Origin of the sequence: Achromobacter kerstersii, from assembly GCF_902859595.1 — a bacterium.
Lineage (GTDB): Bacteria > Pseudomonadota > Gammaproteobacteria > Burkholderiales > Burkholderiaceae_B > Achromobacter > Achromobacter kerstersii.
The window spans coordinates 1,316,431-1,372,834 of the sequence record NZ_CADIJQ010000001.1 but is presented as its reverse complement, the minus strand read 5'-3'; the positions used below and the strand labels follow the sequence as shown (position 1 = coordinate 1,372,834).

Genomic DNA, 56,404 nt, shown 5'->3' with positions numbered 1-56,404 from the left:
TACACGTCTTCGGGCTTTGTCTGGGTGCTGCCGGCAACCGTGTTGCTGGCGGCCGGCGCCGTCTTCATCTGGCGCGGCTGGCGGCGCTAAGCCCGCCGCCTTGCCGCCGCTTATTCACTGCGGATATTCGCAGCCTTCACGATTTTGCCGTTGTCGGCGTATTCGCGTTGCACCTGCGCCGCGAATTGCTCGACGCTGCCCGGCGACATGATGTTCAACGCCTCGGTCAGCGGCTTGCTGATGTCGGGCATCGCCGCCACTTTGTTGATCATTGCGTTCATGCGCTGGCGGAAGTCGGCGCTGGTGGTGGCGGGCGCGAAAAATCCGAATGTGGATGTCATGTTCGCCATTGGATACCCCAGCTCGGCAAACGTCGGCGTGTTGGGGCGGGCAGGCAGGCGGGCAGGGGAGCCCACCGCCAGCAGCTTGAGTTTGCCTTCGTCGATCAGCGTGTTGACCGGCGCGGACGCGTTCACCAGCATCAACGTGAACTGGCCGCCCAGCGCATCGGGCACCATCTGCGCCATGCCCTTGTACGGCACATGCGTGATGCGCACCTTGGCCTGGCCATTGATCTGTTCCAGCATCAGATGGCCCAGCGACCCCACGCCCGCCGTCGCCAGCGACAAGCCGTCGGGGTCTGCGCGGGCCTGATCCAGCATGGCTTTGAAATCCTTGCCGGTGAACTTCGGGCCACCCACCAGGTACACCGGCGAATACATCACGGCCGCCACCGGCGCCAGATCCTTCAGGGGGTCGTACAAGGTTTTCATCACGTGCGGCGACAAGGTCACCGGGCTGACAGCGGTAAAGCCCAGCGTGTTTTCGTCGTGCGCGCGGGCCACCGTGTTCATGCCGATCATGCCGCCCGCACCGCCCCGGTTTTCAACGATGACGGGCCGCCCCAGTTCCGTGGCCAGCTTCTGGGCAAACGCCCGCGCGGTGTTGTCGACGATACCGCCCGCGCCATACGGCACGACGATGGTCATGGCCTGCGGCTTGGTATCAGCTTGGGTTTGGGCTTGAACGGTGAACGAGACGGCACACAACGCGCTGACGGCGCAAAGGCCGGCTAGCCGCTTGAACTTCAACATGGCTTCCCCTTGTTGCGCGGCGGTATGGCCGCGCGTGATGACGGCGGTCCAAAGCAACGCGCCGGCATGCAGTGTGTGCAGGCCGGCGCGTGGGGGCAATCGGGAAAGCCCGGGGTTGCGAGCTTAGTTGGCGCGGTAGCCCCGGCTGGTCATGCAGGAATCCAGCGAATGGTTGTACGAGTCCACCATCACCTGCGTTGTCCATTGCGAAATGGTGGCCGGGTCGTAACCGCTTTGGTTCATGGCCCAGCGCTGGCATTCGTTGGTGGCGTTGGCCTGGGCCGAATTGACCTTGGGCGCCGACTCATATTGCACGGGCGCGTATTGCGGCTGCGGTTGCGCGTAGGCAACGGGCGGCGCTTCGTAGACGGGCGCGGCATACACCGGTGCGGCATAAGCGGGTGCGGCATACACGGGCGGGCTGGTGTAAGCCACGCCCGGCGAGGCATAGACGCCTGTCTGCACATAACTGGGGCCAGAGTCGGCCGCCAGCAAGAGGCCAACCGCGGCCAAGGCAAATGCGCCGCCTACCCACCACCCGGCCGAGCTGCTGCCACCACCGCCATGGTGGTGATAGTTATTACCGCCGTGATAGCCACCATGGTAGCCACCGCCACCATAGCCGCCACCGCCCCAGCCACCCCCGCGTCCGCCAGCCATCACAGGTGCGCTTGCAACGGCAAGCGCCAACGCCACGACAACCATCCGGCCTGTAAACCGTTTCATGATCTTGCTCCTGATTCGCCGCGCACAGCCCTTCGTAAAAGACGTGCGGCGATAGCACTACTTTACTGCTGCGCGTGCCAGTGCGTCCGCATCAAAAGTGGTTGCAAACGCTACTGCTATTTCAAGTGACTTCAAACGGGGCCGGTTGGGACGCGGCGTTGCTGCGACACCCTTTGTCGCGAAATCGCGACGGCAGTTGTTTCAGGGTTTTGTCAGCTTGGAAGGCCGTTCATTCGCGCGCGGTGTCAGAGCGGTCACAGTGCGTTTCGCAACGCCTGCGAAGTAGTAGCGGAAAGCGGTGAACGGTAGTACTTTCTCGCGATGATTACGGCACTACCCCCATCTTTATCGCAAGACAAGCGTCTCACCAAAGGTGAACGCACCCGCTTACAGCTGTTGGAGGTTGCCGCAGCGGAGTTCGCCGAACGCGGATTTCAGCATACCCGGATCAGCGACATCGTCGCCCGGGCCGGCGTGACACAGCCTGTCTTTTATCAATACTTCTCAAGCAAGCAAGCGGCCTACGACGAATTGGTCGGCATGTTCGCGCAACGCTTGCGACTCGCCATCAGCCAGGCGCGTTTACCGGCCAGCCTTGACGGCACCGAACTGGCGGACCGCATCCGCCGTGGCGTCCTGGGCCTGCTTGCCATCCTGCAAGAAGACCCCAACCTGACCCGCATCGGCTTCTTTCAAGTGGCGGCGGCCGAAGCGTTGAAGGACGAACTGGTGGCGATGATTGCTGACAACATTCGCGCCGAGCAGCAGGCGGGCCTGTTCCGCCCGGAGATTTCAGCGGACTGGTTTGCGCAGTCGCTGATGGGCATCATCGAACGCTTCACGCGCCAGATGCCGGATGCGGTCCAACAACAGGCGCTAGCGGAATTCATCACAGACTTACTACTGGATGGCATACGCCACCCTCAACGACAAGCCTCCTAGCCGGAGGCTTTTTTTTGGGCGGTCGCGGATGCAACCGGCTGCAATTGGCCAACATAGTCCGAAAATTGCAGCCGGCGCCCGTGGGCTTACTCCACCCGTGCGCCCGACGCCGCGACCAGCTTGCCCGCCGCTTCCCAGTCCGCTTTCAGCAGGTCCTGAAATTGCGCCGGGGTTTTTACTTCGGCTTCCACTCCCAGCGATGCCAGGCGGGTTTGCACCTTGGGGTCCGCCAGCACCTTGTTCACGGCCGCGTTGATCTTGTCGCGTTCGGCGGCGGGCAGGCCAGCGGGGGCCAGCAGGCCCAGCCAGGAATCGAAGGCGTAGCCGGGCAGGCCGCTTTCGGCGACGGTGGGCAGGTCGGGTGCGAAGCGCGAGCGGGTCTTGCCGGTGTAGGCCAGGAACGTCACGCGCGGGTCGTTGCGATAGGCGGTGACGCCGATGGTGGCGGCGGTCACGGCTTGCACGCGGCCGGCCAGCAGTTCGGTGACGGCGTCGCCCGTGGACTTCATGGGGATGTGCTGCATCTGCGCGCCGGCCGTGGCCAGGAAGGACGCCATGCCCAGGTGCGATGCGCTGCCGTTGCCGGCCGACGCATAGTCGTACGCGCCGGGCTTGGCTTTGACGGCCTGGATGAAGTCGGCGGGGGTCTTTGCGTTCAAGCTGGAGGACGCCAGGATGATGTAGCCGGTGTTGCCCAGGTACGCCACGCCGGTGAAGTCCTTGTAGGGGTCGTAGCTCAGGTTCTTGTACAGGTAGCCCGCAATGTTGTGGCTGGCGGCGGCCAGCACCAGGGTGTTGCCGTCCGGGTTGGCGCGCGCCACTTGTGACGTGCCTACCGTGCCGCCCGCGCCTGCGCGGTTCTCCACCACGATCGAGGCGTTCAGCGCCTGGCCGAGTTCGTCGCCAATGGCGCGCGCGATGGTGTCCTGCACCGCGCCGGTGCCATAAGGCACCACGATGCGGATGACGCGTTGCTGGGCGTGGGCGGCGCCTGGGCCGGTGAGCGCCGCGCCGGCAAAGGCCAGCAAGCCGAGCAGGGTGCTGCGGCGTAACGCTTGAAATTGCAGGGGGGTGCGGCGTACAGCTTGAAATTGGGTAGGCATGACAGCGGCTCGTAGCGTTGGCGCGCCCGCCGAATGTGGGGGCGCGAAGGCGTTGGACTCTAAAGAGTCATGGCGCGCCCGCCAACGATTTATTTGCCGCTTGTTTATAGCTATCGGGGATATAGCGCCCGGATCAGGCCCAGGTTTCGTGCAGATGCGCCCATTGCGGCTGGCCATCTTCGCCCGGCGTGAACAGCGCAGTGGCGCGCCGCTGCGTGACGCCGCCGTTCCAGGTGTGGCGTTCGCGATAGGTCAGCACGGCCGAGCCCGCATCCGCATATTGCACCGCCCATTCATCGATCTGAATCTTCAAGCCCGGACGCGACCCGCGCAAACCGGCGAACAACGCAGCCAATGCCCCGTGCGGCAGGCGTTGTCCGTCGGTCGTGATCATGCTGAACGCAGGCGCAAAGCTGCCAAGCAGGGCAGTCAGCACGGATGCCGGCGCGTCGGTCTGTCCGATCCATTGTTCGATGTGTGCATGAACGTCCAGCGCAAACTGCACGTGGGCGTCCTGCGGCGAAGGCGGGTGGGAAGAGGAAAAATCCGTCATGGAAAGCGCAGTGGAATCAACAAGGAGCGCCATTCTAGGCAGCCTGCCATGTTCTAAAAAACAGCCCACAGCTAGATATACTGTTCGGATTATTTTGACAATCAATCCTTGCCATGATCAACCTGAATCGTCTGTCGATGTTTGTCGCCGTGGTGGACGCCGGCTCGTTCACGGCGGCGGCCGACGCGCTGGGCACGACCAAGGCCGTTGTCAGTTTCAACGTGAAGCAGCTGGAACAGGAGCTGGGCGTGGCGCTGCTGACACGCAGCACGCGCCGCTTGGCGCTGACCGAGGCGGGCGAGGGCTTCTACGGCGATTGCGCCCGCCTGCTGCGTGACGCCGACGCCGCGGTGGACCAGGCGCGATCCGGGCAGCTGACGTTGTCAGGCAGTTTGCGGGTGACGGCGTCGGTGGACTATGGCAACCGCATCGTCGCGCCAGCACTCGCCGCGTTCGCCAGGCAGCATCCGGCGCTGCGGGTCAGCTATCAGGCGGGGTCGGCGCATGCGGACTTGATAGGCGAACGGCTGGACGTGGCGATCCGCGTGGGCGCGTTGGCGGATTCCACGTACCGCGCCACGCCCATCGGTGAATTCAAGCTGCTGTTGGTGGCCAGCCCGGCGTTGCTGGCGGAGCAAGGCACGCCACGGTCGCTTGCGGCATTGGCCGCGATGCCGTGGCTGGCGAATCGGCCGGGCCGTAGCGACCAGTGGCGCTTGATGGACAGCAAAGGGCGCGAGCACACGCTGCGCGTGTCGCCCGTGGCGCATGCGGATACGGCGTCGGCGTTGCTGGCGTTTGCGGAAGGCGGTTGCGGCGTGGCGGCGCTGCCCGACTGGCTGGTGGAAGAGCCCTTGGCGCGCGGCGCGTTGCAGCGCGTGATGCCGTCTTACGCGTTGCCGCCGCAGCCTGTATATGCGGTGTACGCCGATACGCGCCATGTCAGCGCCAAGGTGCGGCGCTTCATTGATTTTCTGCGGACGGGGACGTAGCTACCGCGCCGCGCCGTCCGCAGAAAAATTCAGCGCGTGATGGCCGGCGTGCCGCCCGCGCCCAAGTCCCAGTACAAGCCCGTCATCAAGCCCAGCGCCTGACGCAGCAGTTCCGGCGGCAGATGTTCATTGGGCGCATGCTGCGAACAACCCGGGTACGAATGCGGCACCCAGATGGTGCGCAGGCCCAGCACGTCCGTGAAGATGTCATTGGGCAGCGACCCTCCCAGGTTCGGCAGCAGCGCGGTCTTCTGGCCCGAGGTGCGCTCCAGCGAATCCACCGCCCATTGCACCCAGGCGTCGTCGGGGTCAATGCGCGTCGCGCAGAACATGGATTCGCGCGTCAGCGCAATCTTCACCATCGGAAAGCCATGGCTGTCCAGATGACGGCGCAGTGCGGGGATCAGGTCGTCCGGGTTCACGCCCACCACAAAGCGCAATTGGCAACGCGCCCAGGCGCGTGGCGGAATCGCGTTGACGGGCGTGTCGGGGTTGCCGGTCTTGTAGGCCAGCACTTCAAACGAGCACCAGCCAAACACGCGTTCGGCGGGCGACAAGCCGGGCTCGCCCCAGTCGGGTTCGATCTCGGGGCCGTCCGCGCCGCCATCCACCTGGCAGTCAGCCAGCGCGCGGCGCACGGCGGCGGGCAATTCGGCGGGCACCCATTCGGGGATGCGGATCTGGCCGGTGGGCGACACGATGGTGGAAATGGCGTGCGCCAGCTGGATGCCCGGGTTGGAAATCAGCCCGCCCCAATTACCCGAATGGTGGCCGCCCGCACGCGCTTCAATGCTCAGGTCAAAGTTCAGGCTGCCGCGTGCGCCCAGGAAAATGGTCGGGCGCTGGGCGGCCAGGCGTGGGCCGTCAGAGGCAATCAGCAGATCGGCGGCGAGCAGGTCGCGATGTTCAGCGCACAGTTCACGCAAGCCCATCGAGCCCGTCTCTTCGCCCATTTCAATCAGGTACTTGGCGTTGAACCCCAGCTTGCCGCGCGCTTCCAGCACCAGGCGCAGCGCTTCCATATTGATGGTGTGCTGGCCCTTGTTGTCGGCAATGCCGCGCCCGTACCAGCGGCCTTCGGCTTCGGTCAGCGCCCAGGGCGACAGGCCATCCTTCCATTCTTTTTCCAGCCCGCGGATGACGTCGCCATGGCCGTAGCCCAGCACAGTGGGCAGGGCCGGGTCTTCGATACGTTCGGCATACAGGAAGGGCGCCAGGGCCTTCGGGTGCGTCAGGGTGCGGCAGGTGAAACCCAGCGCTTCAAACGCCGGGCGGATTTCAGACTCCAGGTAATCCGCCAGCACGGCGGCGCGTTCGGGATTCTGGCTTTCCGTGGGCAGCGCCAACCGGCGCGCCAGCAGCGCGCGGAAGGCGCCCGAATCAAAACAGTGTTCCGCTTGGGCGATGGCTTGCTCACGGGTCATGATGGTCGGGCTCCGGTGGAAGTGGGTATCGAAGATAGCGGTGAAGACGCATTCGATGCGGCAAGGGAAGACGATGCCGGGGGATACAGATGGCAGGCCACTACCGACGCATCACGCAGCGTCAGCGCCGGCCGTTCGGTCTTGCATTGGGCCATGGCGTACTGGCAGCGCGGGTGAAACGGGCAGCCCGATGGCGGATGCAGCGGGTCGGGAAAGGACAGCCCCAGCCCCATGTCGGGAATGCCCAGGCCGGGCTCGGGCGTCAGCACGGAAGCCAGCAGCGCCTGCGTGTACGGATGGCGCGGGTCGTGAAACAGCTTGGCCGTGGGGGCGGATTCCACCACGCGGCCCAGATACATCACGGCCACGTCGGTGGCAATATGCTCCACCACCGCCAGGTTGTGGCTGATGAAGACATAGGTCAGGTTGAATTCGCGGCGCAGGTCCATCAGCAGGTTCATGATCTGCGCCTGCACGGACACGTCCAGCGCGGATGTTGGTTCGTCGCAGATGACGATTTCCGGGTTCATGACCAGCGCGCGCGCAATCGCCACGCGCTGCCGTTGCCCGCCCGACAGCTGCCCCGGCGTGTTGTGCGCCAGACGCGGCGGCAGGCCCACGCGTTCGAGCATCTCGATGGCCTTGTGCAGCTTCGGGTTGGGGATGCCGTGCACTTCCAGCGGCAGCGACACGATGGACGCAATGGAACGGCGCGGGTTCAACGACGAATACGGGTCCTGGAAAATCGGCTGCACGCGGCGGGCGAGCGCGCGGCGGTCCATCTGCCGGATGTCCTGGCCGTCGAGCTTGATGGCGCCTTCGCTGGGCGGCGTCAGGCCCAGCAGCATGCGGGCCAGCGTGGATTTTCCGCAGCCCGATTCGCCGACGATGCCCAGCACCGCGCCGCGTTCCACGGATAGGTCCACGCCGTTGACCGCGTGCAAGGTGCTGCGCGGACGGAACATGCCCGTGCGGATCGAAAATTGCCGGCTGACGGCTTCAGCTTGCAAGAGCGCGCTCATGCCGTAACTCCTTCCTCTTGGCGGATGCAGCGCCATTGCTGTTCGGGCGGATGGCCGTAGACGGGGATGGTGTCGCGGCACTGCGGTTGCACATAGCGGCAACGGTCGGCAAAGGCGCAGCCGCGCAAGTCGCCCACCAGCGAGGGCACCACGCCGGGTATCGTGCCCAGCGATTCGCCGGGCGGCGTGCGGCCAGGCACGGGAATACAGCCCAGCAGCCCCTGCGTATACGGATGGCGCGGCGTGGCGAAGATATCTTCAACCGGGCCTTCTTCGACGATCTGCCCGGCATACATCACCGCGACTTGCTGCGCGATGCGCGCCACCACGCCCAGATCGTGCGTGATCAGCACCATCGCAATACCCAGCTCGGCTTGCAGGTCGGCCAGCAGGCGCAGAATCTGCGCCTGAATGGTGACGTCCAGCGCGGTGCTGGGCTCGTCGGCAATCAGCAGTTCCGGGCCGCACATCAGCGCCATCGCAATCATCACGCGCTGACGCAAGCCGCCGGACAGCTGGTGCGGGTACTGCGTCAGCCGTTGCCCGGCCGAGGCAATGCCCACCTTTTCCAACAGTTCAACGGCGCGGTCGCGCGCTTGCTGCGCGCTGGCGTGGCGATGGTGGATGTAGTGTTCGGTGAGTTGTTCGCCGATGGCATAGGCGGGGTTCAGCGCCGTCATCGGTTCCTGGAAGATCATCGCCATCTTGCTGCCGCGCAGCGCGTTGATGCGCCGTCCGCGCGCGGCCGACAGGTCTTCGCCCAGCACCGCCAGCCGGCGGGTGGTGCGCTTGGCGGCCTTGGGCAGCAAGCCCATGATGGCCAGCGACGTCATTGATTTCCCGCAGCCCGATTCGCCCACCAGGCACAGCGTTTCGCCGCGCTTGACCTGGAATGACACGTCGCGCACCGCATGCAGCGCGCCGCGCGGCGTGGCGATATCGACCGTCAGCCCCTGCACGTCCAAAACGATTTCTTTGTCGGCCATGGTCAGGCCCTCTCTTCAGGCGTCAGCAGTTGATGCAGCCCGTCGCCGGCCAGGTTGATCGCGAAGATCAACAGCGCCAGCGCCGAACCCGGAATGGCGATGAGCCAGAACGAGAAGAACATATAGGCCTTGGCTTCCGAGATCATCAGCCCCCATGAGGGCAGCGGCGGCTGCACGCCCAGCCCGAGGAACGACAGCGAAGCTTCCAGCAAAATGGCGCTGGCGGCTTCCAGGGTGGCAATCACGATCAGCTGCGGCACCACGTTGGGCAGCACTTCGCCCCAGACGATGCGCCACGTGGACGCGCCCGCAGCTTGCGCCGCCGCCACGTATTCCAATGACCGCACCTGCTGCGTGGCGCTGCGCATGACAACGGCGTAGCGGTCCCACTTCAGGAACCCCAGCACCAGAATCACCACCCACAACGAGCCGCCGACAATCGCCACCGTCGCCAGCGCCACCAGGATCACGGGCATCGACAAGCGGGTCGTGATCAGGAACGACACCGCCATATCGACCTTGCCGCCGAAGTAGCCGGCGGCCATGCCCATGGCCGTGCCGATCAGCCCCGATATCAGCGCGACGCTGATGCCGATCAACAGCGAAATACGCGCGCCGTAGAAAAGACGCGACAGATAATCCCGGCCCAGCTGGTCGGTGCCTAGCGGATGCAGCCAGGTGCCTTTGGCGTACCAGACGGGGGGTGCAGTGCGGTAAGCCAAGTCTTGGAAGTAGGGGTCGTGCGGCGAAATCCACGGGGCAAGCAGCGCGATCATCACGATGATGAACAGGATGCCGCCGCCTGCCAGCAGGGCCTTGTTGCGGCGCAGCCGGCGCCAGCGCAGGGTGGACGCGGTCAGTTCGATGGGCGCGGGGGCGCCGGGAACAAGTGGAGTCAAGGTAGGCGTAGTCATGTCAGGACACCCGGATGCGCGGGTCCAACCACGCGTTGGCAATATCAGCGGCAAGCGTCAGCAGCACGTACAACACCGACAGCAGCAGCACGATCAGCTGCATCACCGGATAGTCCTTGTACGTGATGCTCTGGTAGGCCAGATACCCCAGCCCGTCCAGCGCGAAGATGGTTTCAATGACGACCGAACCGCCCAGCAGATAACCCAGCTGCACCGCCGCCAGCGCCACCACGGGCACGATGGCGTTGCGCAGCGCATGCTTGAAGATGATCTTGCGGGCCGGCAGGCCCTTGGCGCGCGCGGTACGGATGTAGTCCGCGCCCAGCACTTCGATCATGCCGGCGCGGATCAGCCGCATGAAGGCGGGCGCCACGTAGTAGCCCAGCGCAATGGCGGGCATCACGAAATGCTGCCAGGTGCCGCTGCCCGACACGGGCAGGATGCGCAGCGAGATCGAGAACAGCATGATCAGGATCAGCGCAAAGAAGAAGTTCGGCAGCGCCTGGCCCAGCACCGCGATGGCCAGACAGAGGCGGTCGATGGCGCTGCCCTTGTAGATGGCGGCCAATACGCCCAGCGGAATCGAGATCAGCAGCGCAAAGGCCAGGGCGCCCATGCCTAGCAGCAAGGTGGTCTTGAGCTTGGACAGAATCAGCGGGCCGGCCTCGGTCTTGAAGTACACCGACGTGCCGAAATCGCCTTGCATGATGTGCCAGAGCCAATCGGCGTACTGCACCACCATCGGCCGGTCCAGCCCATAGGTCTTGCGGATCATGTCGATGTCGGCCTGCCGCGCCCCTTCGCCGGCCAGCGCCAGCGCCGGGTCGCCCGACAGATGCAGCAGCAGGAACGCCAGGATCGATACGGTCAGCGCCACCAGCGCCGCCAGGCCCAGGCGCCTGATCGTGAAATAAAGCATTGGACTTCCTCTAACGGTTCAGCCCGCCGGGCGCGCGCCATGCCCGCCCGGCGATTCCCTGGCGCTTACTTCCAGCTCATGTCCCAGAAGCGGACAAGCTCATCCGAATAGGGCTTGAAGTTCACGTCCTTGGTGGCTACGTAGTAGGCGGGCAGCGTCCACAACGGCACGGCATACGCCTTCTGCGCAATCAGGTCCAACGCTTCTTTGTAGGCGGCGTTGCGCGGCGCGCTTTCAATGGTGTGGTCGCCCTTGTTGAGCAGGTCGCGCACTTGCGCATCGCGCGTGACGTCGTCGTTGCCGAAGGCGAAGTACACGGGGGTCGACGCCGACACGTCGTTGACCAGGTTGGAACCCCAGGTCTGGTGCGTGAGCGCCGCCTTGTTCGCGCGGATCATGTCGCGCATGGCGGCGTATTGCAGGAAGTTCAGCTTGGCGCGGATGCCCACGGCCTGCAGGTAATTGATGATGGCTTCGGTCTGGTTGCGTTCGCGGTAGGCCACGATGTCGATGTCGAAACCATTGGCGTAGCCAGCGTCGGCCAGTAGCTTCTTGGCCAGCGCCGGGTCGTACTTGTAGGTGGGCGCGCCGTCTTGCGTGCAACCCACTTGCGACGGCGTGCAGATGGTGTTGATGAGCCCGCCGCCTTCGCCCACGATGTTCTTCAACATGGCGTCGCGGTCAATCGCGTGGATGATGGCTTTGCGCACGCGTTCATCTTTCAGCTGCGGCGCCGGGGTGCCGTCCTGAATGTTCATCTGCATGAACACGATGCGCATGGTGTTGCCGGTCACCATTTGCAGGTTCGGCATCTGGCCCAGCTGTTCAGCCTGGTCTTTCGGCACGCTCATGATCAGGTCTTCGCCGCCCGAGATGACTTCCGCCATTTGCGTCTGGCGGTCGGGAATGAAGCGGATGACGACCTTGCCGATCTTCGGTTGCGCCTTGGGCGAATCCTTGAAGTAGTCGGCGTTGCGTTCCAGCGTGATGGACTTGCCGGGCTGGTAGTCCACCACCTTGTACGGGCCTGAACCCACGGGCTTGGCGTTCATGCCCTTGGGGCCGACTTCCTGGTAGTACTTGGCGGGGTGGATGGCGACGGTGGTGGACAGGTATTCCTTGGCGCCGGGGAAGGGCTCCTTGGTCGTCAGGCGCACCTTGTACTTGTCGATTTTCTCAACCTTGTCGATCCACGACACGTTCTGCTGGGTCACCGCCTTGTTCTTCGGGTCGGCCACGTAGTTCAGCGTGTACACGACGGAGTCCGCGTCGAACTCCTCGCCGTTATGGAATTTGACGCCTTCGCGCAACTCGAATTCCATCGTCTTGTCGTCGATCTGCTTCCAGCTCTTGGCCAGTTGCCCCTTGTACTCATTGGTGACGGGGTCGCGGTAGAGCAGCGTGTCCCAGACGTTGGCGGCGATGATGACGCCGATCCGCACGTTGTTGAAATACGGGTCGACGCTTTCGGGCGCCTGGTCATACGCCATGCGCAAGGTGTCGTCCTTTTTGCCGGCCAGCACGGGCTGGGAAGCCAGCGTGGCGCAAGCGAGCAGGGCGGCGGCAAGGGCGCGCAGCGGGGTGATGCCGCGCAAGGGCGATGCAGATACAGCGGACGTGAAGCGATGCGATGTGAAGCGTTGCGGTGTGACGCGAAAATCAGCCATGGTGAAGGCTCCTCTGGAAGGCACTACATGTACTGCGTATCCATCATCTCGCTCCGGGCCGCGCCACCCTTGGTTTTATCGTTATCGTCCGTGCGCTGGGAGTGGGCTCAACCAGTTTCGGACGATTGCGCGGACTTGGGCGCCGCATCGGGGTTCAAGCTTTTCAGCGCGGCTTCGCACTTGCGCTGCAAGTGCTGCCGCATGATGCCCGCCAGCCGGTCCGCGTCGCGCGCGTCCAGGGCCTCGGCCATCTCGATGTGTTCCCGCATCGCCAGATCCCATTTCTGACGGTTCTCGTTCGACACGAAGCGCAGGTTCTGGATGCGCGCGTTCTGCGCGTCGTACAGCTGCTTGAGCAGGCTGTTGTGAGACGCCAGGCTGATGCGTTCGTGGATGTCGCGGTTGGTGCGGAAATACGTGGGCAGATCGTGGCGGGCGTGGCTGGCCATCATTTCGTAGGTCAGCGCACGGATCTCGGCGATTTCGGTGTCGGTGGCGCGTTCGCACGCCAGCCGGCACGACATGGCTTCCAGCCCGCCAATCACTTCAAAGGCTTCGCGGATGTTCGCTTCCGACAGCGCCACCACCTGCGCGCCACGGTTGGGTTCAATCTGCACCAGCCCTTCAGCCGCCAGCACCCGGAACGCTTCGCGCATCGGCGTGCGGGACACGCCCAGCATGTCGCACAGGGCGCGTTCGTTCAGGCGGGAGCCGGGGGGGAATTCACCTTGGATGATGCGTTCGCGCAGCGCGCCGGCCACGGCGCCCGGCAGCGTCCGGCTGTTGCCGGCCACGCGCGCCGCCGTCGGCGCGGCGGCCTCGGGCGGGGCGTCGGGCATGGCGGAATCGGCGCGTGCCGACCCGGCCAAATTCGGCATCAGGCTAGGATTGCTGCTCATTGGTATACCAATTTTTCCCCGTGTTTTTTTGCACTATAAACCTGTCGCAAGCACTTCAATCATGGGTGTATACCCTAGGTTATCGGTGCAAAAACAATGGGATAGAGTGGCGCATGCTGCAAGTCCGCCTGCTCGGCCGGGACGGCGCCAAAAGCCGTTTGAATCGCCGCGCAACTTTCGCTGGTATACAAAAATTTCCACTTTGGGGCGTCGCATGCTTTCCCTGAATTCCCATCCGTCCGGCCGGCACTTCCTGCAAATCCCGGGGCCGACCAACGTGCCCGACCGCGTTTTGCGCGCCATTGACCAGCCCACCATCGACCATCGCGGGCCGGAATTCGGCGCGCTGGGCCGCGCCGTGCTGGAAGGCGCCAAGCACGTCTTCCAGACGCAAGCGCCCGTGGTGATTTTTCCGTCTTCGGGTACCGGTGCGTGGGAAGCGGCGCTGGTCAACACCTTGTCGCCCGGCGATCGCGTGCTGATGGTGGAAACCGGGCACTTCGCCAGCCTGTGGAAGAAGCTGGCCGGCCGCCTGGGCCTGGACGTGGATTACATCGAAGGCGACTGGCGCCATCCCGTGGACGCCGCCGTGATCGGCGCGCGGCTGGCCGAAGACACGCAGCACCGCATCAAGGCCGTGTGCGTGGTGCATAACGAAACGTCTACCGGCGTCACCAGCAACATCGCCGCCGTGCGCGCCGCGATCGACCGCGCGGCGCATCCCGCGCTGTTGATGGTGGACACAATTTCTTCGCTGGGTTCCATCGACTACCGCCACGACGAATGGGGCGTTGACGTCACCGTTGCCGGTTCGCAAAAAGGCTTGATGCTGCCGCCGGGCCTGGCGTTCAACGCCGTCAGCGCGCGTGCGCTGGCCGCGGCCGACACGGCCAAGCTGCCGCGTTCCTACTGGGACTGGCGCGAAATGCTGACGGCAAACGCCAAAGGCTATTTCCCGTACACGCCGTCCACGAACCTGCTGTATGGCCTGCACGAAGCGCTGGCCATGCTGCAAGCCGAAGGCCTGCCGCGCGTGTTCGCGCGCCATGAACGCCACGCGCGCGCGACGCGTCTGGCGGTCGCCGGCTGGGGGCTGGAGTTGCTGAGCCTGGACGCATCCGCGCACAGCCCCGCGCTGACGGCGGTGCTGCTGCCCGAAGGCCATAGCGCCGACGCGCTGCGCAAGGTCATTCTTGACCGCTTCGATATGTCGCTGGGGCAGGGCCTGGGCAAGCTTACCGACCGCATTTTCCGCATTGGCCACCTGGGCCACTTCAATGACCTGACGCTGTGCGGCACGCTGGCCGGCGTCGAAATGGGGCTGGCGGCAGCGGGCGTGCCGCACCGCACGGGCGGCTTGCAGGCCGCCATGGAATTCTTGGCGCGCACGCCTGAAGGCGCTGCGGCCTGACACACCACACAACATAAGGGAAACCATGAACACGCTTATGCAGCAGGCGATCCAGTTCGCCAACGACCATGAATCCACCTGGGACCGCAGCGTCAAGGGCAACTTCGGCGTACACCTGAACGACCCGCCGCCCTGGAACAAGCTGCTGGGCCCCATCCACGACCGTGGCCCGGTGTCGGGCGTGGTGGTGGTGGACGGCAAAACGGTGGCGGAATGGGGCGAGCCCGAGCGCGCCGACCTGACCTTCAGCGTGGCCAAGCTGTACCTGGCGATTCTGGCGGGCGTGGCGCATGACCGTGGCCTGTTGCCCGACGTCGATGAACCCGTCGGCAAGCGCGTGCCGGGCATCGGCTTTGATGACGGCCAGAACGCCGACATCACGTGGCGCCATCTGTTGCAGCAGACGAGCGAATGGGAAGGCGAACGCTTTGGCGTATCGGACCAGGCCGACCGCTATCGCGCCGTGACCTTCGGCGTGCCGCCCGACGGCAAGAAGGGCGACGCGCGCCCCTTGCAACGCCCCGGCACGTACTGGGAATACAACGACGTGCGCATCAACCAGCTGTCGTACGCTTTGCTGCATCTGTTTCGCAAGCCCTTGCCCGACGTCTTCCGCGAAGCCGTCACGCGCCCCATCGGCGCCAGCGAAGATTGGCAATGGGTGGGGTATGACACTGCCTGGGTCGAGATCGACGGCCAGCGCATGCCGTCCGTGCCCGGCGGTTCGCACTGGGGCGGCGGCATGTCGATCAGCGCGCGCGACCAGGCGCTGATTGGCCAGATGCTGCTGAACGACGGCCAGGCCAACGGCAAGCAGATCCTGTCGCGCGAATGGATTCAAGCGATGCGCACGCCTTGCGCCATCGCGCCGTATTACGGCTACCTGATCTGGCTGAACCACGAAGGCCGTGTGTTCCCCAGCGTGCCGGCGTCCAGCTTCTTCGGCGTGGGCGCGGGCAGCTCGTTCACATGGGTGGAACCCGAACGCAAGATGGTCGTGATCGTGCGCTGGCTGAATTCCGCGCATGCAGACGCGCTGTTCGGAAAAATCCTTGCGGCAGTCGACGCGCCACAGGCGTAACATTCCGACCTTGCCACCCGAACAAGGAATCAAGCCATGAATACCCGCCGACTGGGAACCAGCAATCTGCGCGTCTCGCCGCTATGTCTGGGCACCATGATGTTTGGAGAACAGACGCCGGATGACGAGGCCGCACGCATTGTTGCGTCGGCGCGCGATCATGGCGTTAATTTCATTGATACGGCCGACGTCTACAACGAAGGCCGTTCGGAAGAAGTGGTGGGCAAGCTGCTGCAAGGCCAGCGCCACGACTGGGTGCTGGCCAGCAAGATCGGCAACGTCGTGGGCAAGGGCCCGAACCAGTCGCATTACTCGCGCCAATGGCTGATGCGCGGCGTGGAGCAAAGCCTTACGCGCATGGGTACGGATTTCATGGACATCCTGTACCTGCACCGCGACTATCACGAAGAAAATCTGGAAGAAGCGCTGTGGGCGCTGGGCGACCTGATCCGCGCGGGCAAGCTGCGCAGCTTTGGCTTGTCGAACTTTCGTGGCTGGCGCATCGCGGAAGTGATGCGCCTGTGCGAAAAGATGGGTGTGCCGCAGCCGGTGGTGTGCCAGCCGTACTACAACATGCTGAATCGCGGCCCCGAGGTGGAAATTCTGCCGGCCTGCAAGCATTACGGCCTGGGCGTGGTGCCTTATAGCCCCATCGCGCGCGGCGTGTTGACGGGCAAGTATCTGCCGGGCCAGGCGCCCGCATCCGATACGCGCGCCGGCCGTGGCGACCGCCGCATGCTGGCCACCGAGTTCCGTGAAGAGTCGTTGCAGATTGCGCAGCAGCTGGTGCAGCACAGCGCCGCGCGCGGCGTGCAGCCGGGGCATTTCGCTACCGCCTGGGTGCTGGCCAATCCGGTCATCACCGGCGTCATCGCTGGCCCGCGCACCTTGGCGCAGATGGACGATTACTACGCGGCGCTAGAGGTGAAGATCACGCCGGAAGACGAAGCCATCGTTGACGGCTGGGTCACGCCGGGCCATGCGTCCACGCACGGCTACAACGACCCCAACTATCCGTTCTTCGGACGGCCCGTCGCGTCGGCCTGATCGCCAGGCCACCACGCGCAATCGCCACCCGCGCCGCCTGCCTCTACGCCGGGGCGCGCGCCGGTTCGGTGGCGATGCCGTGCAGCATCATCTGTTCCACCACCGACGCAATGCCCAGTCGGGCCACGCGCCCGCGCCGTTCGGCGTCCACCATGCTGGTCAGCACGCCGAACAACATCTCGGTTAGCGCCGCCGCCGTCATATCGACGCGGAAGGCGCCTTCGCGCTGCCCGCGTAAAAAGAACGCGTCCAACGATTCCTGGTAACCCGACCAGCTGTTCATGATGTCGGGCTGCTGCTCGTTGTCGGGCTTCCAGTTGTACATGAGGAAGGCCGTCAATTCCTTGTGCGCCAGATTCTGATTGATCAGGTTGCGCAGCGCCTCGCGCGGCGGGGCGGAGTCCAGATGCGAGTCCGCCAGCGCCTTCTTCATGACGTGCGCGCAATGCTTGGTGAGGCGCAGGACCAGTTGGTCCCGCGTCTGACAGAAGCGATACAGCGTTGCCTTGCTGACGCCCACGGCCTTGGCCAGTTCCTGCAAGGTCGCGCGCGGCTGATCCACCATCGCCAACGCCAACGCCACTAAAAAGCGTTCGTGCCCCGCCTCGTCAGACATTGCCTGCCCCTTTCCGTATGTGTGTGGAATCCCCGTTTGCCGGGTATTGGAGCATGTGCGATTCACTTTGTACAAACTTTCGTGATTTTGACAAGTAAAGACTTGTGAAGTCGCTTTGTTGAACTTCACAAAATCAAATGAATCATTATTGATTCAAATCAATCATTAAGGTAGCATCGCCCACTTGGTAAATGACGGTGCCGCGGGGCGCAAGGTTACAAAAATGAAAACTCACATGAAGCGGCGCTTGCCCTTGACGGCATTGTTGGCGGCACTGGTGTTGGCCGGTTGCGGCGGTGACAAGTCCGAGCCGCCCCAGGCGCAAACGCCGCGCCCGGTGCAGGTGCTGGCGGTGCAACCCGAGCGCTTCACGATGACCAGCGCGTTGCCGGGGCGTGTTGAACCCGTGCGGGTGGCGGAAGTGCGCGCCCGCGTGGCGGGCATCGTGCTCAGCCGCAATTTCGAAGAAGGCGCTGACGTGAAGGCGGGCGACGTGCTGTTCAGAATCGACCCGGCGCCGTTCAAGGCCGCGTTGTCGCGCGCACAGGGCGAGCTGGCCAAGGCCGACGCCGCCGTGTCCGACGCGCAGGCGATCCTGAAGCGCTACACGCCGCTGGTGAAGATCGAAGCCGTCAGCCAACAAGACTTCGATACCGCTGCCACCACGCTGAAAAGCGCCCAAGCCGCGCGCCGTTCGGCGCAGGCTGATGTGGAAACCGCGCAGCTGAACCTGGACTACGCCACGGTCAAGGCGCCGATTTCTGGCCGCATCGGCCGGGCGCAAGTGACCGAAGGCGCGCTGGTGGGTCAGAACGAAGCCACCGTGATGGCGAAGATTCAGCAACTGGACCCGATCTACGTGGACTTCAACCAGCCCGTGGCCGACATGCTGCGCATGCGCGCCGCCTTGCAAGACGGCAGCCTCGCGCAGGGCGAAGGCGCCAGCATCTCCCTCACCATCGACGGCACCGACGAAAAGCGCAGCGGCAAGCTGCTGTTCTCGGACATCGCGGTGGACCGGACAACCGGCCAGGTGTCGGTGCGCGGCGAGTTCGCCAACCCCGACGTGCTGCTGTTGCCGGGCATGTATGTGCGAGTGCAGACGCAGCAAGGCGTGGACGCCAACGCCATCCTGGTGCCGCAGCGCGCGGTCACGCGCAGTACGGATGGCAAGCCGCAAGTGATGCTGGTGGGCAAGGACGACGTGGTGGAGTCGCGTGCGGTGCAGACCGGCGCGATGCGCGGTTCTGACTGGCACATCGTTGACGGGCTGGCCGCAGGCGACCGCGTCATCGTGGGCGGCGTATCGGCCGCCGTGCCGGGCCAGAAAGTCAGCGTGGCGCCCGCCGAGCAAGCCCGCGTTGCCGCCTCTGGCGAGGCTCCCGCCCGTGCCACGAACTAATCGGCCGCCCGCGCACCGCGTGTAGCCCTAAAGGTAGATCATGTCCAAGTTTTTCATTGGCCGCCCCAATTTTGCGTGGGTGGTGGCCATCTTCATTTCGCTGGCCGGCTTGCTGGCGATTCCGTCGCTGCCGGTGTCGCAGTTTCCCGTCGTGGCCCCTCCGCAAGTGACGATTGCCGCCACCTACCCGGGCGCGTCCGCGTCCGTGCTGGTGGACTCGGTAACGAGCGTCATCGAAGAGGAGCTGAACGGCGCGAAGAACATGCTGTACTACGAGTCGTCCAGCAGCTCGAGCGGCAGCGCCGAAATCACCGTCACGTTCGAACCGGGCATGGACCCGGACCTGGCGCAGGTCGACGTGCAGAACCGCATCAAGAAAGCGGAAGCGCGCCTGCCGTCAGCGGTGACGCAGCAGGGCCTGCAAGTGGAGCAGGCCAGTTCCAACTTCCTGATGATCTACGCCCTGACGTACAAGGGCGACGATGCGCACAAGGATGTAGTGGGCTTGTCCGACTACGCCGCGCGCCACATCAACAACGAAATCCGCCGCGTCAACGGCGTGGGCAAGGTGCAGTTCTTCGGCGCCGAAGCCGCCATGCGCGTGTGGATCGACCCGCAGAAACTGCTGGGCGTGGGCCTGTCGGTGGCCGACGTCAACGCGGCCATCGCCGCGCAAAACGTGCAGGTGCCGGCCGGCAGTTTCGGCAGCCGCCCGGGTTCGCCCGAGCAAGAGCTGACGGCAACGCTCGCGGTGAAGGGCATGTTGGACACGCCGGAAGAATTCGGCAACATCGTCCTGCGCGCGAACGCCGATGGCTCAACCGTTCATTTGTCGGACGTGGCGCGGCTGGAAGTTGGCCGCCAAAGCTATGACTTCGAAACCCGCTTGAACGGCAAGAAGTCAGTGGGCGCGGCCGTGCAGCTGGCGCCCGGCGCCAACGCCATCGACACGGTCAAGGCCGTGAAGGCGCGCTTGCAGGAATTGTCCGCGTCGTTCCCTGAAGACGTGGAATTCTCGGTGCCGTTCGACACGTCGACCTTTGTCAGCGTGGCGATCACGAAGGTGGTGCACACGCTGCTGGAAGCGATGGTGCTGGTGTTCCTGGTGATGTTCCTGTTCTTGCAGAACTTCCGCTACACGCTGATCCCGACGATCGTCGTGCCGGTCTGCCTGCTGGGCACGTTTGCCGTGATGTCCGTGCTGGGCTTCTCGGTAAACATGATGACGATGTTCGGCATGGTGCTGGCCATTGGCATTCTGGTGGACGACGCCATCGTGGTCGTCGAAAACGTGGAACGCATCATGGCCGAAGAGGGCTTGTCCCCGCGCGAGGCCACCATCAAGGCGATGGATCAGGTGTCGGGCGCCATCGTCGGCATTACGCTGGTGTTGTCGGCCGTGTTCCTGCCGCTGGCCTTCATGAGCGGCTCGGTGGGCGTTATTTACCAGCAGTTCTCGTTGTCGCTGGCCGTGTCGATTCTGTTCTCGGGCTTTCTGGCGCTGACCTTCACGCCGGCCTTGTGCGCGACGTTCTTGAAGCCTATTCCGAAGGGCCATCACGATGAAAAGAAAGGCTTCTTTGGATGGTTCAACCGTGTCTTCAACCGCCTGACCGGCCGCTTTGAAGCGCTGAACACGCGGCTCGTGAAGCGCACTGGCCGCTATATGGTGATCTACGTCGCCATCGTGGCGGTGCTGGGCGTGCTGTATGTGCGCGTGCCGGAGTCGTTTGTGCCGGCCGAAGACCAGGGCTATGTGATTGTTGACGTGCAGCTGCCCCCGGGCGCCACGTACACCCGCACCGACAAGGTCGTGGCGGATGTCGAGCAGCACTTGATGTCGTTGGACGCCATGGGCGACGCGTTTACCGTGATGGGCTTCAGCTTTTCGGGCACGGGCCAGAACGCGGGCATCGCGTTCCCCACGCTGAAGGACTGGTCCGAGCGCGGCAAGGGCGAAGCGGCCTCCGACGTGGCCGATGGCGTCAACGCGCGCTTTGCGGCGATTGAAGACGGTTCGATCATGGCCGTGAACCCGCCGCCGATCGACGGCCTGGGTAACTCCGGCGGCTTCGCGCTGCGCTTGCAAGACCGGGGTGGTTTGGGACGCGCCGCACTGACCGAGGCGCGCAACCAGTTGCTGGCCAAGGCCAACAGCTCGCCCGTTATCGCTTACGCGATGATGGAAGGCCTGGCGGATGCACCGCAGTTGCGCCTGGACATCGACCGTCAAAAGGCCGAGGCGCTGGGCGTGGGCTTTGACACCATCAGCACCGCGATCTCGTCGGCCTATGGTTCCGCCACGGTCAACGACTTTGCCAACGCTGGGCGCTTGCAGCGCGTGGTGGTGCAGGCCGATGTGCGCGACCGCATGACGCCCGAGAGCATTCTGATGCTGAACGTGCCGAACAAGTCGGGAGGCATGGTGCCGCTGTCCGCATTCGTGAAGACGGATTGGGAGACCGGTCCGGTTCAGATCTCGCGCTACAACGGCTACCCGGCGTTCAAGATCGCGGGCGACGCGATGCCGGGGCACAGCACGGGCGAGGCCATGGCCGTGATTGAAAAGATCGTGTCCGAACTGCCCAACGGCATTGGCTATGAATGGACCGGCTTGTCCTATCAGGAAAAATTTGCCGGAGCACAGGCGCCGATGTTGTTTGCGCTGGCGTTCCTGGTGGTGTTCCTGCTGATGGTCGCGCTGTATGAAAGCTGGGCGATTCCCGCGTCCGTGATGCTGATCGTGCCGATTGGCGCGCTGGGCTCGGTGTTGGCGGTGACGGTGCTGGGCATGTCGAACGACGTGTACTTCAAGGTGGGCCTGATCACCATCATCGGCTTGGCGGCCAAGAACGCCATCCTGATCGTGGAGTTTGCCAAGAGCCTGCGCGAGCAGGGCCATTCCCTGGCTGACGCGGCGATTCAGGCGGCCAAGCTGCGCTTTCGCCCGATTGTGATGACGTCGCTGGCGTTCATCCTGGGCGTCGTGCCGTTGGCGCTGGCCAGCGGTGCGGGGGCGGCCAGCCAGCGCGCACTGGGCGTGGGCGTGATCGGCGGCATGCTGAGCGCCACCTTGCTGGGCGTGATTTTTGTGCCCATCTTCTTTGTCTGGGTCTTGTCGCTGCTGCCCAAGAAGCGCAGCGAGCCGGCGCCGGACGCCTTGCCTGCCCCGCGCACGGCCGAGGAGTGAGAGTCATGATGCAAATGAATTTTCCCCGGAGCCTGGGGGCTCTGATTCTGACGGCGGCGCTGGCCGGGTGCTCGATGGCGCCGGTTTACCAACGGCCCGATGCGCCCATTCCCACGCAGTTCGGCCAGCCGGGGGCGTCGGCTCCATCGACCGCCGCGGTATCGACCGGCGCACCGTCTGCCGCCGGCACGCTGGATTGGCAAGCCTTCGTCACCGACGAGCCGCTGCGCCAACTGGTGACGCTGGCGCTGGACAACAACCGCGACCTGCGCCAGGCGGTGCTGAACATCGAAGCGGCGCGCGCGCAGTACCGCATCGAACGCGCCGACCGCCTGCCGGGCATCAATGCGCAAGGCACGGGCACGCGCCAGCGGGTGCCGGGCGATTTGAACAGCACCGGCAGCGCCGGCGTGCAAAGCAGCTATCAGGCGGGCATTGGCCTGACGTCCTTCGAGATCGATCTTTTCGGCCGCGTGCGCAGCTTGTCTGACGCCGCGTTGCAGGAATATTTCGCCACCGAGGAAACGGCGCACAGCACGCGTATCAGCCTGGTGGCCGAAGTGATTCAGGCCTATCTGACCCGCGACAGCGCCCAGCGCCGGATGCTGGTAACCGAGCAGACGCTGGCCAGCCGCGAGGCGTCGCTGGAACTGATCGTGAAACGGCGTCAGGCCGGCACCGCCACGGCGCTGGACTACCAGGAAGCCCTGGGCTTGACGGAACAGGCGCGCGCCGAACGCGAGCGTATGGACCGCGAGGTCCGCCAGGCGGGCAATGCGCTGGGCCTGCTGGTGGGCGTGAATGACCTGAGCCCGTACTTGCCGAAACAGCTGGCGACGTCACCCGTGCTGGTGCAAGAACTTGCCGCGGGCGCGCCATCGGAATTGCTGGAGCGCCGGCCAGACATTCTTGCAGCCGAGCATCAGCTGCAATCGCGCAACGCCAGCATCGGCGCGGCGCGCGCGGCGTTCTTTCCCAGCATCACGCTGACGGGATTGTTTGGATCGTCCAGCGCCGACCTGTCGAATCTGTTCGATGGCGGCCAGCGCGCGTGGTCGTTCACGCCGCAGATCACGCTGCCGATTTTCTCGGGCGGACGCAACGTGGCCAACCTGGATCTGGCGACCGTGCGCCGCGACATTGCGGTGGCGAAGTACGAGCAGACGATCCAGACTGCGTTCAAGGAAGTGGCCGATGCGTTGGCGGCCACGGACACGTTGCGCCGCGAAGAGGCGTCGCGCCTGGCGTTGGCCCAGTCCAGTCAGGAAGCGATGCGCTTGTCCGAAGCCCGCTATCGCGGCGGCGTGGATAGCCACTTGCGTTATCTGGACGCGCAGCGCAGCGCGTTTACGGATCAGCTGACCTACATCGAAGTCAGCACCCAGCGCCAGATCGCGTTGGCGACCTTGTTCAAGGCGCTGGGCGGTGGGTGGACGGGCGTCCAGCCGCCCGTCGCACAAGCCGACTGACACAGGCGGATCGGGGTTACGCCTTGCGCAGCCCCGGGCGCGCCAGCGGCGCCGAAGACTGCACGACCGGGTCTTCGGCGGGCTTGCCGCGCCCGATCAGCCATGCGCACCACGCCGATACCGCGCCGGCAAACAACACGTACAGGCAGATCAGCCACGGCTGCCCGCCGCCCGTTTTCAGCAGCGCAGTCGCGATGATGGGCGTGATGCCGGACGCAAAGATGCCCGAGAACTGATAGACGAACGAGATGCCCGTGTAGCGCACCTTGGCGTCAAACAGCTCGCAGAACAGCGCGGCCTCGGGTCCGTACACGGCGGCGTAGAAGATGCCGAAGGGAATGATGATGGCCAGCCAGATCAGCATCACGCTGCCCTGGCTGTTCAGCATCAGCCAGAAGCCGGGGAACGACGCCAGCGCCGTGATGAGCGCACCCCAGAAGTACACGCGGGTGCGGCCGATGCGGTCGGATAGCCGGCCAAAGAAAGGGATGAAAAAGCACATCACCAAGGCGGCCGCCATCACGCCCGTCAGCGCTTCTGTGCGGGTAATTTGCACGGTCTGCGTCAGGTACGAAATCGAGAACACGCCGAACACATTGAAGAACACGCCGTCGATGTAGCGCGCGCCCATGCCCTTGAAAACATTGCCCGGATAACGCTTGAGCATGTCGAAAAACGGAATGCGGCTTTCGGCGTTGTTGGCTTTGACGGCGGTGAACTCCGGTGTTTCCTTGATGTTCAGCCGGATGTACATGCCAACCAGCACCATGGCTGCCGAGGCCAGGAACGCCACGCGCCAGCCCCAGGCCATGAACTGCTCATCCGTCAGCAAGGTGGACAGCAGCGCCACCGTGCCGGACGCCAGGCACAGGCCAATCGCCAGCCCGATCTGCGGCAGCGACGCGTAAAACCCCTTTTTGCCAGGCGGCGCGTATTCGTAGGCCATCAGCACCGCGCCGCCCCATTCGCCGCCCAGCCCGATGCCCTGGAACACGCGCAGCAGCAATAGCAGGATAGGCGCCCAGACGCCGATGCTGTCGTAAGTGGGCACCAGCCCGATCAGGAACGTGGACACGCCCATGATCATCAGCGTCATCACCAACATGCTTTTGCGGCCAATGCGGTCACCGAAGTGGCCGAAGATCAGCCCGCCCAAGGGGCGCGTCACAAAGCCCACCGCGAAGGTGGTGTAGGCCAGCATGGTGGAGACGAGCGGGTCGCCGGTGGGGAAGTACAGCTTGTTGAACACGATGCCGGCCACGACACCGTAGAGGAAGAAGTCGTACCACTCGATGGTGGCGCCGATGAGTGACGCCGTGACGACTTTGCGTACCGCGGCTTCATTTTGCTTGGGCATTGCAGTCTCCTTTGGTGGGGCGGGGCATTCTGCGTTGCCGCGCGCCTTACTGGCTTAGGGGTTTCGGGATGGGATGCGTCCTGGGGAGTGGGGAGTGGGGAGTGGGTAATGAATGGGGTAATGGGTAATGGGTAATACGCTCAGGCGGCGACCGAATCCGCCTGCCGCTGCGCCTGTTTGAAGTCTTCCAGCATGAAGTCGGCCGCGCGTTCGGCCAGCATCACCACCGGCACATTGGTATTGCCCGAGACGAGCGTGGGCATGATGGAGCAGTCCACTACGCGCAGTCCGGCCACGCCATGCACGCGCAGGCGTTCGTCTACGACGGCCATCGGATCGCTGCGCGGACCCATCTTGGCGGTGCCGGACGGGTGGAAGATGGTGGCCCCGTACTCGCGGCAGAAATGCAGAATCTCGTCGTCGGTGCGCACGTCAGGGCCTGGGCGGAATTCCCGCTTCATCAGGCCCGCCAGCGGTTCGGTGGCGGCCACTTGCCGCGCATAGCGCACGGCGGCTACCGTCATGCGCCGGTCCAATTCCGTGGACAAGTAATTGGGCTGCATGGCGGGCGCCGCAAAGGGGTCGGTGCTGCGCAGGCGGACGTGGCCGCGTGACGTTGGGCGCAACTGGCAGACCGAATACGTGCAGCCCGAAAATGGGTGCACCTTGCCGCCCGCCATGTCGGCCGACAGCGTGGCAAAGTGAAATTGCGTGTCGGGCGTGCGGCTGGCGGGGTCGACACGGCAGAACAGGCCGCCCTGGTTGATGCCCACCGCCAGCGGCCCGCTGCGAAACAGCAGCCATTGCAGCCCCATGCCGACGCGGCCGTGCAAACTGCGCAGTTGGTCGTTGGTGGTGATGGGCTGGGTGGTCTCGTAGATCAGCCGGATCTGCAAATGGTCTTGCAGGTTTTCACCGACACCGGGCAGGTCGCGCACAACAGGAATGCCGAATTCGTGCAGCAGCTTGGCAGGCCCCACGCCGGACAGCTGCAACAGCTGCGGCGATTGCAGCGCGCCCGCACACAGCACCACTTCACGGCGCGCGCGCAGCGTGCGGATGTGTCCGCCTTGCCGGTAACGCACGCCGCAGGCGCGGCCGCCTTCGAACAGAATGGCCATGGTGTGCGCATCGGTTTCCACGCGCAGGTTGGGCCGGTCTTCGGCGGGGCGCAGGTAGGCGACGGCGGTGGAGCAGCGGCGGCCATTGCGCGTCGTCAGCTGGTAATAGCCCACGCCTTCCTGCTCGCCCGTGTTGAAGTCCCGTAAGTGCGGCACCCCCAGCGTGCCGGCTGCGGCGATCAGCGCTTCGACCAGCGGATGTGGCGTTTTGATGGAGGTCGCGTTCAAGGGGCCGCTGAGACCGCGCGTGGGCCCTGCGCCCAAGTCGTTGGTTTCCAGCTTGCGGAAGTAGGGCAGGCAGTCGTCCCAGCGCCAGCCGGGGTTGCCGGCATCGGCCCAGGCGTCGTAGTCGCTGCGTTGGCCGCGAATATAGATGAGCCCGTTGATGGCGCTGGACCCGCCCAGCGTGCGCCCGCGCGGCCAGTAGATGCGGCGGCCGAGCATGTTGGGGTCGGGGTCGGTGTAGTAGCCCCAGTTCACCACTTTGTGGAACATGGTCTTGCCGTAGCCGATGGGGATGTGTATCCACGGATACGTGTCCCGGGGGCCGGCTTCGAGCAGGCAGACGGCGTGCGTGCCGTCGGCGCTTAGCCGGTTGGCCATCACGCATCCGGCCGAGCCGGCGCCCACCACGATGACATCCACGGTATCGGACATATCGCCTTGTCTCCCTGTTGTCGCCCGGGCGGGAAACCCGGGCGGTACGGCGCGTTTTCCCTGCTTGCCGCAGCGAGGCGCACTTATATACTGGGTCGGTCCCGCCGGCTTGGCGCGGTGTGCCAAGTGGCCGGGATCTGTGGCGATTCTAGGAAGCAGGCGCGTAGAACAAAGCACAACACGCGTGGGGGCAGACAAATGGAACGGAACATGCAACTTCGGTTTCAAAATCGCAGTGCAGCATCGACGGAGACCGCTGAGCCGCCGGAACCCGCCGCCCAACAGCAAGAGGCCGCGCGGTCGTTACGCGCGCTGATCGTGTTGGAGCATCTGGCGCGCGCGCAGCATCCGCCCACCTTGGCGCAACTGGCGCAACGGCTGGACATGCCCAAGACCACCTTGATGCGTTTGTTGGCCGCGATGCAGCGCGCGGGTTTTGTGGCGGCCACCCCCACCGAGCACGGCTTTGTGCCGGGGCCGCAAGCCACCTCGCTGGCGCTGGCGACGTTGCGCGCGTCGGCATTCACGCGCGCCTGCCGAGCGGTGCTGGCGCAACTGGTTGGCACCTTGGGTGAAACCTGCAACCTGACGGCGCCCGACGGCGACCGCGTGGTCTATATGGAACGCGTGGAAACGTCGGAGCCCTTGCGTCTGTTCTTTTCCGTAGGCAGCCACGTGCCGATGCACTGCACGGCCAGCGGCAAGCTGTTTCTGGCGTCGATGAGCCGGCTGGAACGCGGCCGCGTGCTGGCGCGGTTACCGCTCACGCGCAACACGCCGCGCACCTTGACGGACCCGGCGCAGTTGGAAGAAGAGTTGGAACGCCTGGCCGCGCGCGGCATCGGAATCGACAACGAAGAGTTCGTGCGCGGTATGAGCGCGGTGGCGGTGCCCGTAAGAGACGGCGAAGACCGCGTGGTGGCCGCCGTGGCCTGCCATGCGCCGACCGCGCGCGTGATGCTGGACGATCTGCTGCGCGCCGTACCGGTGATGCAACGCGCAGCGCAATCGCTGCATGATGTGCTGGCCTTGCATCGGCCGGGGGGGTGATGCAAGACGAGGGCGGGTCATAGCCCGGGCCATAGTCAGCGTCATAGCCTGGGTCAGAGCCCGTGTCATAGCCCGTGTCATAGCCGGGGTAAGAGCCTCAATTTTGCGCTGGTACGCAGCGCCAGCAGCAGCACGCCCGCCGACGCCGCCGCCAACGCGGCCAGCATTGCGCCTTGCCCGGCGGCATCCATCAATACCCCGGCCGCCAGCGGCACCAGTATGCGCGTCAGCGAGAACACGCTGGATTGAATGCCATAGTCCAGCGCCTGCAAACCGGGCCGGGCGTGCGCCATCATCAGGCTGAACGCCAGCGCGGCGGTGGCGCCCATGGCGGCGGCGATGCCCATGGCGCAAGCGATCAACACCGCGGGCGGCGCATGCAGCGTGACGGCGGCGGTCAGCGCAAGCAGGGCGGCGCAACCGAACGCGGCATGCCCAGGCACGGTCACGGCGGGACGCCAGCGCTTGCTGCTGCGTGCCGACGCCGCGCTGGCCAGCGCGCCGACCCCGCCACCGGCCACACCGACGAGCCATGCCACGCGCTCCGGCGCCAGCCCCTGATCCAGCAGCAGCGGCTTCAAGAAGAACCACCCTGATCCGATGAACGGAAACAGCAATGCCAAAAGCGGCAGCCAGCGGCGCGTGTCATCACGCTTGAAGTAGGCCACGACCAGTGCGGTATTCAGCGCCGGCGCATCATCAACCGTGCCGCCGTCTTCCCTGACGAACGCCGTCCACACCGCGCCCAGCGCCAGCGCGCCCGCCATGATCGCGAAGGGCGCCTGCCAGCCCCAGCGCGCGTGCGCCACCAGCATCAGGCCGCCGCCCGCAATGGCGCCCAGGCATAGCGCCATCGACCGGATGCCACCGGCCCACGCGCGGCTGGATGCGGGCAGTACGCGAATCGCCAACGCGTTGACCGGCACGTCGGCCCAGGTGCCGGCCAGCGCCGCGGCCGTGGCCAAAGCAAACAGCACGCGCTTGTCATCCAGCAAATCGCGCCAGCCCAGCGCGCACAGCACCGCTGCGTAGATCAGCAGCAAGGCGACGGCCCAGCCGCGGTAGCGGGAGCAGTGGGTGCCGAACGAGCCGCTTGTGCCACTTGTGCGACTTGTGCCGCGCCTGCCGCGCCCCGCCCGCGGCCGGTCCAGCGGCAGCGCCAGCAGGAACTTGAACACGGTGGGCAGGCTGGCCAGTTGGAACAGGCCGATGGCCGTGCCGGACCAGCCGTGCTGGCGCAGCACCAGCGGCAAGCCCAGCCACAGATAGACGCCGGGCGCGGTCAGCGCCAGATTCAGCCAGCCGAACAGCGCCTGGCGCAAACCGTTGCGTAACGATGGACTCATGCGTGCGCCTTACTGGCAGTCAATACGTGTACGGGCGCCATCGGGAAACGGTCGGAATCAAAGCCGCGCACGTCGGTGAATCCGCTATCCACCAGCGCCTGATGCAATTCGCCTGCGCGCGTGACGCGCCGACCCAGCAGCATCATCGGCAGGTAGTACGGCAGCACGCGGGCGGCGGCGTGGGCATCCGCAGGCACTTCGGCGTGCACCATGACCAACTGCCCGCCGGGCGCTAGCGCATCGTGCATCTTGCGCAGCGCGGCGGGCGCGTCCGGCAGGAAGTGCAGCACCGACGAGCACCAGATCAAGTCGTAGCCTTGGCCGACGGGGTCGGCGGCGAGGTCGCCGCCGATCACCGTCATGCGCTCCGACAAACCCGCAGCAATGATGTTCTCTTGCGCGACGGCAGCGGTCTCGGGCCAGTCGAACACCACGCCGGTGGCATCCGGCCAGCGTTGCACCAGCGATATCCCGATCAGACCCGGGCCGCCGCCCAGGTCCAGAATGCGCCGCGCATGGGCGGCGCCGGGCACGCACGCCATGGCATGGCCGGCGGCGGCGACGGCGATGGCGCGTTGTTCCTGGGCGATCTGCACGCGCGCGGCCTGCGCCCAGCCGGTGGCGTTGGTTTGCACGTACGGTTCGATGGGCGGGCCGTCTGCCCGCAATTGATCTCCCATCTGTTCGCTGAAATGCGTGAGCGCGCGGCGGCGATAACGCCACGCGTCGCCGCAGTAGTCTGGCTGGCCCGGGCAGAAATGTTTGCGCGCTTCCGGCTGGCACAGGTATTGCACCGGGTCGCCGTCGATGCGGTGCAGCAGGTCCAGGCTCCACAGCATGTCCAGCAGATGCGCGGTTTGCGCGGGGCGCAGCGCCAGCGCATGGGCGACGTCGGCGGCGCTGGCCGGTTCTGTCAGGCGGTCAAGCAGGCCGAGCTCCAGCGCGGTGTCCAGCGCTGCGGCCTGGATGGGGGCGGCGGTCAGGTCCCAATAGCGCTGCATGGGGTGGGAAGTGTGCGGGTTCATAAGCGTCCTTGTTAGATGCGCCAGGTGAAGCGCATGCCGACTTCGCGCGGCGGGCTATACACGGTGACGATGCCGTTCTGATAGCCCACGGCGTCGTAGCGGCGGTTGGCGAGGTTATTGACGTAGCCCGAGATTTCCATCTGCCGCACGGTGACGCCGGCCGCCAGGTTGACCAGGCCGTAGCCGTTGCGGGTGTAGCGGTTGGCGGAGTCCAGGTACACGCGGCCGGTGCCGGTCAGTGACGCTTGCGCGTACCAGCCGGCGGGCGCGTCGTAACGGGCGCTGATATAGCCGTTGATGCGCGGCGCGAAGGGGTTCTGATTGCCGCTGTAGTCGGCTGCACCGTCCATGAAGCTTGAGAAGCGCGTGCGGTTCAGGCCAAGCCCGGCTTGCATCGACCAGCCATCGCCCAGCAGGTATTCCAGTTCGAATTCCGCGCCGATGGACCGCGCCGACGCCGCGTTGGTCACGTAGACGAGGCCCGGCACGGGCATCTGCTGCACCTGCATGTTCTTCACGCTCATGACGTAGAACGCGCTGGAATAGCGCAGCCGGTTGCCGGGCAGCCACCCCTTGGCGCCGATTTCGTACGAGCGCAAGGTTTCGGGTTGATAGGCCGCGTAGTTCGCAGCGGGCGAGAACACGTTGAAGCCGCCTGCGCGAAAGCCGTCGGAAACGGACGCATAGACTTGCTGGCGCGGCGCAAAGGCGTATTGCAGGGCGATGCGGGGCGTGGCGCGGGTCCAGTCGGCGCGGCGCGCGTCGGCGCCTTGCGGGCGGAATCGGACGCGGTCACGTTCGATGCGCGCGCCGGCTTCAAGCGTCCAGCGCTCGGCCAGCGGCACGGTCCAGTTCGTGAACGCCGCGGTGGAGTTGCCGCGCAGGTTGACGACGCTTTCGGTCAGGCCCATCGGCATCTTTTGCGTGTTGCGCAGGTCGTGGTCGTCGCCATCGGCGTACAGGCCGACCAGCCAGTGCGTGCGGTTCCAATCGCCTTCCAGCCGCAGCTCTTGCGACACATTGCTGAACTCGTGGTCGCGTGCAATGTGCAGCAGGTCGGCGGGCAGAAAATCGGTGTCTTGCTGGACGCGGTCGCGGAAGTTGTTCCACGCCGTGACGGATGACAGGCGCAGCCCGGTATCGAAGTCGTGGCGCACGGCCAGCGACGCGCTGCGGCCGATGGAGTGGTTCCAGCTGGGCGTGCCAGAGGCCACCGTGTCGCGCGGCGCGGTGGGCGAGCCCCACAAGGCCGCGCCGTCGCGGTAGTCCACCTGCGCGTAGCGCAGCGTGGCGTCGGTGTGGGCCGACGGCGTCCAGCGCAACGCGATTTTGCCGTTGCGCAGTTCGCGGTCGTCTTCGCGTTGGCCGGTGTAGGTGTTGTCGATAAAGCCGTGCTGGCTGCGCCAGGTGCCGGCCACGCTGGCGTACAGGCGGTCTTCAACCAGCGGGCCGCTTAGATCGAAGCGCATGACGCGCAAGTCGCGGCTGCCGATCTCGGCGGACACCTGGCCGCGCAAGGTGTTGTCGGGCTGGCGCGTGTGGATGTTGATGACGCCGGCTTCGGCGTTGCGGCCGTACAGCGTGGACTGCGGGCCGCGCAGCACTTCAACGCGGTCGATGCCCAGCAACTGGTCGTCGTAGCCTTGCGCCGTCAGGGTTGGCACGCCATCCACTACCAATAATGTCGAGGTCGAGAACGAAAAGAAATTGGCGGAAAGCCCGCGCATCACGGGCGAATTGACGCCGGCCTGGCCGAACGGCTGGAAGCTCAGGCCGGGTGTGATGGTCTGCAAGGCTTCGACGTTGTGGATGCCTTGGGCGTCCAGCATGTCGCCGTCATACACGGACAGGCTGGACGGCACATCTTCCAGCGCGCGTTCCTGCTTGTCGGCGGTGACGGTGATGGCGGGCAGTTCGGCGGACGGCTGCGCGTGCGCGGCGGGGGCGGCGAGGGCGGTGGGCAGGGCGGTCAGGCAGAGCAGCGCCCAGGCTAGGGGCGTAAGACGGGCGGGAGGGGGCATCATCGGGCTTCCAGTGCGGACTTCAAGAGCGGACTTCACGAGCGGGCTTCACGAGCGGACTTCACGAGCGGACTTCAACGCGGGCTTCTCGTGCAAATGTCGCGGCCGCTACGGTGGTGCAGCCGTCCCGAACGATGGTATTTCTTTATGAGAACAACTATCATTCACATCCGTATGCATTCCGGAGCCTTCCGTATTCAAAACGGATAACGCCTCATGTCCATCCGTGTTTCTTCCTTGTTGGCCCAGCCAGACGCGAGCCCGCGTGCGGGTTGGCGCCGCCTTGCCTTGCCGTCGGATCTGGGTGACTGCCATGCGGATCGGATGGAGCTGGACGACGGCCTGACGCTGGTGCATTCGCAATACACCCCGTCGCGCGACCTGATCGAAGAGAATGCCGCCGGGTATGGCGCGCGCACGCTGGTGATCACCTTGGCGATGCAGGGCGTGTCGGCCTACCAGGGCGCTGACGGCGCGGCGCTGGATTTTCGGGGCGGCACCACCACCGTCACGACGTTTCAGCGCGCGCAAGGTGAACGCCGCTATTTGGGCGGCGCCACGGTGTCGCAGCTGCGGCTGCTGGTGGGGGAACAGGTGCTGCGCCGTTACGCGGGCGACGCGCGCGCGGAAAGCCTGCTGGGCGAGGGCCGCTTGCGGCGCCTGTCGCACGGCAAGACCACGGCGGAACTGATGGCGTCGGCCCAGGAATTGGCGTCAGGGGAAGACCCGCTGGATGCGCATATCCGGGCGCTGACGTTGTTGTCGCGGCAATTGCGCGGGCTGGAACCGATGCCCGAAGCGGGCCGGCTCAGCCAGGCCGATATCGGGCGCCTGGAAGCCGCGCGCGCGTTGATGCAAACGCAGATGGACCGCGAACTGACCGTGCAGTATCTGTGCCTGTCGACAGGGCTGAACGAGTTCAAGCTGAAAGAGGGGTTCCGCAAGCTGTACGGCACCAGCCCGCATCGCTTGCTGACCGAACTGCGCATGCGCCGCGCGTGGGAACTACTGGAAACGGGCTGCCAGGTGGCGCAGGCGGCGTATCGCGTGGGCTATCGGCACCCGGCCAATTTCAGCGCGGCGTTCACGCGGTTTCATGGGCGTACGCCGAAATCCGTGTTCGGCAAACGGCGCGCTTGATCCCGCCGCGACACGCTTTCCCACACGGCTACGACCATCATGATCAGCGTGGTCAGGCCGCCCACCATCAGGTTGTCGGTGACGAACGACACGGGCGCCAGCACCGCCAGCAACACCAGCCCCACCACGTGCGACAGCGGAAAGCGCGCATACACCACCGTCTTGTAGATGGCGTTACCCACCAGGTACAGCGCCGGACCGCCGATCAGCGCGGCGGCGGCGGGCGTGGTGATGCGGCCATCCGGGTGCAGAATGACCAGCTCGTTGGCCACGGCTGACACGATCACACCCGCAATCAGAATGACGTGCACATAGTGGAAATACGCGCCGATACGCCCCGGGTCGTTGGAGTGCACGATGGCCTCGCTGCCGTCCTTGCTGCTGGTGTCGAAGTACACCCACCACATGGCGGCCGTTCCCAGGAAGGCGACCAGCAGCGCAATCAAGGTGGGGATGTCCCAATGCGGGTGCTCGCCCAGCGTGGCCCCCGTGATCAGCAGCGTTTCACCCAGCGCCACAATCACGAACAACTGGCAGCGTTCGGCCAGGTGGCCGCCTTCGATCGTCCAGTCGCGGGTGGTCGACCGCCCCATGCCGGGCAGCCGGAAGCCGATCATGGGCGAAATGTATTCGCAGGCCACGGCCAGTATCCACAGCGCCAGACGCCATTGCCCCGACGCAAGACCGCCCGCAATCCACAGCACGGCGGAAATGCTCAACCAGCCCAGCATGCGCCGGAAGTTATCGGCCAGCGGATGGTTGCGGCCCAGGTGCAGCACGATGAAGACCGTGCGGCCCACCTGGATCAGCGCATAGCAGATGGCAAAGATCAGCCCGTTTTCGCCGAACGCGCCGGGCAGCACGGCGGCGGCGATCAGGCCTACCAGCATCACCGCGAACAGCATGATGCGCATGGGGATGGCGTCGGGATTGAACCAGTTCGTGACCCAGCAGGTGTATTGCCACCCGAGCCACACGGCGAACCACAGCACCAGCGTTTGCACCGCGCCCATCAGCGTCAGGTCGTGCAGCAGGCTGTGCGACAACTGGGTGACGGCAAACACGTAAACCAGGTCGAAGAACAGCTCGACGAAGGTGACGCGGGCTTCATGGCCGTCGCGGCGGCGTAGCAACGTGGCGCTGGCAAGAAATGTCATGGCGGGCGCTTCCTGTGGAATGGAGCGCTGCCAGATTACTGCAAGGTTCGCGTGGAAGAATGCAAAAGATTTAAAAGCGGTGGGGCGTTTGCCGCGTCACTGCGTCAATCTGCCGCCGCTTAGCATCCAACGCGTTCCAAACCGGTCGATGAGCGCCCCGTAGGCTTCCGCCCAGAACGTTTTTTGCAGCGGCATCGTGACGTTGCCGCCGTCGGCCAGTTGTTCGAACACGCGTTGCGCGTCAGAAACGGTGGGGTAGACCAGCGCCAGCGCCATGCCTTTTTTGCCGGGGTAGGGGTGGCCTGCCGTGGCGTCGCTGGCCAGCAGCGTTTGTTCGTCCAGCGCCAGCCGGGCGTACATGATGCGTTCGGCGTCGTCGGGCGACAGGGCGGGCATGGCGGCGTCGGCGGGGGCGTCGGCGTAGCGGATCAGGGCCTCGATGCGGCCGCCCAGCACGCGTTCATAGAAGTGCATGGCGTCGGCGCAGTTGCCGTCGAAGCTGAGGTAGGCGGAGAGTTGGGGCATGATGTTTCCCGTGTGGGGACCGGGCCGTGGCCGATCTATGATGGAAGGCCCGATTCACGCTGCCGGCGGGCCTGGCGACTGCTTGCACTGTAGCTTGCCCCGCGCATTTTCGGCCCTGAACGGCCTTAACCCATAGGAACCACGGCATGAGCACGGTCAAATTGTTATCGGACGATGAGGTCCGCAAGCACCCGGAAGCCTGGGCGGTGTTCGAAGATATTCGCGCAACCCGCAAGTCGGATTTCGTCAACAATTTCTGGCGCGCGCTGGCCAATGACCCGCCGCAATTGCAACGCGTGTGGGCGCAGCTCAAGCAGGTGATGATGGCCGACGGCGAACTCTCGCCGCTGGTGCGGGAAATGATCTACATCGCGGTATCCACCGCCAACGGCTGCTCGTACTGCGTGCATTCGCACACGGCCGCCGCCCGGGCCAAGGGCATGACCGATGTCCAGCACGCCGAACTGCTGTCAGTGATAGGCATGGCGGCGCAAACGAATGCGATGGTGACGGCCATGCAAGTGCCGGTGGACGCCGCCTTCGACGTCACGTAGGAGACAGCCATGGCGCTGATTCCGCTGTTCCCCTTATCCAATGCGCTGTTTCCCGCCGGCGTGCTGCACCTGCGTATTTTCGAGGTGCGCTACCTGGATATGATCCGCCGCTGTATCGCGGAGGGCAGCGAGTTCGGCGTGGTGGGCCTGCTGGCGGGCAGAGAGGTCCGCACGCCCGAGGGCGTGGAGACCCTGGCGCCCGTGGGCACGATGGCGCGCATCGCGTCATGGGAAGCCCCGATGCCCGCCTTGCTGCAAGTGCGCTGCGTGGGCACGAGCCGTTTTCGGCTGCTTTCCAGCGAGGTGGCAAAATACGGCCTTTGGATGGGCCAGACCGAGCCCATCGCCGACGACCCGCCCACGCCCGTGCCAGCGGCCATGCAGCCCAGCGCCGATGCGCTGGGGCGTCTGGTGGCCCAATGGCAGCAAGAGGGCGTTCCCGCTGAAAGGATGCCGCTGGCGCCGCCGTACCGGCTGGATGACAGCGGCTGGGTGGCAGACCGCTGGTGCGAGATGCTGCCACTGCCGCCGGACGACAAGGCCGTGTTACTGGGCCTGACCGACCCCGTGGCGCGGCTGGCGGCCATTCAGGATCTGCTGCGCGGCCAGGGGCTGACGTAGCGGAAGTTGGCAAGAAACCTATTGGACATCATGGATATCAGGATTGACGAGGGCCTGCGCGCCTATATAGACCCTTTGACCGAAGACGAGCACGAGGCGCTGGAACGCAGCCTGCTGGCTGAAGGGTGCCGCGACGCGCTGGTGCTGTGGGGCGATCTGCTGGTGGACGGCCACAACCGTTACGCCATTTGCAAAAAGCACGGCATCGAATTCCAGACGCGTCAGAACACGGCGTTCAAGTCGATGGAAGACGTGCATCTGTGGATGATCGAAAACCATCTGGGCCGGCGCAGCGTGTCGGACTTCCAGCGCGGGGTGCTCGCCTTGCGCAAGAAGGAAATTCTGCTGGCGCGCACGCCGCCCGAAGGCAGTGCGCCGGCTGACGCTGCCGTCGCCGACGGCGTTCCGGCTGATGGCTCGCCGCCTTGGGACGAAGACGAAGCGGGGGCGTCCAGCGCCGACAACGCCCCGCGCCTGCCGCCGAATATCTCGTGGACGCCGCCCGTGCCCAGCCGTCAGGCCTTGGCGCGCGCCGCCCGGATCAGCAGCAACACGCTGGGCCAGATCGAAAAAATCCAGAAGGAAGCCGCGCCGGAACTGGTGCAGGCGGTAAAAGCGGGGGCGATTTCGATCAACGCCGCCGCTGCGGTCGCGTCCTTGCCGCCCGAGCGTCAGGCCGCCGCCGTCGCCGGAGGCAGGAAAGAGCTGCAACAGGCCGCGCGCGAAGTGCGTCTGGCCAAAGCCCCGCCGCCCCGCGAAGCGCCGCCCGAGGTGCCGATTGAAAGCATCGAGGACCTGCCCGCCGAGGTCGCGCGCCTGCGTGGCGTGCTGACGCGTGTGACCGAGGAACGCGATCAGTTGAAAAAGAAAGTCCAGAATTTGACGGTGGCGTTGGCGGAAGCCCGCCAAGCTATCAGCGGCGGCGACGACTGAATGGGCAATCACGAATAAGGGAATACCCTAATCGCTGTTATGTACGAATAAAATTCCTGGATCGCTGGGAATTTATATCGTTTTGAGGAAAGGCATGGGGGGCTTTGTAATGCATGTTCGCTTAATCGCCTCACGCATTTACCCCTGACTTTCCTTATGAATCCCATCGGATATCGCATTCTTTCCCGGCCCGCCCAGGCCGTCGCCGCTGACGTGCTGGCGGGCTTTGCCCAGATTGGCTCGGCCCAGATCAGCGACTGCATGAACCGCCTGTACGGTGTGTCGGGCCTGCGCCCGATGCATGCCGCCACGCGCCGCACCGTCGGCCTGGCGCTCACCGTCAAGACCCGCCCCGGCGATAACCTGATGATCCACAAGGCAATTTCGCTGGGTGGCGCGGGCGACGTCATCGTGGTCGACGGCTCGGGCGACACCAGCAACGCGCTGGTTGGCGAACTGATGATGATGGACGCGCAATCGCGCGGCATCGAAGGCTTCGTGATCGACGGCGCCGTGCGCGACTTCGACGTGTTTGCCCAAGGCGAATTCGGCTGCTTCGCGCGCGCCGTGTCGCACAAGGGGCCGTACAAGGATGGCCCCGGTGAAATCAATGTGCCCGTGTCCGTGGGCGGCCAGGTGGTCAACCCGGGCGACGTGGTCGTGGGCGACGCCGATGGCGTGGTGGTGATTCCCGCCGAACACGCCGCCGCCGTGCTGGCCCTGGCGCAGAAGAAGGAAGCCGACGAAGCCGTGGCCAAGGAAAAGCTGCGCGCCGGCACCTACACCAAGCCCTGGCTGGAAAAGACGCTGGCCGAGAAGATGGGAGCCACCAAATGAGCATCGTTGCCGACCGCATCAAGCGCATCAAGCTGTCGCCCAGCGTTGCCGCGCGCGCCATCATCGCTGAACTGCGCGAGCAAGGCCGCCGCATCATCGACCTGACGATTGGCGAGCCGGACTTTTCTACGCCGGAACATATCCGCCAGGCCGCCACCGCCGCCATGAACCGCGGCGAAACCAAATACCCGCCGGCCCAAGGCACGGTTGCGCTGCGCAAGGCCGCCCGCGGCCATTTGCTGGAGGCGACGGGCGTGGACTACCCGGTGTCGCAGATCATCGTCAGCACCGGCGCCAAGCAGGTGATTTTCAATGGCCTGGCCGCCACGCTGAATGACGGCGATGAAGTCCTGATCCCTGCGCCGTTCTGGGTGTCGTACCCGGACATGGTGCTGGTGAACGGCGGCGTGCCGGTCGCCGTGGAAACGTCGCCCGCCACCGATTACAAAGTCACCCCGGACGCGCTGGAACGCGCCATCACGCCGCGCACCAAGTGGCTGATGATGAACGCGCCCAGCAACCCGACGGGCTCGGTCTATACCGCCGAAGAACTGCGCGGCCTGACGGAAGTGCTCAAGCGCCATCCGCACGTCTGGCTGATGACGGACGACATCTACGCCCGCCTGAATTTCACGGGCGAAGCCACCGTGCATCCGCTGCAAGTGGCGCCGGAACTGGCCGCCCGCACGCTGGTCGTGAACGGCGTGTCCAAGGCTTACGCGATGACCGGCTGGCGCATCGGCTACGGCGCGGCGCCTGACGAATTGATCAAGGCGATGGCCATTCTGCAATCGCAAAGCACGTCGGGCGCGTCGTCCGTGAGCCAGGCGGCGGCGCTGGAAGCGTTGTCAGGCCCGCAGGACTGCGTGGCCGAATTCGCCAAGGTGTTCCGCGAACGCCGCGACCTGGCGATTGCCGAATTGTCCGGCACGCCGGGCTTGGCGATTGTTGTGCCGCAAGGCGCGTTCTACGTCTTCCCGGATTGCTCGGGCCTGTTGGGCAAGAAGACGCCTGCGGGCGACGTGATCGCCACCGACACCGACCTGACGCATTACCTGCTGCGCGAAGCCGGCGTTGCCGTCATCGACGGCCATGCTTACGGCGCGCCGGGCACGTTCCGGCTGTCGTTCGCGGCGTCGCTTGATGACATCAAGCAAGGCTGCTCGGCCATTCGCGACGCCTGCGCCAAGCTGGCCTGAGCCCGCGCCGCGCCCATTCATTCCGTACGACCACCACACAAATCAGACAAGGGGAATCACGCATGAAACGCCACTCTCTTTTCGCGGCCTGCCTGGGCCTGGCCACGCTGACGCTGGGCGCTGCCGCCCAGGCCGATCAGATCGACGACATCAAGGCGCGCGGCGAACTCGTCTGCGGCACGCTGGGCACGTCGCAGCCGTTCAGCTTCCAGGACGGCGCCACGCGCCAACTGGTGGGCTACGACGTGGACGTGTGCAAGCTCGTCGCCGACAAGCTGGGCGTCAAGGTCAGCTACAAGCTGCTGTCGGTGGCGGCGCGCGTGCCGGAACTGAATGAAGGGCGCGTCGATATTCTGGCGGCCAACCTGGGCTATTCGCCCGACCGCGCCGAACAGATCGCGTTCAGCCACGCCTACTACGTCAGCCCGCAAAAGCTGCTGGTGCGCAAGGATTCGGGCTTTGACAGCATTGAAGCCCTGAACGGCCGCCGTGTTGGCGCCACCAAGGGTTCCAGCTCGGAACGCGAAATCAAGCGCATTCTGGACAAGTCCCAGGTCATTGGCTATGGCGACAGCTCGGCCACGTACCTGGCCTTGCAGCAAAAGAAGGTGGACGCGCAGTTTGCGTCGGAGCTGGTGCTGGCGCGTCTGGTGCTGCAAAGCCCGCCGACGGCGCCCGTCACCGTCATCGCCAAGTCGGTGTTTGACGAGCCGTGGGGTCTGGGCGTGCGCAAGTCCGAACCGCGTTTCCTGCAAACGGTGAACCAGGCGCTGGACGAGGCCGAAAGCTCGGGCGCCGCAGCCAAGCTGTTCGACAAGTGGTTCGGCGCAGAAACGCCTTACAAGCTGGAACGCGGTTTCAAGATCGGCCCCATCGCCGGCTGAAGCGCGAACCCCAGCGCGGATCTCGGCCAGAACCGGTATGAAGGCCCGTGTTTAGAGGCCCGTATTTAGGCCCCGAGGCCCGTATCTAGGCCCGTATCCAAGGCCCGAATGCCCCGTCACGGTTTCCGGCGCCTGCCCAGGCGGGCGGTTGGAAACCGTGACGTTTGGCGTGGTCCGCGCGATTGTTGGAGATTGACTGCTTTATGAGCCTACTTGACGCTTCCCAATACCAGCTGCTGCTCAGCGGCATGGCCATCACCGTGCAACTGTTTCTGGTTGCCTGGGTGCTGGCGTTTTCCATCGCGGTGACGCTGGTGGTGGTGCGCGCGACCAATCTGGCGCCGTGCCGCTGGGTGGTCGACGCTTATGTGGAATACCACCGCAACGTGCCGCTGCTGGTGCAGGTGCTGTTCTGGTATTTCGGCATGCCCGAACTGCTGCCGGAAGGCGTGCGCCTGTGGTTGTACGACCATAACGCCGAGATGTCGCTGGCGGCGATTGCGCTGGGGCTGGGGTCGGCGGCCTACATCGCCGAAGACATCCGCAGCGGCCTGCGCGCCATTCCCGGCACGCAATTCGAGGCGGCGCGCGCGCTGGGCGCGAGCTATCTGCAATGCATGCGCTTCGTGATCGTGCCGCAAGCGCTGCGCATTTCCATTCCGCCGCTGGTGGGCCGCGCGCTGCTGCTGTTCAAGAACACCAGCGTCGCCATGGCGATTGGGGTGATGGAGCTGACCTACCAGGCGCGCGAGATCGAAAACGAAACCTATCGCACCTTTGCCACCTTCGGCGCGGCGACGATCATGTACCTGCTGGGATCGTTCCTGATCATGGCGCTGGGATCGCGCATCTACGCCCGTTATCGTCTGAATCGCGGAGGCCACGGTGCTTGATCTGCTACTGCAATACTGGCCGACGCTGCTGGTCGGCCAATACCCCAACGGCCCCTTGGGCGGCCTGGCGCTCACGCTGATTCTGGCCGCGCTGGGCTTGGCGATGTCGATGCCGCTGGCGTTGTTGATCGCGCTGGCGCGTGTCAGCCCGTTTGGCTGGCTGCGCGTGGCCAGCAAGGCGCTGGTCAACGTGGTGCGCGGCATGCCGCTACTGATGCTGATCTTCTGGGCCTACTTTGTGGTGCCCAAGTTGACGGGCCAGGTCGTCAGCGGCTTCTGGACGTTGATCTTCGCGCTGGTCGTCTATGAAAGCGCGTATCTGTCGGAGGTGATCCGGTCGGGCATCGAGGCGGTGCCGCGCGGTCAGATCGAGGCGTCGCGCTCGCTGGGCGTGGGCTATTGGACGACGATGCGCAAAGTGGTGCTGCCGCAAGCGCTCTTTAACGTGCTGCCCAGCATGACCAGCCAGTTCGTGTCGACCATCAAGGAAACGTCGCTGGGCTATGTCATCAGCGTCAATGAACTGACCTTCGCGGCCAACCAGGTCAACAACCTGGTGCTGACCCAGCCGCTACAGGTGTTCGGCATCCTGGCCATCATCTATTTCCTGGTGTGCTTCAGCCTGAGCCGCGGCTTGAGCTGGCTGGACCTGCGTATCCGCCGCTCGCGCGCCATGGCTTAAAGGAACAAACATGATCAAGCTTGAAAAAGTGAACAAGTGGTACGGCGCGCATCACGTGCTGAAGGACGTGGACCTGGCGGTGTCGCGGGGCGAAGTGCTGGTGGTGTGCGGGCCGTCGGGCTCGGGCAAGTCGACCATGATCCGCACGATCAACCGGCTGGAGCCCATCGAAAAAGGCCGCATCCTGATCGACGGCGCAGACATTTATCAGAAGGGCGCCAACCTGAACGCGCTGCGCCAGAAGATTGGTTTCGTGTTCCAGCAGTTCAACCTGTTTCCGCACATGAGCGTGCTGGAAAACGTGCTCTTCGCGCCGGTGAACATCCGCAAGCAATCCCGCAAGGAATCGGTGGAACTCGCGAAAAGCCTGCTGGATCGCGTGGGCCTGGCGCACAAGATTGATGCCTACCCGGGGGCGTTGTCGGGCGGCCAGCAGCAGCGCGTGGCCATTGCGCGGGCGCTGGCCCTGCAACCGCCGGTGATGCTGTTTGACGAGCCCACCAGCGCGCTTGACCCGGAAATGGTCGGTGAAGTGCTGCAAGTGATGAAGGGCTTGGCCAAGGACGGCATGACGATGGTGTGCGTGACCCACGAAATGGGTTTCGCGCGCGACGTCTGCGACCGCGTGGTCTTCATGGACGGCGGCGAGATCCTGGAAATGGACACGCCCGAGCGCTTCTTCAGCGCGCCGTCGCATCCGCGCGCGCAGCGCTTCCTGGCCGACATCCTGCATCCGCGCGGCTAAGGCCGGGTCGGACAGCGCGGCGGCGATGGTAAGGTGAGGGTTTCCATGCGTTTCGCATCGACCGCCGCGATGTACACCCTTAAGCAGCTAGAGGCTTTTTACTGGAGCTCCGAACTTGGCAGCTTCAGCGCATCTTCCCGAAAATTGCACACCACCCAATCGGCGGTGGCCAAGCGGGTGGGCGAACTGGAAGCTTTTGCCGGTTCGCCCTTGTTTGAACGCCGCGCCAAGAAATTGCTGATGACCCCGCAGGGCCGCAAGCTGTTCGAACTGGCGCGCGAAATGCTCGACTTGAACAGCCGCATCGTGCAGAACATGGCCGACCCGGCCAGCTTCGAAGGCGTGGTGCGGCTGGGCGTGACCGAACTCGTCGGCATGACCTGGCTGGCGCGGCTGATCAACCAGATCAGCCTGCGCTACCCGCGCGTGCAGTTGATGCCGGAAATCGATGGCGGCATCACGCTCTACGAACGGCTGGAGCAAGACCAGCTGGACCTGGCCATCATGCCGGGCCCGTTCTGGAGCTATCAGTACGACTGCACGCACTTGGGCGCGGTCACCAACGTCTGGATGGCCAGCCCTGCGCTGGATATCGATTTTTCGACGCAGCTGACGCCGCAGGATCTGGCGCCGTATCCGGTGATTTCACAACCCACGAATTCCGCGTTGTCGCACCTGTATGACGCCTGGTTCGCCGAGCAGGGCCTGCCGGTCAAGCGCGTGCTGACGTGCAATAGCTTGGGGATGATGGCGCAGCTGACCATGCTGGGCCTGGGCATCAGCTATCTGCCGGGCGCGTATTTCGCGCCGCTGGTCGAACGCGGCGCGCTCTGCCAGCTGAACGTGCAGCCGGACTTGCCGACCATCAATTACTACGCGGTGCACAAGAAAAATATCGTCAACCCGATCGTGTCTCGGGTGATCGATATTGCGCGCGAGGAATGCGCGTTCGAAGTGGCGGGGGCATTCCTGCCCCACGTGCCGCCCGCGGCCATGAACGAGGCATAGCGCGAAGCGCTGGGCGAGGGCTTGGCGAGGGGGCTTGGGCAAGGCGGCTTGGGCGAGTCGGCTTGGGCAAGTCCAGCGCGAAACTTGGGCAAGCCTAGCGGCGTTGGGCAAGCCTAGCGGCGTTGGGCAAGCCTAGCGGCGGGCCGGACTCGGCGCCGGCCCCCGGGGCAGGAGTGCGGTGGGATCAGCCGCAGCGGATGGCAGTCATGACATCTTTGTCATCCACGATCAGGTTCAGGCGGGTCGCGTTGTATTCCATGGTGACCAATTGGCCCGGGCGCAGGATGCGGGCGGTGGTGCTGCCGCTGCGCGAACGCAAATCTTCCATGACCGACTGGCTGGCTTTCTGGCCAATCTGCGCTTGCAGCGCGCCCGCGTCGCAAGTCTTGCCGCCACCCATGCTGCTGCCGGGCATGTTCGACGACGACCCATACGAAGACCCGCCATACGTTGCGCCACCGGACGAATCGGACGAGGTGGAGGAGCTAGAGGAGCTGGAGGCTGCCGGTGCGCGGCTGGACGAAGACGACGTCCCGGTATTGGCGCACGCGCTCAGGGTGGCAACCAGGAGGAAGGGGATCAGCTTGCGGATCATGTAAAGCTCCTTACAACTACGCGACAAAAAAGCCATGATAGACCAGCCGTGGCGGGCTGTGATGGGGTGCGGCAGCAGCGTGGCAAAAAATGAAAAACCCGCGTTGATCTGATGTCAAGGCGGGCCTGGTGTAAGGAAAGCGGGGGTGGGGCTGAGTCAGTTTGCGTCGGGCAAGATCGGATAAGGACGGAAGACCGTGGACGGCTGACGCGCGCGGGCTACCATTTCCGCCCAAATGCCCTGCGTGACCACCGGGATACCCTTCATGGAGACCTTGATCACCCGGCCTGGCTTCGCGGAGATGTCTTCTGAGCCCGTTGCTTGGGTTGGGCGGCCTGTCTTAGTGCCGCCAGTCTTATTGCAGCCAGTCTTATCGTAGCCAGTCTTATCGTAGCCAACCGTATTGGCGCATTTCAGCGTAGTTTGGTCATTCATATAAGCCTCCCTGGCGCGATTTGAGTGCTGATGTAGGGTACTAGCTTTTGCCAGGAGGCGCTATGAGGCGCCAGATCAAAAACCATAGGTCTTTGCGAACCCGCGCTGATCCACCAAGCCTCATCAATGGCCAACACGTCCTGCACGGTGGCGCATCCCGTTAACCGCATTTGCCCAGCGGTTTCACCGGTATGTAGCGGGGCATCGAACCCGAGTTTCGGCCAGAACCGATAGCCAATGTAGCGGGCGCTGTAGCCCAGGCCGCCCGCAGCCATCAGGGATATTCTGACAAGTCCGGACAGATAGGCCGTGATGGCGCAAAGCGCAAAAGCGAAGCGGCCCAGGTAAGGGGGCGCCAACGTGGCGCTCAAGTAGAAATGGTCGATGTGCAGCGCGTAAATGAGGCGACAGTTGGTGCCGGCGTCTGGTGCATACAGGCCAAGCTTGTTCTTGAACGGCGCCTGTATCAAACGGGGGTTGACCACGGTGTAGTAGAGGCCGGGTGGCGCATTATCCAGCCCCAATTTGTGCTCCGCCTGTTGATGCACGCGGCTGCCGTCGAAGACCAAAAACAAGCGGGCGAATTCCAAGGCTGAGATTTTGCCGAAGGGCGTGGAGAAAGTGTCCTCGGGCAATAGCGCTACACCATCAAGGCGGATGTTCCGGCCGCTTAATTGCTTCAGCACGGTCGGATGTTGAACCAAGGCCTGATGCAGGTCAGCCAAGTGCTCTTGATAGAAATGGATTCGCGATGGCGACATGAGTGGGTCCCCGGCAACGATGGTGAGTCGAGGCGCAAAGCATAGGCCGCGCGCGTCGGGGATTGCCGCGATGCGTGACACCCATGTCACGGGTACTGCCCGCAATTCACCGGTTTAACCTCACCCCACCCCTCAATGAAAATTCCGGCTTTGCGCCGCCAACCCGCCCAGCAGATCGGACATATCCACCAGCCGCTGGGCGATCAGGTGGCGGACGCCGTCTACGCTTTGCCAGGCGCCGTAGACGCCCAGCAGCGTGGCCCCCAGCAGTTCGCGGCGCTGGCGTTCGATGAGCTCGGGGCGCACGACGACGTTGACGGGGCCGGTTTCGTCTTCCAGGGTGACGAAGATCACGCCCTTGGAGGTTTGCGGCCGTTGGCGCACGGTGACGATGCCGCAAGCGCGTGCCGAACGTTTGTTGGGATAGCGGTTCAGCACTTCGGCCGGCTGGAAATTGCGGGCGGTGAGTTGGGAGCGCAGCAGTGCGACGGGGTGGCGATGCAGGGTCAGGCCGACGCTGCGGTAGTCGGCGGCAACCGTCTGGCTTTCGGAGGGGGCTGAGAGGCGGGGCGCCTGGGTTTCTTCGATGGCGGCGTCGCGCAGCAGGTCGCGGCTGTGTACGCTGGCGGCGGCTTCCCAGCTGGCCTGGCGCCGATGGCCGGCGAGCGTGCGCAGGGCGTCGCCGGCGGCCAGCGCATTCAGGTCATGGCGGTTGAGGCCGGCGCGGCGCGCCAGATCGCCCGTGTCGGTAAACGGGCTTTGGGCGCGCGCGGTTTCGATGCGCCGGACGGCGTCTTCCCGCATGCCCTGGATCAGGCTCAGGCCCAGCCGGACGGCGGGGCGGGTGTCGTCACGGGGCGGTGCGTGGGGGCGGGCGGGCCGTTGGGCGCCGGGGTGGTCAGGCGGCAAGGTTTCCAGGGCGGAATCCCAGCCGCTGACCGTGACGTCGGCGGGCAACACGCATACGCCGTGGCGGCGGGCGTCCTGCACCAGTTGCGCGGGGGCGTAAAAGCCCATGGGCTGGGAATTGAGCAGGGCGGCCAGAAAGGCTTCGGGTTCGTGGCGCTTCAACCAGGAACTGAAATAGGCCAGCAGGGCGAAGCTGGCCGCGTGGCTTTCGGGAAAGCCGTATTCGCCAAAGCCTTCCACCTGGCGAAACAGCGCTTCGGCAAAATCCAGCGTGTAGCCGTGCGCCAGCAGCCCGCCCACGAGTTTGACGCGGAATTTGTCCACGCCGCCTTTGCGTTTCCAGGCGGCCATGGAACGGCGCAACTGGTCGGCTTCGCCCGGCGTAAAGCCGGCGGCCACCACGGCAATCTGCATCACCTGTTCCTGGAAGATGGGCACGCCCATGGTCCGGCTGAGCACGCCGCGCACCTTTTCGCTGGGATAGGTTTCTTTTTCTTTGCCCTGGCGGCGGCGCAGATAGGGGTGGACCATGCCGCCCTGGATGGGGCCGGGCCGCACGATGGCGACTTGCACCACCAGGTCGTAGTATTTGCGCGGCCGCAGGCGGGGCAGCATCGTCATCTGCGCGCGCGATTCAATCTGGAACACGCCTACGGTGTCGGCGTCGCAGATCATGTCGTAGGTGGCGTCGTCGCCTTCCGGGATGTCTTGCAGCGCCAGCGGCTGGCCGCGGCGCTGGCCGGCCAGTTCCAGCGTGCGGCGCAGCGCCGACAGCATGCCCAGCGCCAGCACGTCCACCTTCAGCAGCTTCAGCGCGTCCAGGTCGTCTTTGTCCCATTGCACGACGCTGCGGTCTTGCATGGCGGCGTTTTCAATCGGCACCAGGCGCGACAGCTTCCCGCGTGAAATCACGAAGCCGCCCGGGTGCTGTGACAGGTGGCGCGGAAAGCCCATCATCGTCTGCGCCAACGACGCCCATTGCCGCGCCACCTGGGATTCCGGGTCCAGCCCGCAAGCGCCCAGCGTGCGCAGCATTTCCTTTTTGCCGTCCCACCATTGATGGGCGCGCGCCACGGCGTCGATGACACCCAGGTCCACGCCCAGCGCGCGGCCGGTATCGCGCAGCACGCTGCGCGGGCGGTAGGAGATGACGACGGCGGTTAGAGCGGCGCGCTGCCGGCCGTATTTGCGGTAGATGTACTGGATGACTTCTTCGCGGCGCTGGTGCTCGAAGTCCACATCGATGTCGGGCGGTTCGTTGCGTTCCTTGCTGATGAAACGTTCGAACAGATTGTTGCCGCGGACCGGGTCGACCGCGGTGATGCCCAGGCAATAGCAGACGGCCGAGTTGGCGGCCGAGCCGCGCCCCTGGCACAGGATGCCGACGCTGCGCGCGTATTGGACGATGTCGTAAACGGTCAGGAAATAGGCTTCGTAGTGCAGGTCGGCGATCAGGTCGAGCTCTTTTTCGATCTGCTCGGACACGCTTTCCGGCACGCCTGCGGGAAAGCGGCGCGCGGCGCCCGCCAGGGTTTCCTGGCGCAGATAGGTGGCGGGCGTGTGGCCGCGCGGCACGATTTCGTCGGGGTATTCGTAGTGCAGCTCGTCCAGCGAAAACGCGCAGCGGCGCGCGATGACAAGGGTTTGCGCCAGCGCCTCGGGCGGGTAGAGGTTGGCCAGCCGCATGCGGGTGCGCAGATGCTGCTCGGCGTTGCCGGATAGCTCGTAGCCGCATTGGGACACGGGCCGATGGGTGCGGATGCCGGTCAGCGTGTCGTGCAGCGGTTTGCGCGACCGCACATGCATCTGCACCTGGCCCACCGCCACGATGGGCAGCTCGGCTTGCTGCGCGGCGTGTTCGATGGCGGCGCGGTGCTGGTCGTCGCGCGAGCGGTACAGCAGATTCAGCCCCACCCAGGCGCGGTTCGGAAAGACGCGCGCCAGCCAGCGCGCCTGTTCGGCCAGACGGTCGGCGTCGGTGCCGTAGGCGGGCGTCAGGATGGCCAGGCATTCGGGCAGGTGGCGCAGATGCGTGCTGCCCTCGGGCGGATCGGTGAAGTCATCCGGCCCCAGCCGGTATTCGCCCTTGGGCGCGCGGGTGCGGGCCAGCGTGATGAGCTCCGACAGGTTGCCATAGCCCTCGCGCGTTTGCGCCAGCAGGGTCAGCCCCAGCGGCGCGGCGTCGGGGGCGGCGCGCAGCTGGAAGGTGGCGCCGATGATGAGCGGCAGCTTCTGGGTCTTGGCTTCCATGTGGGCGCGCACGACGCCCGCCAGCGAACATTCGTCGGTCAGCGCCAGCGCGGCGTAGCCCAGTTCGGCGGCGCGTGCGGCCAGTTCTTCGGGGTGGGACGCGCCTTGCAGAAAGGAAAAGTTCGACTGGCATTGCAGCTCGGCGTAGCCGGGCAGCGTCGCCAACAGGTCGGACGGGTCAAGCGCGTCGTAGGAATCGTCGTCCATGCCGGCGGCCTCAGGCGTACAGCCCGTGCAGGAACCAGCGCGCGTGCTCCGCGTCGCGTTCGCGGTAGATCCAGTAGCGCGCGGCGGCGGCGTCTTCAGCGACGAAATAGTCGCGCACGGTCAAGGCCGGGTCCCACCAGCCGCTTTCGATGCGTTCGGGGCCGCGCATCAGGCGCAGCGCCTGGCCGCCGTATTGCGGGCGATGGCCCGACAGCTTCAAGGGCAGCGGCGTTTCCAGCAGCCAGAACGGGCGGTCAAGCAAGGGGGGCAGGGGCTCGGGCGGGCGGGGCGCGGCCAGCGCGTCGCCCCAGGAATTCGCGGCTTCGGGGCGGTGGTCGGGGGTGGGTTGCGCGTGGCGGACCTGATCGCGGCCCAGCCGGGCCACCAGCAAGTCCAGCAGCCGGGCATGGTCGGCTGCCGTGCCGCCGGGCTCGGGAAACAGGGTGGTGCTGGCGGCCGGCTGCTCAACCGTGTCGGGCGCCAGCAGCGATACCGCGATGACGGGCGCTTCCAGAGTGAAGTGGTTCAGCTTTTCGCGCAGCAGGTGCAGCAGTTGCGGGGCCTGCCATACCGGTTGCGCCAGCGCCAGTTCCAGCTCGGTGGGCGGGCGGGCGTGGCGGCCGCGTTCGTGTTCCATGCTGAGCACCACGCGGCGCACGGCCAGTTGGCGCGCGGTCAGCCAGCCGCCCAGTTGTTCGGCCAGCCGGCGCGCCACCGCCAGCACGGCGTCGGTGTGCTCGACATAGTCCATGAGTTCGATGCGCCGCGAGAACTGGTTGGGCGGTTCGATCCAGCGATAGAGCTCGGGTTTTTGGCCGTAGGCGGCGTCCAGCGCTTGCAGCAGTTCGGGCGTGCTGCGCCGTTGCAGGCCGGCGCGCGGCAAGGCGCGCAAGTCGGCCAGCGTGTGGCAGCCGATGTCGTCCAGCCAGTCGCGGCGGGCCAGCGCCTGCGGCAGCAGCGCCAGCGGCAGGGCGTCGAGCCGGCGCGTCAGCGTGGGTAGCGTCAAGGTGCGGCGGGGCATGCGGCGGCCCGGGCGGTGCGCCAGCAGCCAGGCGCCCGTGGCGGTGGGCGCCATGCCCAGCGACACGCGCAAATCCAGCGCGCGCAAGGTGGCGCGGATGCGCTGGCTGAGCGCGCGCGGTCCGCCAAAGAACATCAGGCTGGCGCCGACATTCAGGAGCACGGTGTCGTCGTCGCCCAGGGCGATTTCGGGGGTGTATTGCAGCAGGGCCAGCGCCGCGCCGTGGAGCGCGTCGGCTTCGGTTTGCGGCTGGCGCGGCAGCAAGTCGACCTGGGGGGCGATGGCGGCTGCGCCGGCGCGGCGCATGCCCGCCTTGACGCCGGCCTGGCGGGCGGCGGGGGTAAGGGCGGCAACGCGTTCCTGGTCCAGAACGGCGAATGCCAGACCCTCATGCGGCCAGTGCGGGCGTAGTGCGTCCAGCGGCAGGCAGCGCAGGTAGGCGGCGATCCAGAGGCGCATGGCGGGGGGAAGAAGGCGTAAGCGCGCCGGGTTCCAGGCCCACGTATAGCGGCGTGTCGCAGACAGGCCCCCGGCGCTTCAGAATATGGACAGACAAGCCGCCCGGCGCGGGCGCAAGCGCCAGCCGCAATGGGGCGGGGGTGGCGTTCTGCGCGGCGTTGGCCGGGCGGACGGCAATAAAGAGCAGGTCGCTAGCCTGCGCCGCAAGATGCAGGCGGCGTAAGGATTCGGGGCGCACATGCGGCAGCCAGCAGATCAGCGCGCCGCAACTGCCATTTTTCAGAATCTGTTCGGCGGCCCACAAGGTATCGACGGGCTTTTTCGGCGCGACCCACAGCAACTGCCGGGGGTCCAGCCGCCAGCTCATCCAGCTGGCGATGTGGGGGGCATGCGGGGGCTGCACCAGGGCGATGGGACGGCGCGTTTCCAGTTGGGCCAGCGCGGGGCGCAGCAGGCGGATTTCACCGATACCGGGGTGCGGGGTCAGCAATTCAACCAGCGCGCCCAGCGGCCAGCCCCCGTCCGGCAGCTCGGCGGAAAGCGGAGCGTGCCCGGTGGGCAGGGTGCGGGCGGCGCCTTTAGCCAACTGGGTGGCGCGCCACAACGCGGGGTGGATGCGTTCGGGGGACTGCATGGCGGGTGGGGCCGGGTATCGGGCTTGAGGCTTATAGGGTGAGTTTACACTGTATAAATATACAGTATTTCGACCCCGCCGGCATCCGCCATGCCTGCGTCACGTTGGACAGCGTCACATTCGACCGCGTCACATTCGGCCGCGATTCGACCGCCTCACATTCGATTTACGCGCCGCCGTAAAACCGCATGTCCTGGTACTTGACCCAGCGCGACCGCCTCACCACGCGATGCCCGATCCACAACGCCAGGAACAGCGGAATGGCCAGATAGGTCGACACCACGCCGATCCAGTCGATCCGGTCTTGCAAGAAGGCCTGATAGTTCTGGCCCAAGGTCACGATCAGGCACAGCACAAACGCCAGCACCGGGCCAAACGGGAACAGGCCGGCCTTGTAGGGCAGGTCATCCGGGTTGAAGCCATGCTTCACATAGCCCTGGCGGAACCGGTAGTGGCTGATCGCAATGCTCAGCCAGACGATGAATTCCGTCATGCCCGCAAAATTCAGCAACCAGATGTAGACCGCCTTCGGGCTGTACACCACGCTGAACAGGCACAGGCAGGCCAGCGCGGTGGTCGCCAGCAGCGCGTACAGCGGCACGCCATTGGCGGTCAGGCGTTTGAAGATGGCCGGCGCCTGGCCTTCGGCCGCCATGTTGAACAGCATCCGCGTGGCGGCGTACATGCCTGAATTGCCGGCCGACAGCACGGAGGTCAGGATCACGGCGTTCATGACGGTGGCGGCTGACAGCAGCCCCGCGTGCTGGAACACCAGCGTGAAGGGGCTGACGGCAATGTCTTCCACTTCGTTGCGCAGCAATTGCGGGTCGGTATAGGGCAGCAGCAGGCCGATGATCAGAATGGCCAGCACGTAGAACAGCAGAATGCGCCAGAACACGTTGTTGATCGCGCGCGGCACGTTGCGGCGCGGGTTCTCGGATTCGCCCGCGGCGACGCCCACCAGTTCGGTGCCTTGGAAGGAATAGGCCACCACCATCGCCACGCCCACCCACGTTGCCGCGTTGCCCACGAACGGCGCGTCGCCCACCTTCCAGTTGGCCAGGCCCACTTCATTGCCGCTATGGATGATGCCCACCAGCATGCCCAGCCCGACCGCAATGAAGCACAGCACGGCCACCACCTTGATGATGGCGAACCAGTATTCGGCTTCGCCAAAGCTGCGCGCCGAAAATGCGTTCAGCCCGAAGGTCAGTGCCAGAAAGGCCACGCTCCATATCCATCCTGGCGTGTCCGGCAGCCAGTACGCCATGACCAGTTGGGCGGCCACCACATCCACGGCAACCACCGTGGCCCAGCTGATCCAGAAGTTCCAGCCCAGCGCAAACCCAAAGCCTGGGTCGACATAGCGCGACGCGTAGGTGCAAAAGGAACCGGACACGGGCATGAAGGTGGCCAGCTCGCCCAGGCTGGTCATGATGAAGTAGACCATCAGGCCAATCACCAGATACACGAGCAGGGCGCCACCGGGGCCTGCCTGGGCAATTGCCGCGCCGGAGGCGACGAACAGGCCGGTGCCGATGGCCCCGCCCAGCGCTATCATCGTGAGGTGGCGCGCCTTGAGCACGCGGTGCAGCTGGTTCTGGCTCGCCGGCGTGGCGCCCGAGTCGGTGGTGGGTGTGTGCATTGCAGGGGTAAAAGAAGGCCGTTGCGGCGGCAGTCTGGCTTGCAGCTTGCCCGTCCGCATTAAGGCGCGCATTTTACAATGCGGTCATCAAGGCGTAGCCGGACGGCGCTACGCCAGCACGGAGCAGTTTTCATGGCATCTTCCCGCTCATTGGAATTCCTTCCCGAACCTGGCGTCGACGTACGCCAGTTGTTCATCCTGCTGCACGGTGTGGGCGGTTCGCCCGATAACCTTCGGCCATTGGCCGAGGCCGTGCGCGCAGCGTTTCCGGCGGCGGCCGTGCTGGCGCCCGAAGGTTTCGAGCCCTTTGATGGCGGCGGCTCGGGGCGGCAATGGTTCTCGGTGCGCGGCGTGACGGAAGACAATCGCGCCGAACGCGTGGCGCAAGCCATGCCGCCCCTGGAAGCCTATGTACGCGAGGCGCAGGCGCGCTTCAGCCTGTTGCAGTCCGACACCGCGCTGGCCGGCTTTTCGCAGGGCGCCATCATGGCGCTGGAATTGGTGCAGGCGCACGACGGCATGGCCGGGCGCGTCATCGCGTTTTCGGGCCGCTACGCGCAGCTGCCCAAGGCCGCGCCGCAATACACCACCTTGCATCTGTTGCACGGCGCCGATGATCCGGTAATGAGCGTGGCCCACATCCAGGCTGCTCAGGCCCGGCTGGAAGAGCTGCATGGCGATTCCACCATCGACATCGCCAGCCACGTCGGCCACGAACTGCACCCGGCGTTGATCCAGCGCGCCATCGTGCGCTTGCAGACCTGCGTGCCGTTGCGCGCCTGGGAAGCGGCGCTGGGGCTGAACCAGACGCCGCCGGACGGCACCACGGTGCATTGATGGCGGCCCAGGCCCCGTTGCCGCACGCTGCGGATTCGGTGGGCGGCGCGCAGAGCATTTTCCGCGTGTTGCGCATCCTGAAATATGTGGGCGCGGCGCCCGCGCGTGGGGTGGGGCTGACCGACGTCGTGCGCGACATTGGTCTGACGCCACCCACCGCGCACCGCATGTTGGCCGCGCTGCTGCAAGAAGGGTTTTTGTCGCTGAACCCCAAGCTAAAAACCTACAGCCTGGGGCGCGAGTCCTACATTCTTGGCCTGGCCGCGGAAGGGCGGCACGGCATCAAGGCCATCGCCGAATCCGCCGTGCTGCGCCTGGCGCAGTCCACCGGCGACACCAGTTTCCTGTCGGTTAGATCCGGCCATGAAGCCGTCTGTGTTGACCGCAAGACGGGCGACTTTCCCATCAAGATCCTGACGCTGGAAGTGGGGCATCGCCGGCCGCTGGGCGTGGGGGCGGGCAGCCTGGCGCTGCTGGCTTTTTTACCCAATGACGATATTGAACGGGTGCTGGCGCGTTACGACGCCACGGTGGCGCCTGATCTGCCGTCCTCCGACATGCTGCGCGACGACATCGCCGCCGCGCGCAAGAACGGCTATGCGCTCAACCCCGGCCGCATCATTCCCGACATGCTCGGCGTGGGCGTTCCGGTGCTGGACCGCGAGCAGCGCGTGGTGGCGGCGCTGAGTGTGGCGGCGATCCGTTCGCGTCTGTCGGGCGCCCGCTTGCAGGACGTGGTGGCCGCGTTGCAACGGGCGGCGGCAGAACTATCGGCCGATCTGGCGCCCCGGGTTTGATGCCGCTGCCTTGACGCCGCTGCCTTGACGCCGCTGCCTTGACGCCGCTGCCTTGACGCCGCTGCCTTGACGCTGGCGCCTTGAAGCCCATGCCATGGGGCTAGCGCCCGCAGGCTAGCGCCCGCAGGCTAGCGTCCGGCGCAGGCCTTGCCCCCGTCCACCGGCAGGCAGACGCCGGTGATGTACTTGGCTTCATCGCTGGCCAGGAACAGCGCCGCGTGCGCCACGTCCCACGCATCGCCCATCCGTCCCATGGGGCTGGCGGCGTTGCGCCGGCGGCGCATCTCATCCACGTCTTCAAACTGCCCGGCGATCTGCGTATAGATCAGCGGCGTATCGATCACGCCCGGCAGCACGGCGTTGACGCGGATGTTGTCGGGCGCATACCGCACGGCCAGCGAGCGGGTCAGGTGGTTCAGCCCCGCCTTGGCCGCGTAGTACGACGTGTACGGATACGTGTTCACCTGGATCGACGCCAGCGATGAGATGTTCACGATGCTGCCGCCGCCTTGCGCCAGCATTGCGGGCAGCACGTGCTTGCACGTCAGGAACACGCCGGTCAGGTTGGTGTCCAGCACGCGGTGCCAGCTTTCCTCGCTGGCCTCGATGGGGTCTCCCATTTCGGTGATGCCGACATTGTTGTGCAGCACGTCGATGCGTCCGGCCGTGGCCAGCACCGCCGAGACCGCCGCCAGAATCTGCGCGGAATCGGTCACGTCGGCTGTCAGCGCCACGCAGCGGCCGCCCTCGGCGTCGATGACGCGGCGGGTCTCTTCGGCGGCGTCTGCGCGCACGTCCACCGCGAACACCCACGCGCCTTCCCGCGCATACAGGGCGGCTGCCGCCTTGCCGTTGCCCCAGCCGGGGCCTGACGAGCCGGCGCCGAACACCAGCGCCACTTTATCCTTCAAGCGCTGGCCCATGTCATTCCGCCGAAATGTGCGCGAAGTCGGCCACCTTTTTCCACTTGGCCACATCGTCACGAATCATCGCGGCAAACGCGTCGGGTTTATCGGCGACGACATACGCGCCCACTCCGGCGTACTTGGCCTGCACATCGGGATCGGCCAAGGCCTTGCGCGATGCGTCGTTCAGCTTGGCAAGAATGTCTTTCGGCAGGCCGGCAGGCGCCAGCAGGCCGTTCCACATTTCAGCGTCGTAGTCGGGCAGGCCCACTTCGGCGAACGTGGGTACATCCGGCAATTGCGGCAGACGCGCCTTGGCCGCCACCACGATCGGGCGCACGCTGCCTGACTGGATGTGCGCCATCGATGAGGCCGCCGTGTCCCACAAGATAGGCACCTGGCCCGCGATGACATCGTTGAGCGCCGGGCCGGTGCCGCGGTACGGCACATGCATCATGTCCAGCCCGGACAGCGATTTGTAGTATTCCATCGCCATATGGGTGGCGCCGCCGTTGCCGGACGAGGCATACGAATACTTGCCTGGCGCGCCTTTGATCAGCGTCACGAACGACGCGTAATCCTTGGCGGGAAAGTTCTTGTTCACGACGATCACGCCAGGCACGCGGATGATCTGCGTGACGGGTGTGAAGTCCTTGATGGCGTCATAGGGCAGATTTTTGTACACGGCGGGGTTCGTGCCATTGGTGCTGGACGTGCCCAGCAGCAGCGTGTAGCCGTCCGGCGCGGCGGATGCGACCGCGCGTGAACCCACCGTGCCGCCCGCGCCGCCCCGGTTTTCAACCACGACGGTTTGGCCGATCTGCTTGCCCAGCGCTTCGGCAAAGATGCGCCCCACCACGTCCGACGTGCCGCCAGGCGGGAAGGGCACGATCAGCCGGATCGGCCGGTCGGGGTAGCTGCTTTGCGCCCCGGCCGCGCCAGTGAGCGTCATGGCCAGCGTTGCGGCTGCCAGCGTCATCCAGGATTTTGCTTTCATGATGGGTTGTCTCCTCGCTTCGATATTGTGGTGTGCGTTGCCGCTTTGTTGTTATGTCCCGGGTCAGGCGATGCGGTCGCCCGGCTTGATCTTGGCCGCCCGGCTGTCCACGCCCGGCAGCATGTGCGCGGGGTCGCGCGTGACCACCACGTCCAGAATGGTCGGCCGGTCTTTGCAGGCGAAGGCCTGGGCCAGCGCGGCGGGGATGTCGGCCGGGTCTTCCACGCGGATGCCCTGGCAGCCCAGCGCGCGCGCCACGTTGGCGTAGTTGGTTTCCACGAGGTCGGACGATTGGTAGCTGCCGCTGCCGTACATCAGATGTTGCAGCGCCTTGATGTAGCCCGACGCGGCGTTGTTGACGACCACCAGCGTAAACGCCAGCCCCATGCGCACGGCCGTTTCCAGCTCGCCCAACGACATATTGCAGCCGCCGTCGCCCGTCAGGCTGACGACTTGCCGCCCCGGTGCGGCGGCCGCGGCGCCGATGGCGCCCGGGATGCCATAGCCGATTGACGCAAATCCGCGGTCCGGCACAAAGCCGCGTCCCGCGCGCTTGGTGTCGAACAGCAGGCCGCCCCAGTGCGCGGCGAAGCCGCCGTCGGCCACCAGAATGCCGTCTTCCGGCAGCGCGGCGTTGATCTCATGCATCAGGCGCGCCATACCAATGGGGCTGTCGGCCGACGTCAGCTTGCCGTTCACGGATTCGCGCCACGTGTGCATGGCCTGGCCCACTTCATCCA

At 65.3% G+C, this 56,404-nt stretch carries 52 protein-coding genes (2 of these 52 running past the window's edge); 23 read left to right on the top strand and 29 right to left on the bottom strand.

Features of this window, described 5'->3' with window-relative positions:
* Positions 1-90 carry the 3' portion of a hypothetical protein gene (locus tag HV765_RS06030; protein WP_254600465.1) on the top strand. 126 nt of this gene lie to the left of the window's left edge, so the window shows 90 of its 216 coding nt (coding positions 127-216); its start codon lies beyond the left edge, outside the window; the stop codon is at positions 88-90.
* Positions 91-110: 20 nt separating this feature from the next.
* On the opposite strand, the gene HV765_RS06025 is transcribed toward HV765_RS06030, so the two are convergent.
* On the bottom strand, positions 111-1,094 hold the full coding sequence (locus HV765_RS06025) for a Bug family tripartite tricarboxylate transporter substrate binding protein (RefSeq protein WP_054422396.1): 984 nt from the start codon (positions 1,092-1,094) through the stop codon (positions 111-113).
* Positions 1,095-1,217: 123 nt separating this feature from the next.
* A complete protein-coding gene (locus HV765_RS06020) occupies positions 1,218-1,820 on the bottom strand; it encodes a hypothetical protein (protein ID WP_054421543.1) in 603 nt (200 codons plus the stop codon).
* Positions 1,821-2,216: 396 nt separating this feature from the next.
* Here HV765_RS06020 and HV765_RS06015 point away from each other — a divergent pair, with 396 nt between their 5' ends.
* A complete protein-coding gene (locus HV765_RS06015; RefSeq protein WP_254600464.1) occupies positions 2,217-2,762 on the top strand; it encodes a TetR/AcrR family transcriptional regulator in 546 nt (181 codons plus the stop codon).
* Positions 2,763-2,848: 86 nt separating this feature from the next.
* Here the strand turns inward: HV765_RS06015 and HV765_RS06010 are convergent, their stop codons facing one another.
* Positions 2,849-3,865, bottom strand: coding sequence for a Bug family tripartite tricarboxylate transporter substrate binding protein (locus HV765_RS06010; protein ID WP_175169097.1), 1,017 nt, complete (start codon positions 3,863-3,865; stop codon positions 2,849-2,851).
* Positions 3,866-3,998: 133 nt separating this feature from the next.
* Positions 3,999-4,418, bottom strand: a complete 420-nt coding sequence (locus HV765_RS06005; RefSeq protein WP_054421546.1) for a hypothetical protein — start codon at positions 4,416-4,418, stop codon at positions 3,999-4,001.
* A 113-nt stretch (positions 4,419-4,531) separates the two neighbouring features.
* Between HV765_RS06005 and HV765_RS06000 the strand changes: the two genes are divergently transcribed.
* A complete protein-coding gene (locus HV765_RS06000; RefSeq protein ID WP_175169096.1) occupies positions 4,532-5,410 on the top strand; it encodes a LysR family transcriptional regulator in 879 nt (292 codons plus the stop codon).
* 29 nt (positions 5,411-5,439) lie between these two features.
* On the opposite strand, the gene HV765_RS05995 is transcribed toward HV765_RS06000, so the two are convergent.
* From HV765_RS05995 to HV765_RS05965, 7 genes are all read right to left on the bottom strand, one after another.
* Entirely contained in the window at positions 5,440-6,834 is a 1,395-nt protein-coding gene (locus HV765_RS05995; protein ID WP_175169095.1) for a M20 family metallopeptidase, read from the bottom strand.
* Positions 6,831-7,856 carry an ABC transporter ATP-binding protein gene (locus tag HV765_RS05990; RefSeq protein WP_054421552.1) on the bottom strand — a complete coding sequence of 342 codons (1,026 nt, stop codon included), beginning with the start codon at positions 7,854-7,856 and terminating at the stop codon, positions 6,831-6,833. The genes HV765_RS05995 and HV765_RS05990 overlap by 4 nt, the downstream gene beginning before the upstream one ends.
* Positions 7,853-8,842 (bottom strand): ABC transporter ATP-binding protein, encoded by a 990-nt coding sequence (locus tag HV765_RS05985; protein ID WP_054421553.1) that lies wholly within the window; start codon positions 8,840-8,842, stop codon positions 7,853-7,855. The genes HV765_RS05990 and HV765_RS05985 overlap by 4 nt, the downstream gene beginning before the upstream one ends.
* A 2-nt stretch (positions 8,843-8,844) precedes the next feature.
* Positions 8,845-9,756, bottom strand: a complete 912-nt coding sequence (locus tag HV765_RS05980) for an ABC transporter permease (RefSeq protein ID WP_156336399.1) — start codon at positions 9,754-9,756, stop codon at positions 8,845-8,847.
* A 1-nt stretch (position 9,757) separates the two neighbouring features.
* Positions 9,758-10,675, bottom strand: coding sequence for an ABC transporter permease (locus tag HV765_RS05975; protein ID WP_175169094.1), 918 nt, complete (start codon positions 10,673-10,675; stop codon positions 9,758-9,760).
* 65 nt (positions 10,676-10,740) lie between these two features.
* Positions 10,741-12,342, bottom strand: coding sequence for an ABC transporter substrate-binding protein (locus tag HV765_RS05970; protein WP_254600462.1), 1,602 nt, complete (start codon positions 12,340-12,342; stop codon positions 10,741-10,743).
* Between the two features lie 107 nt (positions 12,343-12,449).
* Positions 12,450-13,181 (bottom strand): GntR family transcriptional regulator, encoded by a 732-nt coding sequence (locus HV765_RS05965; protein ID WP_054422400.1) that lies wholly within the window; start codon positions 13,179-13,181, stop codon positions 12,450-12,452.
* A 274-nt stretch (positions 13,182-13,455) separates the two neighbouring features.
* Between HV765_RS05965 and HV765_RS05960 the strand changes: the two genes are divergently transcribed.
* Genes HV765_RS05960 through HV765_RS05950 form a run of 3 tightly spaced genes read left to right on the top strand, consistent with a single transcriptional unit; the run spans position 13,456 to position 16,780 of the window.
* Positions 13,456-14,652, top strand: coding sequence for a pyridoxal-phosphate-dependent aminotransferase family protein (locus HV765_RS05960; RefSeq protein WP_054421557.1), 1,197 nt, complete (start codon positions 13,456-13,458; stop codon positions 14,650-14,652).
* 25 nt (positions 14,653-14,677) lie between these two features.
* Complete coding sequence (locus HV765_RS05955) at positions 14,678-15,733, top strand: serine hydrolase domain-containing protein (RefSeq protein WP_054421559.1); 1,056 nt, start codon at positions 14,678-14,680, stop codon at positions 15,731-15,733.
* Between the two features lie 36 nt (positions 15,734-15,769).
* The gene (locus HV765_RS05950; RefSeq protein WP_054421561.1) at positions 15,770-16,780 is read left to right on the top strand and encodes an aldo/keto reductase; all 1,011 of its coding nucleotides are present in this window, start codon (positions 15,770-15,772) and stop codon (positions 16,778-16,780) included.
* A 43-nt stretch (positions 16,781-16,823) separates the two neighbouring features.
* Here HV765_RS05950 and HV765_RS05945 read toward each other — a convergent pair whose 3' ends face one another.
* Entirely contained in the window at positions 16,824-17,396 is a 573-nt protein-coding gene (locus HV765_RS05945; protein ID WP_054421564.1) for a TetR/AcrR family transcriptional regulator, read from the bottom strand.
* Positions 17,397-17,619: 223 nt separating this feature from the next.
* Here HV765_RS05945 and HV765_RS05940 point away from each other — a divergent pair, with 223 nt between their 5' ends.
* Genes HV765_RS05940 through HV765_RS05930 form a run of 3 tightly spaced genes read left to right on the top strand, consistent with a single transcriptional unit; the run spans position 17,620 to position 23,457 of the window.
* A complete protein-coding gene (locus HV765_RS05940; RefSeq protein ID WP_054421565.1) occupies positions 17,620-18,798 on the top strand; it encodes an efflux RND transporter periplasmic adaptor subunit in 1,179 nt (392 codons plus the stop codon).
* A gap of 40 nt (positions 18,799-18,838) precedes the next feature.
* Positions 18,839-21,988, top strand: a complete 3,150-nt coding sequence (locus HV765_RS05935) for an efflux RND transporter permease subunit (protein WP_054421566.1) — start codon at positions 18,839-18,841, stop codon at positions 21,986-21,988.
* Positions 21,989-21,993: 5 nt separating this feature from the next.
* Positions 21,994-23,457 carry an efflux transporter outer membrane subunit gene (locus tag HV765_RS05930; protein ID WP_420840101.1) on the top strand — a complete coding sequence of 488 codons (1,464 nt, stop codon included), beginning with the start codon at positions 21,994-21,996 and terminating at the stop codon, positions 23,455-23,457.
* Between the two features lie 16 nt (positions 23,458-23,473).
* Here the strand turns inward: HV765_RS05930 and HV765_RS05925 are convergent, their stop codons facing one another.
* Positions 23,474-24,814 carry an MFS transporter gene (locus HV765_RS05925; protein ID WP_175169093.1) on the bottom strand — a complete coding sequence of 447 codons (1,341 nt, stop codon included), beginning with the start codon at positions 24,812-24,814 and terminating at the stop codon, positions 23,474-23,476.
* 140 nt (positions 24,815-24,954) lie between these two features.
* Positions 24,955-26,592: a GMC family oxidoreductase gene (locus HV765_RS05920; RefSeq protein WP_175169092.1), complete on the bottom strand. Its 1,638-nt coding sequence runs from the start codon at positions 26,590-26,592 to the stop codon at positions 24,955-24,957.
* A gap of 198 nt (positions 26,593-26,790) precedes the next feature.
* Here HV765_RS05920 and HV765_RS05915 point away from each other — a divergent pair, with 198 nt between their 5' ends.
* The gene (locus HV765_RS05915) at positions 26,791-27,642 is read left to right on the top strand and encodes an IclR family transcriptional regulator (protein WP_175169091.1); all 852 of its coding nucleotides are present in this window, start codon (positions 26,791-26,793) and stop codon (positions 27,640-27,642) included.
* A gap of 77 nt (positions 27,643-27,719) precedes the next feature.
* On the opposite strand, the gene HV765_RS05910 is transcribed toward HV765_RS05915, so the two are convergent.
* The 3 genes from HV765_RS05910 to HV765_RS05900 are packed head-to-tail and all read right to left on the bottom strand — an operon-like array spanning position 27,720 to position 32,034.
* On the bottom strand, positions 27,720-28,988 hold the full coding sequence (locus HV765_RS05910; protein ID WP_175169090.1) for an MFS transporter: 1,269 nt from the start codon (positions 28,986-28,988) through the stop codon (positions 27,720-27,722).
* Positions 28,985-30,013, bottom strand: coding sequence for a methyltransferase (locus tag HV765_RS05905; RefSeq protein WP_175169089.1), 1,029 nt, complete (start codon positions 30,011-30,013; stop codon positions 28,985-28,987). The genes HV765_RS05910 and HV765_RS05905 overlap by 4 nt, the downstream gene beginning before the upstream one ends.
* An 11-nt stretch (positions 30,014-30,024) precedes the next feature.
* Positions 30,025-32,034, bottom strand: coding sequence for a TonB-dependent receptor (locus HV765_RS05900; protein ID WP_420840107.1), 2,010 nt, complete (start codon positions 32,032-32,034; stop codon positions 30,025-30,027).
* A 216-nt stretch (positions 32,035-32,250) separates the two neighbouring features.
* On the opposite strand from HV765_RS05900, the gene HV765_RS05895 reads away from it, so the two are divergent.
* A complete protein-coding gene (locus tag HV765_RS05895) occupies positions 32,251-33,174 on the top strand; it encodes a helix-turn-helix transcriptional regulator (RefSeq protein WP_175169088.1) in 924 nt (307 codons plus the stop codon).
* Here the strand turns inward: HV765_RS05895 and HV765_RS05890 are convergent.
* Together HV765_RS05890 and HV765_RS05885 are read right to left on the bottom strand one after the other, a co-directional pair.
* Entirely contained in the window at positions 33,129-34,331 is a 1,203-nt protein-coding gene (locus HV765_RS05890) for a low temperature requirement protein A (RefSeq protein ID WP_175169087.1), read from the bottom strand. The genes HV765_RS05895 and HV765_RS05890 overlap by 46 nt on opposite strands.
* 96 nt (positions 34,332-34,427) lie before the next feature.
* On the bottom strand, positions 34,428-34,856 hold the full coding sequence (locus HV765_RS05885) for a VOC family protein (RefSeq protein ID WP_054421580.1): 429 nt from the start codon (positions 34,854-34,856) through the stop codon (positions 34,428-34,430).
* 146 nt (positions 34,857-35,002) lie between these two features.
* Between HV765_RS05885 and HV765_RS05880 the strand changes: the two genes are divergently transcribed.
* The 10 genes from HV765_RS05880 to HV765_RS05835 all read left to right on the top strand — a co-directional run bounded on the left by HV765_RS05880 (position 35,003) and on the right by HV765_RS05835 (position 43,212).
* Positions 35,003-35,410 (top strand): carboxymuconolactone decarboxylase family protein, encoded by a 408-nt coding sequence (locus HV765_RS05880; RefSeq protein WP_175169086.1) that lies wholly within the window; start codon positions 35,003-35,005, stop codon positions 35,408-35,410.
* Between the two features lie 9 nt (positions 35,411-35,419).
* Positions 35,420-36,031 carry an LON peptidase substrate-binding domain-containing protein gene (locus HV765_RS05875; protein ID WP_054421583.1) on the top strand — a complete coding sequence of 204 codons (612 nt, stop codon included), beginning with the start codon at positions 35,420-35,422 and terminating at the stop codon, positions 36,029-36,031.
* 30 nt (positions 36,032-36,061) lie between these two features.
* A complete protein-coding gene (locus HV765_RS05870) occupies positions 36,062-36,964 on the top strand; it encodes a hypothetical protein (RefSeq protein ID WP_175169085.1) in 903 nt (300 codons plus the stop codon).
* Between the two features lie 156 nt (positions 36,965-37,120).
* Positions 37,121-37,801: an RraA family protein gene (locus HV765_RS05865; RefSeq protein WP_175169084.1), complete on the top strand. Its 681-nt coding sequence runs from the start codon at positions 37,121-37,123 to the stop codon at positions 37,799-37,801.
* On the top strand, positions 37,798-39,000 hold the full coding sequence (locus HV765_RS05860; RefSeq protein WP_175169083.1) for an aminotransferase class I/II-fold pyridoxal phosphate-dependent enzyme: 1,203 nt from the start codon (positions 37,798-37,800) through the stop codon (positions 38,998-39,000). The genes HV765_RS05865 and HV765_RS05860 overlap by 4 nt, the downstream gene beginning before the upstream one ends.
* A 62-nt stretch (positions 39,001-39,062) precedes the next feature.
* Positions 39,063-39,884: an ABC transporter substrate-binding protein gene (locus HV765_RS05855; RefSeq protein ID WP_054421589.1), complete on the top strand. Its 822-nt coding sequence runs from the start codon at positions 39,063-39,065 to the stop codon at positions 39,882-39,884.
* A 203-nt stretch (positions 39,885-40,087) separates the two neighbouring features.
* On the top strand, positions 40,088-40,777 hold the full coding sequence (locus tag HV765_RS05850; protein WP_054421592.1) for an amino acid ABC transporter permease: 690 nt from the start codon (positions 40,088-40,090) through the stop codon (positions 40,775-40,777).
* Positions 40,770-41,459: an amino acid ABC transporter permease gene (locus HV765_RS05845; protein WP_054421595.1), complete on the top strand. Its 690-nt coding sequence runs from the start codon at positions 40,770-40,772 to the stop codon at positions 41,457-41,459. Before HV765_RS05850 ends, HV765_RS05845 begins: the two co-directional genes overlap by 8 nt.
* Positions 41,460-41,469: 10 nt before the next feature.
* Positions 41,470-42,204 (top strand): amino acid ABC transporter ATP-binding protein, encoded by a 735-nt coding sequence (locus HV765_RS05840; protein ID WP_175169082.1) that lies wholly within the window; start codon positions 41,470-41,472, stop codon positions 42,202-42,204.
* 45 nt (positions 42,205-42,249) lie between these two features.
* Positions 42,250-43,212 carry a LysR family transcriptional regulator gene (locus HV765_RS05835; protein WP_254600460.1) on the top strand — a complete coding sequence of 321 codons (963 nt, stop codon included), beginning with the start codon at positions 42,250-42,252 and terminating at the stop codon, positions 43,210-43,212.
* Between the two features lie 184 nt (positions 43,213-43,396).
* On the opposite strand, the gene HV765_RS05830 is transcribed toward HV765_RS05835, so the two are convergent.
* From HV765_RS05830 to HV765_RS05800, 7 genes are all read right to left on the bottom strand, one after another.
* Positions 43,397-43,807 carry an I78 family peptidase inhibitor gene (locus HV765_RS05830; RefSeq protein ID WP_175169081.1) on the bottom strand — a complete coding sequence of 137 codons (411 nt, stop codon included), beginning with the start codon at positions 43,805-43,807 and terminating at the stop codon, positions 43,397-43,399.
* A 156-nt stretch (positions 43,808-43,963) separates the two neighbouring features.
* Positions 43,964-44,242: a hypothetical protein gene (locus HV765_RS05825; protein WP_175169080.1), complete on the bottom strand. Its 279-nt coding sequence runs from the start codon at positions 44,240-44,242 to the stop codon at positions 43,964-43,966.
* Positions 44,239-45,003, bottom strand: coding sequence for a hypothetical protein (locus tag HV765_RS05820; protein ID WP_175169079.1), 765 nt, complete (start codon positions 45,001-45,003; stop codon positions 44,239-44,241). The genes HV765_RS05825 and HV765_RS05820 overlap by 4 nt, the downstream gene beginning before the upstream one ends.
* Before the next feature lie 132 nt (positions 45,004-45,135).
* A complete protein-coding gene (locus HV765_RS05815; RefSeq protein WP_217483339.1) occupies positions 45,136-48,369 on the bottom strand; it encodes an error-prone DNA polymerase in 3,234 nt (1,077 codons plus the stop codon).
* 10 nt (positions 48,370-48,379) lie between these two features.
* The gene (locus tag HV765_RS05810; RefSeq protein ID WP_054421611.1) at positions 48,380-49,849 is read right to left on the bottom strand and encodes a Y-family DNA polymerase; all 1,470 of its coding nucleotides are present in this window, start codon (positions 49,847-49,849) and stop codon (positions 48,380-48,382) included.
* Entirely contained in the window at positions 49,779-50,483 is a 705-nt protein-coding gene (gene imuA, locus HV765_RS05805; protein ID WP_054421614.1) for a translesion DNA synthesis-associated protein ImuA, read from the bottom strand. The genes HV765_RS05810 and imuA overlap by 71 nt, the downstream gene beginning before the upstream one ends.
* Before the next feature lie 166 nt (positions 50,484-50,649).
* Positions 50,650-52,128, bottom strand: coding sequence for an amino acid permease (locus HV765_RS05800; protein WP_054421616.1), 1,479 nt, complete (start codon positions 52,126-52,128; stop codon positions 50,650-50,652).
* A 132-nt stretch (positions 52,129-52,260) separates the two neighbouring features.
* Between HV765_RS05800 and ypfH the strand changes: the two genes are divergently transcribed.
* A complete protein-coding gene (gene ypfH, locus HV765_RS05795) occupies positions 52,261-52,965 on the top strand; it encodes an esterase (RefSeq protein WP_054421618.1) in 705 nt (234 codons plus the stop codon).
* Positions 52,965-53,762, top strand: coding sequence for an IclR family transcriptional regulator (locus tag HV765_RS05790; protein WP_175169078.1), 798 nt, complete (start codon positions 52,965-52,967; stop codon positions 53,760-53,762). Before ypfH ends, HV765_RS05790 begins: the two co-directional genes overlap by 1 nt.
* A 128-nt stretch (positions 53,763-53,890) precedes the next feature.
* Here HV765_RS05790 and HV765_RS05785 read toward each other — a convergent pair whose 3' ends face one another.
* From HV765_RS05785 to HV765_RS05775, 3 genes are all read right to left on the bottom strand, one after another.
* Entirely contained in the window at positions 53,891-54,685 is a 795-nt protein-coding gene (locus tag HV765_RS05785; protein WP_175169077.1) for an SDR family NAD(P)-dependent oxidoreductase, read from the bottom strand.
* Between the two features lies 1 nt (position 54,686).
* Complete coding sequence (locus tag HV765_RS05780) at positions 54,687-55,664, bottom strand: Bug family tripartite tricarboxylate transporter substrate binding protein (protein ID WP_175169076.1); 978 nt, start codon at positions 55,662-55,664, stop codon at positions 54,687-54,689.
* Positions 55,665-55,727: 63 nt separating this feature from the next.
* Positions 55,728-56,404: the end of a thiamine pyrophosphate-binding protein gene (locus HV765_RS05775; RefSeq protein WP_054421630.1), read on the bottom strand. It continues 1,054 nt past the right edge of the window; 677 of the gene's 1,731 nt are visible here — the last part of the coding sequence; the start codon falls outside the window, past its right edge — the gene reads right to left on this strand; its stop codon occupies positions 55,728-55,730.

Bases quoted from the DNA above. Each gene is read 5' to 3' on its own strand.
- HV765_RS05990 (WP_054421552.1), bottom strand. From the start codon at position 7,856: ATGAGCGCGCTCTTGCAAGCTGAAGCCGTCAGCCGGCAATTTTCGATC.
- HV765_RS05900 (WP_420840107.1), bottom strand. From the start codon at position 32,034: ATGCCCCCTCCCGCCCGTCTTACGCCCCTAGCCTGGGCGCTGCTCTGC.
- HV765_RS06020 (WP_054421543.1), bottom strand. From the start codon at position 1,820: ATGAAACGGTTTACAGGCCGGATGGTTGTCGTGGCGTTGGCGCTTGCC.
- HV765_RS05835 (WP_254600460.1), top strand. From the start codon at position 42,250: ATGCGTTTCGCATCGACCGCCGCGATGTACACCCTTAAGCAGCTAGAG.
- HV765_RS05815 (WP_217483339.1), bottom strand. From the start codon at position 48,369: ATGGACGACGATTCCTACGACGCGCTTGACCCGTCCGACCTGTTGGCG.
- HV765_RS05975 (WP_175169094.1), bottom strand. From the start codon at position 10,675: ATGCTTTATTTCACGATCAGGCGCCTGGGCCTGGCGGCGCTGGTGGCG.
- HV765_RS05995 (WP_175169095.1), bottom strand. From the start codon at position 6,834: ATGACCCGTGAGCAAGCCATCGCCCAAGCGGAACACTGTTTTGATTCG.
- HV765_RS05945 (WP_054421564.1), bottom strand. From the start codon at position 17,396: ATGTCTGACGAGGCGGGGCACGAACGCTTTTTAGTGGCGTTGGCGTTG.
- HV765_RS05935 (WP_054421566.1), top strand. From the start codon at position 18,839: ATGTCCAAGTTTTTCATTGGCCGCCCCAATTTTGCGTGGGTGGTGGCC.
- HV765_RS05965 (WP_054422400.1), bottom strand. From the start codon at position 13,181: ATGCCCGACGCCCCGCCCGAGGCCGCCGCGCCGACGGCGGCGCGCGTG.
- HV765_RS05885 (WP_054421580.1), bottom strand. From the start codon at position 34,856: ATGCCCCAACTCTCCGCCTACCTCAGCTTCGACGGCAACTGCGCCGAC.
- HV765_RS05820 (WP_175169079.1), bottom strand. From the start codon at position 45,003: ATGTCGCCATCGCGAATCCATTTCTATCAAGAGCACTTGGCTGACCTG.
- HV765_RS06025 (WP_054422396.1), bottom strand. From the start codon at position 1,094: ATGTTGAAGTTCAAGCGGCTAGCCGGCCTTTGCGCCGTCAGCGCGTTG.
- HV765_RS05960 (WP_054421557.1), top strand. From the start codon at position 13,456: ATGCTTTCCCTGAATTCCCATCCGTCCGGCCGGCACTTCCTGCAAATC.
- HV765_RS05970 (WP_254600462.1), bottom strand. From the start codon at position 12,342: ATGGCTGATTTTCGCGTCACACCGCAACGCTTCACATCGCATCGCTTC.
- HV765_RS05780 (WP_175169076.1), bottom strand. From the start codon at position 55,664: ATGAAAGCAAAATCCTGGATGACGCTGGCAGCCGCAACGCTGGCCATG.
- imuA (WP_054421614.1), bottom strand. From the start codon at position 50,483: ATGCAGTCCCCCGAACGCATCCACCCCGCGTTGTGGCGCGCCACCCAG.
- HV765_RS06005 (WP_054421546.1), bottom strand. From the start codon at position 4,418: ATGACGGATTTTTCCTCTTCCCACCCGCCTTCGCCGCAGGACGCCCAC.
- HV765_RS05865 (WP_175169084.1), top strand. From the start codon at position 37,121: ATGAATCCCATCGGATATCGCATTCTTTCCCGGCCCGCCCAGGCCGTC.
- HV765_RS05920 (WP_175169092.1), bottom strand. From the start codon at position 26,592: ATGTCCGATACCGTGGATGTCATCGTGGTGGGCGCCGGCTCGGCCGGA.
- HV765_RS05860 (WP_175169083.1), top strand. From the start codon at position 37,798: ATGAGCATCGTTGCCGACCGCATCAAGCGCATCAAGCTGTCGCCCAGC.
- HV765_RS05840 (WP_175169082.1), top strand. From the start codon at position 41,470: ATGATCAAGCTTGAAAAAGTGAACAAGTGGTACGGCGCGCATCACGTG.
- HV765_RS05785 (WP_175169077.1), bottom strand. From the start codon at position 54,685: ATGGGCCAGCGCTTGAAGGATAAAGTGGCGCTGGTGTTCGGCGCCGGC.
- HV765_RS05850 (WP_054421592.1), top strand. From the start codon at position 40,088: ATGAGCCTACTTGACGCTTCCCAATACCAGCTGCTGCTCAGCGGCATG.
- HV765_RS05955 (WP_054421559.1), top strand. From the start codon at position 14,678: ATGAACACGCTTATGCAGCAGGCGATCCAGTTCGCCAACGACCATGAA.
- HV765_RS05980 (WP_156336399.1), bottom strand. From the start codon at position 9,756: ATGACTACGCCTACCTTGACTCCACTTGTTCCCGGCGCCCCCGCGCCC.
- HV765_RS05870 (WP_175169085.1), top strand. From the start codon at position 36,062: ATGGATATCAGGATTGACGAGGGCCTGCGCGCCTATATAGACCCTTTG.
- HV765_RS05950 (WP_054421561.1), top strand. From the start codon at position 15,770: ATGAATACCCGCCGACTGGGAACCAGCAATCTGCGCGTCTCGCCGCTA.
- HV765_RS05790 (WP_175169078.1), top strand. From the start codon at position 52,965: ATGGCGGCCCAGGCCCCGTTGCCGCACGCTGCGGATTCGGTGGGCGGC.
- HV765_RS05930 (WP_420840101.1), top strand. From the start codon at position 21,994: ATGATGCAAATGAATTTTCCCCGGAGCCTGGGGGCTCTGATTCTGACG.
- HV765_RS05985 (WP_054421553.1), bottom strand. From the start codon at position 8,842: ATGGCCGACAAAGAAATCGTTTTGGACGTGCAGGGGCTGACGGTCGAT.
- HV765_RS05910 (WP_175169090.1), bottom strand. From the start codon at position 28,988: ATGAGTCCATCGTTACGCAACGGTTTGCGCCAGGCGCTGTTCGGCTGG.
- HV765_RS05855 (WP_054421589.1), top strand. From the start codon at position 39,063: ATGAAACGCCACTCTCTTTTCGCGGCCTGCCTGGGCCTGGCCACGCTG.
- ypfH (WP_054421618.1), top strand. From the start codon at position 52,261: ATGGCATCTTCCCGCTCATTGGAATTCCTTCCCGAACCTGGCGTCGAC.
- HV765_RS05880 (WP_175169086.1), top strand. From the start codon at position 35,003: ATGAGCACGGTCAAATTGTTATCGGACGATGAGGTCCGCAAGCACCCG.
- HV765_RS05810 (WP_054421611.1), bottom strand. From the start codon at position 49,849: ATGCGCCTCTGGATCGCCGCCTACCTGCGCTGCCTGCCGCTGGACGCA.
- HV765_RS05825 (WP_175169080.1), bottom strand. From the start codon at position 44,242: ATGAATGACCAAACTACGCTGAAATGCGCCAATACGGTTGGCTACGAT.
- HV765_RS06010 (WP_175169097.1), bottom strand. From the start codon at position 3,865: ATGCCTACCCAATTTCAAGCTGTACGCCGCACCCCCCTGCAATTTCAA.
- HV765_RS05905 (WP_175169089.1), bottom strand. From the start codon at position 30,013: ATGAACCCGCACACTTCCCACCCCATGCAGCGCTATTGGGACCTGACC.
- HV765_RS05830 (WP_175169081.1), bottom strand. From the start codon at position 43,807: ATGATCCGCAAGCTGATCCCCTTCCTCCTGGTTGCCACCCTGAGCGCG.
- HV765_RS05800 (WP_054421616.1), bottom strand. From the start codon at position 52,128: ATGCACACACCCACCACCGACTCGGGCGCCACGCCGGCGAGCCAGAAC.
- HV765_RS05895 (WP_175169088.1), top strand. From the start codon at position 32,251: ATGTCCATCCGTGTTTCTTCCTTGTTGGCCCAGCCAGACGCGAGCCCG.
- HV765_RS05925 (WP_175169093.1), bottom strand. From the start codon at position 24,814: ATGCCCAAGCAAAATGAAGCCGCGGTACGCAAAGTCGTCACGGCGTCA.
- HV765_RS05890 (WP_175169087.1), bottom strand. From the start codon at position 34,331: ATGACATTTCTTGCCAGCGCCACGTTGCTACGCCGCCGCGACGGCCAT.
- HV765_RS05940 (WP_054421565.1), top strand. From the start codon at position 17,620: ATGAAAACTCACATGAAGCGGCGCTTGCCCTTGACGGCATTGTTGGCG.
- HV765_RS05915 (WP_175169091.1), top strand. From the start codon at position 26,791: ATGGAACGGAACATGCAACTTCGGTTTCAAAATCGCAGTGCAGCATCG.
- HV765_RS05875 (WP_054421583.1), top strand. From the start codon at position 35,420: ATGGCGCTGATTCCGCTGTTCCCCTTATCCAATGCGCTGTTTCCCGCC.
- HV765_RS06000 (WP_175169096.1), top strand. From the start codon at position 4,532: ATGATCAACCTGAATCGTCTGTCGATGTTTGTCGCCGTGGTGGACGCC.